65 protein-coding genes (1 of these 65 cut by a window edge) are annotated in these 56571 nt (G+C 56.3%); 11 read left to right on the forward strand and 54 right to left on the reverse strand.

Translation table 11 applies throughout. The features are described from left to right. Positions 1-377: 377 nt before the first annotated feature. From nadC to nadA, 3 genes are read right to left on the reverse strand one after another with little or no spacing between them, the layout of a single operon-like run. Positions 378-1226, reverse strand: a complete 849-nt coding sequence (gene nadC, locus K3729_12790; protein UWQ98327.1) for a carboxylating nicotinate-nucleotide diphosphorylase — start codon at positions 1224-1226, stop codon at positions 378-380. Then, positions 1223-2788 carry an L-aspartate oxidase gene (locus tag K3729_12795; GenBank protein ID UWQ98328.1) on the reverse strand — a complete coding sequence of 522 codons (1566 nt, stop codon included), beginning with the start codon at positions 2786-2788 and terminating at the stop codon, positions 1223-1225. Before K3729_12795 ends, nadC begins: the two co-directional genes overlap by 4 nt. A 5-nt stretch (positions 2789-2793) precedes the next feature. After that, on the reverse strand, positions 2794-3843 hold the full coding sequence (nadA, locus tag K3729_12800; protein UWR01049.1) for a quinolinate synthase NadA: 1050 nt from the start codon (positions 3841-3843) through the stop codon (positions 2794-2796). 422 nt (positions 3844-4265) lie between these two features. Here nadA and K3729_12805 point away from each other — a divergent pair, with 422 nt between their 5' ends. The 5 genes from K3729_12805 to K3729_12825 all read left to right on the forward strand — a co-directional run bounded on the left by K3729_12805 (position 4266) and on the right by K3729_12825 (position 9080). Further along, positions 4266-5861, forward strand: coding sequence for a peptide chain release factor 3 (locus tag K3729_12805; GenBank protein ID UWQ98329.1), 1596 nt, complete (start codon positions 4266-4268; stop codon positions 5859-5861). An 85-nt stretch (positions 5862-5946) separates the two neighbouring features. Beyond that, positions 5947-6543: a hypothetical protein gene (locus tag K3729_12810; protein UWQ98330.1), complete on the forward strand. Its 597-nt coding sequence runs from the start codon at positions 5947-5949 to the stop codon at positions 6541-6543. Between the two features lie 11 nt (positions 6544-6554). Further along, the gene (locus K3729_12815) at positions 6555-7175 is read left to right on the forward strand and encodes a hypothetical protein (GenBank protein UWQ98331.1); all 621 of its coding nucleotides are present in this window, start codon (positions 6555-6557) and stop codon (positions 7173-7175) included. Positions 7176-7294: 119 nt separating this feature from the next. Then, positions 7295-8800: a DEAD/DEAH box helicase gene (locus K3729_12820; GenBank protein ID UWQ98332.1), complete on the forward strand. Its 1506-nt coding sequence runs from the start codon at positions 7295-7297 to the stop codon at positions 8798-8800. 52 nt (positions 8801-8852) lie between these two features. Continuing rightward, complete coding sequence (locus tag K3729_12825) at positions 8853-9080, forward strand: DUF2798 domain-containing protein (GenBank protein ID UWQ98333.1); 228 nt, start codon at positions 8853-8855, stop codon at positions 9078-9080. Between the two features lie 98 nt (positions 9081-9178). Here the strand turns inward: K3729_12825 and K3729_12830 are convergent, their stop codons facing one another. The 36 genes from K3729_12830 to K3729_13005 all read right to left on the reverse strand — a co-directional run bounded on the left by K3729_12830 (position 9179) and on the right by K3729_13005 (position 37183). Beyond that, a complete protein-coding gene (locus tag K3729_12830; GenBank protein UWQ98334.1) occupies positions 9179-10852 on the reverse strand; it encodes a ribonuclease J in 1674 nt (557 codons plus the stop codon). Beyond that, positions 10849-11622 carry a type III pantothenate kinase gene (locus K3729_12835; protein ID UWQ98335.1) on the reverse strand — a complete coding sequence of 258 codons (774 nt, stop codon included), beginning with the start codon at positions 11620-11622 and terminating at the stop codon, positions 10849-10851. Before K3729_12835 ends, K3729_12830 begins: the two co-directional genes overlap by 4 nt. Before the next feature lie 11 nt (positions 11623-11633). Further along, positions 11634-12404, reverse strand: coding sequence for a biotin--[acetyl-CoA-carboxylase] ligase (locus tag K3729_12840; protein ID UWQ98336.1), 771 nt, complete (start codon positions 12402-12404; stop codon positions 11634-11636). Continuing rightward, on the reverse strand, positions 12394-13833 hold the full coding sequence (gene nuoN / locus K3729_12845; protein ID UWQ98337.1) for an NADH-quinone oxidoreductase subunit NuoN: 1440 nt from the start codon (positions 13831-13833) through the stop codon (positions 12394-12396). Before nuoN ends, K3729_12840 begins: the two co-directional genes overlap by 11 nt. An 11-nt stretch (positions 13834-13844) precedes the next feature. Beyond that, complete coding sequence (locus K3729_12850; GenBank protein UWQ98338.1) at positions 13845-15392, reverse strand: NADH-quinone oxidoreductase subunit M; 1548 nt, start codon at positions 15390-15392, stop codon at positions 13845-13847. Next, positions 15392-17599: an NADH-quinone oxidoreductase subunit L gene (nuoL, locus tag K3729_12855; protein UWQ98339.1), complete on the reverse strand. Its 2208-nt coding sequence runs from the start codon at positions 17597-17599 to the stop codon at positions 15392-15394. The genes K3729_12850 and nuoL overlap by 1 nt, the downstream gene beginning before the upstream one ends. Before the next feature lie 4 nt (positions 17600-17603). After that, positions 17604-18152, reverse strand: coding sequence for a hypothetical protein (locus K3729_12860; GenBank protein UWQ98340.1), 549 nt, complete (start codon positions 18150-18152; stop codon positions 17604-17606). Positions 18153-18155: 3 nt separating this feature from the next. Continuing rightward, complete coding sequence (gene nuoK, locus K3729_12865) at positions 18156-18461, reverse strand: NADH-quinone oxidoreductase subunit NuoK (protein UWQ98341.1); 306 nt, start codon at positions 18459-18461, stop codon at positions 18156-18158. A 448-nt stretch (positions 18462-18909) separates the two neighbouring features. Then, the gene (locus K3729_12870; protein ID UWQ98342.1) at positions 18910-19248 is read right to left on the reverse strand and encodes a hypothetical protein; all 339 of its coding nucleotides are present in this window, start codon (positions 19246-19248) and stop codon (positions 18910-18912) included. Positions 19249-19529: 281 nt separating this feature from the next. Beyond that, positions 19530-20135 carry an NADH-quinone oxidoreductase subunit J gene (locus tag K3729_12875; GenBank protein ID UWQ98343.1) on the reverse strand — a complete coding sequence of 202 codons (606 nt, stop codon included), beginning with the start codon at positions 20133-20135 and terminating at the stop codon, positions 19530-19532. Beyond that, complete coding sequence (locus tag K3729_12880) at positions 20132-20527, reverse strand: carboxymuconolactone decarboxylase family protein (protein UWQ98344.1); 396 nt, start codon at positions 20525-20527, stop codon at positions 20132-20134. The genes K3729_12875 and K3729_12880 overlap by 4 nt, the downstream gene beginning before the upstream one ends. Beyond that, positions 20524-20910 (reverse strand): carboxymuconolactone decarboxylase family protein, encoded by a 387-nt coding sequence (locus K3729_12885; GenBank protein ID UWQ98345.1) that lies wholly within the window; start codon positions 20908-20910, stop codon positions 20524-20526. Before K3729_12885 ends, K3729_12880 begins: the two co-directional genes overlap by 4 nt. Further along, positions 20907-21332 carry a DUF4259 domain-containing protein gene (locus K3729_12890; protein UWQ98346.1) on the reverse strand — a complete coding sequence of 142 codons (426 nt, stop codon included), beginning with the start codon at positions 21330-21332 and terminating at the stop codon, positions 20907-20909. The genes K3729_12885 and K3729_12890 overlap by 4 nt, the downstream gene beginning before the upstream one ends. Positions 21333-21353: 21 nt before the next feature. Beyond that, positions 21354-21848 (reverse strand): NADH-quinone oxidoreductase subunit NuoI, encoded by a 495-nt coding sequence (nuoI, locus tag K3729_12895; GenBank protein ID UWQ98347.1) that lies wholly within the window; start codon positions 21846-21848, stop codon positions 21354-21356. Further along, positions 21845-22066 carry a hypothetical protein gene (locus tag K3729_12900; GenBank protein ID UWQ98348.1) on the reverse strand — a complete coding sequence of 74 codons (222 nt, stop codon included), beginning with the start codon at positions 22064-22066 and terminating at the stop codon, positions 21845-21847. Before K3729_12900 ends, nuoI begins: the two co-directional genes overlap by 4 nt. A 1-nt stretch (position 22067) precedes the next feature. Continuing rightward, a complete protein-coding gene (gene nuoH / locus K3729_12905) occupies positions 22068-23108 on the reverse strand; it encodes an NADH-quinone oxidoreductase subunit NuoH (protein UWQ98349.1) in 1041 nt (346 codons plus the stop codon). Between the two features lie 9 nt (positions 23109-23117). After that, positions 23118-23507 carry a hypothetical protein gene (locus K3729_12910; GenBank protein ID UWQ98350.1) on the reverse strand — a complete coding sequence of 130 codons (390 nt, stop codon included), beginning with the start codon at positions 23505-23507 and terminating at the stop codon, positions 23118-23120. Further along, positions 23508-25526, reverse strand: a complete 2019-nt coding sequence (nuoG, locus tag K3729_12915; protein ID UWQ98351.1) for an NADH-quinone oxidoreductase subunit NuoG — start codon at positions 25524-25526, stop codon at positions 23508-23510. It abuts the gene before it with no gap. Positions 25527-25663: 137 nt separating this feature from the next. Then, on the reverse strand, positions 25664-26071 hold the full coding sequence (locus K3729_12920) for a DUF5333 domain-containing protein (GenBank protein UWQ98352.1): 408 nt from the start codon (positions 26069-26071) through the stop codon (positions 25664-25666). A gap of 111 nt (positions 26072-26182) precedes the next feature. Beyond that, complete coding sequence (locus K3729_12925) at positions 26183-26416, reverse strand: hypothetical protein (GenBank protein UWQ98353.1); 234 nt, start codon at positions 26414-26416, stop codon at positions 26183-26185. Beyond that, complete coding sequence (locus K3729_12930; protein UWR01050.1) at positions 26413-26868, reverse strand: DUF3291 domain-containing protein; 456 nt, start codon at positions 26866-26868, stop codon at positions 26413-26415. Before K3729_12930 ends, K3729_12925 begins: the two co-directional genes overlap by 4 nt. Positions 26869-26876: 8 nt before the next feature. Continuing rightward, positions 26877-27197 (reverse strand): hypothetical protein, encoded by a 321-nt coding sequence (locus K3729_12935; GenBank protein ID UWQ98354.1) that lies wholly within the window; start codon positions 27195-27197, stop codon positions 26877-26879. Positions 27198-27207: 10 nt separating this feature from the next. After that, positions 27208-27612: a hypothetical protein gene (locus K3729_12940; GenBank protein ID UWQ98355.1), complete on the reverse strand. Its 405-nt coding sequence runs from the start codon at positions 27610-27612 to the stop codon at positions 27208-27210. A gap of 103 nt (positions 27613-27715) precedes the next feature. Further along, positions 27716-28135, reverse strand: coding sequence for a hypothetical protein (locus K3729_12945; GenBank protein ID UWQ98356.1), 420 nt, complete (start codon positions 28133-28135; stop codon positions 27716-27718). A gap of 58 nt (positions 28136-28193) precedes the next feature. Continuing rightward, positions 28194-28598: a hypothetical protein gene (locus K3729_12950; GenBank protein ID UWQ98357.1), complete on the reverse strand. Its 405-nt coding sequence runs from the start codon at positions 28596-28598 to the stop codon at positions 28194-28196. Next, the gene (gene nuoF, locus K3729_12955; GenBank protein UWQ98358.1) at positions 28598-29884 is read right to left on the reverse strand and encodes an NADH-quinone oxidoreductase subunit NuoF; all 1287 of its coding nucleotides are present in this window, start codon (positions 29882-29884) and stop codon (positions 28598-28600) included. The genes K3729_12950 and nuoF overlap by 1 nt, the downstream gene beginning before the upstream one ends. A gap of 6 nt (positions 29885-29890) precedes the next feature. Continuing rightward, the gene (locus tag K3729_12960; protein ID UWQ98359.1) at positions 29891-30115 is read right to left on the reverse strand and encodes a DUF5337 domain-containing protein; all 225 of its coding nucleotides are present in this window, start codon (positions 30113-30115) and stop codon (positions 29891-29893) included. 12 nt (positions 30116-30127) lie between these two features. Beyond that, positions 30128-31042, reverse strand: a complete 915-nt coding sequence (locus K3729_12965; protein ID UWQ98360.1) for a hypothetical protein — start codon at positions 31040-31042, stop codon at positions 30128-30130. Between the two features lie 161 nt (positions 31043-31203). Beyond that, positions 31204-32418, reverse strand: a complete 1215-nt coding sequence (locus K3729_12970; GenBank protein UWQ98361.1) for an NADH-quinone oxidoreductase subunit E — start codon at positions 32416-32418, stop codon at positions 31204-31206. A gap of 53 nt (positions 32419-32471) precedes the next feature. Further along, positions 32472-32768, reverse strand: coding sequence for a hypothetical protein (locus K3729_12975; GenBank protein ID UWQ98362.1), 297 nt, complete (start codon positions 32766-32768; stop codon positions 32472-32474). A 19-nt stretch (positions 32769-32787) separates the two neighbouring features. Further along, a complete protein-coding gene (locus K3729_12980; protein ID UWQ98363.1) occupies positions 32788-34026 on the reverse strand; it encodes an NADH-quinone oxidoreductase subunit D in 1239 nt (412 codons plus the stop codon). Then, complete coding sequence (locus K3729_12985; GenBank protein ID UWQ98364.1) at positions 34023-34907, reverse strand: sulfotransferase; 885 nt, start codon at positions 34905-34907, stop codon at positions 34023-34025. The genes K3729_12980 and K3729_12985 overlap by 4 nt, the downstream gene beginning before the upstream one ends. A gap of 6 nt (positions 34908-34913) precedes the next feature. Next, positions 34914-35528, reverse strand: a complete 615-nt coding sequence (locus K3729_12990) for an NADH-quinone oxidoreductase subunit C (GenBank protein ID UWQ98365.1) — start codon at positions 35526-35528, stop codon at positions 34914-34916. 4 nt (positions 35529-35532) lie between these two features. Beyond that, on the reverse strand, positions 35533-36066 hold the full coding sequence (locus K3729_12995; protein UWQ98366.1) for an NADH-quinone oxidoreductase subunit B: 534 nt from the start codon (positions 36064-36066) through the stop codon (positions 35533-35535). Between the two features lie 226 nt (positions 36067-36292). Beyond that, the gene (locus tag K3729_13000) at positions 36293-36694 is read right to left on the reverse strand and encodes a hypothetical protein (GenBank protein ID UWQ98367.1); all 402 of its coding nucleotides are present in this window, start codon (positions 36692-36694) and stop codon (positions 36293-36295) included. A gap of 123 nt (positions 36695-36817) precedes the next feature. Beyond that, entirely contained in the window at positions 36818-37183 is a 366-nt protein-coding gene (locus K3729_13005) for an NADH-quinone oxidoreductase subunit A (protein UWQ98368.1), read from the reverse strand. Between the two features lie 192 nt (positions 37184-37375). Here K3729_13005 and K3729_13010 point away from each other — a divergent pair, with 192 nt between their 5' ends. After that, a complete protein-coding gene (locus K3729_13010; GenBank protein ID UWQ98369.1) occupies positions 37376-38215 on the forward strand; it encodes an aminoglycoside phosphotransferase family protein in 840 nt (279 codons plus the stop codon). On the opposite strand, the gene K3729_13015 is transcribed toward K3729_13010, so the two are convergent. From K3729_13015 to K3729_13065, 11 genes are all read right to left on the reverse strand, one after another. Continuing rightward, complete coding sequence (locus K3729_13015; GenBank protein ID UWQ98370.1) at positions 38212-38988, reverse strand: crotonase/enoyl-CoA hydratase family protein; 777 nt, start codon at positions 38986-38988, stop codon at positions 38212-38214. The genes K3729_13010 and K3729_13015 overlap by 4 nt on opposite strands. A gap of 3 nt (positions 38989-38991) precedes the next feature. Continuing rightward, positions 38992-39849: a hydroxymethylglutaryl-CoA lyase gene (locus K3729_13020; protein UWQ98371.1), complete on the reverse strand. Its 858-nt coding sequence runs from the start codon at positions 39847-39849 to the stop codon at positions 38992-38994. Positions 39850-39933: 84 nt separating this feature from the next. Continuing rightward, positions 39934-40596: a glutathione S-transferase family protein gene (locus K3729_13025; GenBank protein UWQ98372.1), complete on the reverse strand. Its 663-nt coding sequence runs from the start codon at positions 40594-40596 to the stop codon at positions 39934-39936. Then, positions 40593-42539: an acetyl/propionyl/methylcrotonyl-CoA carboxylase subunit alpha gene (locus K3729_13030; protein UWQ98373.1), complete on the reverse strand. Its 1947-nt coding sequence runs from the start codon at positions 42537-42539 to the stop codon at positions 40593-40595. Before K3729_13030 ends, K3729_13025 begins: the two co-directional genes overlap by 4 nt. Then, positions 42539-43105: a thermonuclease family protein gene (locus tag K3729_13035; GenBank protein ID UWQ98374.1), complete on the reverse strand. Its 567-nt coding sequence runs from the start codon at positions 43103-43105 to the stop codon at positions 42539-42541. Before K3729_13035 ends, K3729_13030 begins: the two co-directional genes overlap by 1 nt. Further along, positions 43105-44664 carry a methylcrotonoyl-CoA carboxylase gene (locus K3729_13040; GenBank protein UWQ98375.1) on the reverse strand — a complete coding sequence of 520 codons (1560 nt, stop codon included), beginning with the start codon at positions 44662-44664 and terminating at the stop codon, positions 43105-43107. The genes K3729_13035 and K3729_13040 overlap by 1 nt, the downstream gene beginning before the upstream one ends. Then, positions 44661-45140: a lysozyme inhibitor LprI family protein gene (locus K3729_13045; protein UWQ98376.1), complete on the reverse strand. Its 480-nt coding sequence runs from the start codon at positions 45138-45140 to the stop codon at positions 44661-44663. Before K3729_13045 ends, K3729_13040 begins: the two co-directional genes overlap by 4 nt. Beyond that, positions 45137-45643 carry a DUF1311 domain-containing protein gene (locus K3729_13050; protein ID UWQ98377.1) on the reverse strand — a complete coding sequence of 169 codons (507 nt, stop codon included), beginning with the start codon at positions 45641-45643 and terminating at the stop codon, positions 45137-45139. Before K3729_13050 ends, K3729_13045 begins: the two co-directional genes overlap by 4 nt. After that, positions 45640-45939 carry a hypothetical protein gene (locus K3729_13055; protein UWQ98378.1) on the reverse strand — a complete coding sequence of 100 codons (300 nt, stop codon included), beginning with the start codon at positions 45937-45939 and terminating at the stop codon, positions 45640-45642. The genes K3729_13050 and K3729_13055 overlap by 4 nt, the downstream gene beginning before the upstream one ends. A gap of 2 nt (positions 45940-45941) precedes the next feature. After that, positions 45942-46439: a DUF1311 domain-containing protein gene (locus tag K3729_13060; protein ID UWQ98379.1), complete on the reverse strand. Its 498-nt coding sequence runs from the start codon at positions 46437-46439 to the stop codon at positions 45942-45944. Next, complete coding sequence (locus tag K3729_13065; protein ID UWQ98380.1) at positions 46436-47599, reverse strand: isovaleryl-CoA dehydrogenase; 1164 nt, start codon at positions 47597-47599, stop codon at positions 46436-46438. The genes K3729_13060 and K3729_13065 overlap by 4 nt, the downstream gene beginning before the upstream one ends. Positions 47600-47722: 123 nt before the next feature. Here K3729_13065 and K3729_13070 point away from each other — a divergent pair, with 123 nt between their 5' ends. Beyond that, positions 47723-48172, forward strand: coding sequence for a CreA family protein (locus tag K3729_13070; protein ID UWQ98381.1), 450 nt, complete (start codon positions 47723-47725; stop codon positions 48170-48172). On the opposite strand, the gene K3729_13075 is transcribed toward K3729_13070, so the two are convergent. The 3 genes from K3729_13075 to K3729_13085 all read right to left on the reverse strand — a co-directional run bounded on the left by K3729_13075 (position 48160) and on the right by K3729_13085 (position 51393). After that, on the reverse strand, positions 48160-49353 hold the full coding sequence (locus tag K3729_13075; GenBank protein UWQ98382.1) for a DegT/DnrJ/EryC1/StrS family aminotransferase: 1194 nt from the start codon (positions 49351-49353) through the stop codon (positions 48160-48162). The two genes, K3729_13070 and K3729_13075, sit on opposite strands and share 13 nt — an antisense overlap. 225 nt (positions 49354-49578) lie before the next feature. Further along, the gene (locus K3729_13080) at positions 49579-50505 is read right to left on the reverse strand and encodes a sulfotransferase (protein UWQ98383.1); all 927 of its coding nucleotides are present in this window, start codon (positions 50503-50505) and stop codon (positions 49579-49581) included. A gap of 228 nt (positions 50506-50733) precedes the next feature. Then, positions 50734-51393 carry an HAD hydrolase-like protein gene (locus tag K3729_13085; GenBank protein ID UWQ98384.1) on the reverse strand — a complete coding sequence of 220 codons (660 nt, stop codon included), beginning with the start codon at positions 51391-51393 and terminating at the stop codon, positions 50734-50736. A 117-nt stretch (positions 51394-51510) separates the two neighbouring features. On the opposite strand from K3729_13085, the gene glmU reads away from it, so the two are divergent. The 3 genes from glmU to K3729_13100 are packed head-to-tail and all read left to right on the forward strand — an operon-like array spanning position 51511 to position 55373. After that, entirely contained in the window at positions 51511-52863 is a 1353-nt protein-coding gene (gene glmU / locus K3729_13090) for a bifunctional UDP-N-acetylglucosamine diphosphorylase/glucosamine-1-phosphate N-acetyltransferase GlmU (protein UWQ98385.1), read from the forward strand. Between the two features lie 3 nt (positions 52864-52866). Further along, on the forward strand, positions 52867-54690 hold the full coding sequence (gene glmS, locus K3729_13095; protein UWQ98386.1) for a glutamine--fructose-6-phosphate transaminase (isomerizing): 1824 nt from the start codon (positions 52867-52869) through the stop codon (positions 54688-54690). Next, positions 54687-55373 carry a DNA alkylation repair protein gene (locus tag K3729_13100; protein ID UWQ98387.1) on the forward strand — a complete coding sequence of 229 codons (687 nt, stop codon included), beginning with the start codon at positions 54687-54689 and terminating at the stop codon, positions 55371-55373. Before glmS ends, K3729_13100 begins: the two co-directional genes overlap by 4 nt. Before the next feature lie 14 nt (positions 55374-55387). On the opposite strand, the gene K3729_13105 is transcribed toward K3729_13100, so the two are convergent. Beyond that, complete coding sequence (locus K3729_13105; protein ID UWR01051.1) at positions 55388-55888, reverse strand: D-galactarate dehydratase; 501 nt, start codon at positions 55886-55888, stop codon at positions 55388-55390. A gap of 86 nt (positions 55889-55974) precedes the next feature. Here K3729_13105 and moaA point away from each other — a divergent pair, with 86 nt between their 5' ends. Next, on the forward strand, positions 55975-56571 hold the 5' portion of the coding sequence (gene moaA / locus K3729_13110) for a GTP 3',8-cyclase MoaA (GenBank protein ID UWQ98388.1). Its footprint extends 408 nt past the window's final position; only the first 597 of its 1005 coding nucleotides appear in the window; its start codon is at positions 55975-55977; its stop codon lies off the right edge, out of view.

Consider the following 56571-nt stretch of genomic DNA (forward strand, 5'->3'; position numbering starts at 1 on the left):
ACGCAGCATTAGCTCGCGTGCCTAGCACCATAATTTTGGCGGCGCGGAAATTTCACTAAACCAGCCGTTCAAACGAGCGAAAAAGGGCAAATACTAAACCGCATTTCGCGGCAATTTACTTATCCGCCAACTTCAATCAGATGTCGGTTCGTTCTGCGGTGGTTGACGCATTTTCTAGCTCAACGCGCAGATAACGCACTGTGCTATCGACCTTCGTATGACCTAACAAAAGTTGCGCGGCGCGCAGGTTGTCCGAACGTGTTGAAGCCCTGTTTCACTGCCAGTGCATTCGTCCGCACAGAGCCTAAGTCGACTGATGCTGCGGCGTATACTAATGACGGTTTTCCTTGATTGTAAGTTCCAAGGGAACTCTGGCGTCAAAAATCCAAACCAAGATCGACGGTCGGTGCCGAATGGGTCAGCGCACCCGATGAGATATAATCGACACCTGTCGCTGCAATCGACGCAATACGTTCTTTGGTGACATTGCCGCTGGCTTCGGTTTTCATGCGACCGTCCACGAGGGCCACCGCCTCGCGCAGCATATCGTTGTCCATATTGTCCAATAGGACAACTGAGGCCCCGCCGACGTCAAGAACTTCGACCAGTTGGTCCAACCGATCCACTTCAATCTCCACGGCCATCATATGGCTCGCGTGGGCTTTCGTAGCTTCTAGCACCTGCCGAACACTACCTGCCGCTGCAATATGGTTGTCTTTGATTAGGATCGCATCTGACAACGAATAGCGGTGATTAAATCCGCCGCCATGCAACACGGCCAGTTTTTCGACCAAGCGCAAGCCCGGCGTTGTTTTACGGGTGCATGTGACACGAGCATCAGTACCGGCCGCCTCAGTCACGAATGAGGCCGTTTTGGTTGCGATCCCCGTCAAGCGGCCGGCAAAATTCAGGGCGACACGCTCGGCTGACAAGATGGAGGCAGCGCTGCCCTCTATCGTCATAAGAGTTTCACCAGTTTTACAAGGATGGCCATCCGCAACATGCGTTTTGATCTCGAGCGACGAATCCACGAGATGAAACGCGATCCGTGCCACCTGCATACCGGACACAATGGCATCAGCGCGGGCATTTAGGCGCGCGGTATACGTTGTCTCTGCAGGAATTACAGCGCGGGTTGTGACGTCGCCATAACTGCCCAGATCCTCCACAAGCGCGTTGCGTATCATCGGTTCTAGGATCAAGTCGGGAACGTTAGAAAAGCTCATGATGCTTCCTTGCAAATTTGGGACCGTATGGCCAAGGCGTCGCGGAGCGTAAGCCGCGACCGTTTGCCATCACCAGCGATCGTATCAGGGAAATCGGAACGACAATGCGCACCGCGGCTTTCTTCGCGCTTCAACGCGGATACCGCTATAAGCGTGGCGGTCGCGGTCATATTAAGGAAGGACACACTGGTCTGGTTCGCCGCTTCAAGGCCCGCAATCTTGCGCAAGGCCGATTTCAAACTACTAGCATCGCGCACAACGCCAACACAGCCAGTCATCGTATGACGTAGCTCTGCCACGGCATCTGGATCGGGCGGCGTGCCGCCGTCTTCGAATGAAATTCGAATGCGTTCAGCTGTTGTCTCGGGAACGATTGTCGCGATGCCATCGGCACAAATACGTGCAAAAACCAACGCCTCCAAAAGACCGTTTGAAGCGAGACGATTGGCACCATGCAATCCGGTCGATGCAGCTTCGCCACAGACCCAAAGATTGGATAATGACGCACGTCCGTCAGTGTCCGTTGCAATCCCGCCCATGTGATAATGCGCAGCGGCTGCCACCGGTATCGGCTGGGTTGCCGGATCGATTGCATTGCGCGCGCAGGCATCAGCGACCGCAGGGTATTGAGACTTGATCGCCTCGCCTAGGGCATCACGCGTATCAAGCATTGGGCGTAGCCCAGCTTGGCTTTGCGCAAAGATGGCGCGGGCAACGATGTCGCGCGGTGCGAGCTCTGCGTCTGGATGCAACGCCTGCATGAAACGTTCACCGTCCTTGTTCGTCAGGATCGCCCCTTCACCGCGAAGGGCTTCGGTTGCCAAGGGCGCGGGGTCCTCACCAACGTCCATTGCTGTCGGATGAAATTGCACAAATTCAGCATCAGAGATAACGGCGCCGGCGCGCGCGGCCAGACCGATGACCTGCCCGCGAATACGTGGCGGATTTGTCGTCACCGCATAAAGCCCGCCAGACCCGCCGCCTGCGAGCAAGACAGCGCTGCCCCGCAACATCACAGGAGCAGAGCGCAGTTCATTTGCAGATTGGACCGCAACGCCTGTTACCCGCCCATCGGACACCTCAAGATCAACAGCCATAGTGCCTTCTAAAACTTGGATCGATGGCGTCTCTTTAACGCGTTCGATCAGGGCGGCCATGATCTCTGCACCTGCTTGGTCACCTTTGACACGCACGACGCGCGCGTAGCTATGTGCGGCCTCGCGTGACATCACGTATCCACCATCGGCCTTCCGGTCGAAAGGTGTGCCGAGTGCCGTCAGGTGAAGGATGTGTTCGCGTGCTTCCTCGGTGACCAGATTAGCAACTGTTGGGTCAACTGTACCGTCTCCTGCTTTCACCGTATCCGCAGCATGGCTTTGGGCGCTGTCAGCGGTGTCCATTGCGGCTGCAACGCCGCCTTGCGCCCAAGCCGAACTTGCCCCTTCTCCCAGATTTTCAGGCGAGATCATTGCAACAGGACGCGGCGCCAGTCGCAGTGCTGCGTAAATCGCCCCGAGGCCCGCGCCGACGATGACGATCCGATCAGTTTGGATGCTTTTCATTTGGGTTAGAGACCCAATTTGCGGGACATGTCGATCATCGCTTGCACCGAAGCGCGGGCTTTCTTGCCAATTTCAGGATCGACGAACACTTCGTTTTCGCCCGTGTGAAGGACCCAAAGGATCTTTTCGAGCGAAATTTTCTTCATGTAAGGGCACATGTTGCAGGGGCCAACGAAGTCCACTTCTGGCAATTGGTCAGCAATATTGGAAGCCATAGAACACTCGGTGATCAACATCGCCTTTTCAGGCTTTTCATCAGTGACATATTTGAGAATGCCGCTGGTTGATCCGGAAAAGTCAGCCTCGGCGACGACGTCAGGCGGGCATTCGGGGTGGGCAATAAGGCGCGTGCCCGGGTTCCATTCACGGAATTCTCTCAGGTCTTGTGCGGTGTATTGTTCATGCACAATGCAAGAGCCGGGCCAGTAGACGACATTCTTGTGGCTCTTATTAGCTACGTTTTGTGCCAGATACTGATCTGGCGTCATAATGACCGTGTCGCTCTCCATTGCATTCACGATTTGCAACGCATTTGAGGACGTGCAGCAAATGTCAGACGCGGCCTTAACGTCAGCAGTGGTATTCACATAGGTGACAACTGGTGCACCGGGGTACTTGGCCCGCATTTCTTCGATACCATCTGCTGTAATGCTTTCAGCCAAGGAACATCCGGCGTCCATGTCGGGCATCAAGACAGTTTTTTCCGGACATAAGATTTTGGTTGTCTCAGCCATAAAATGCACACCGGCCTGAACGATGACATCCGCGTCGACCTCCTGCGCTTTCATTGCAATTTGCAAGCTGTCGCCCACGAAGTCGGACACGCCATGAAAGATTTCGGGCGTCATGTAGTTGTGCCCCAAGATAACGGCGTTACGTTCTTTCTTCAGCGCGTTGATTGCTTTGACATAGGGGGCATAGGTCACCCAGTCCGGCGGTGTCACGACCCGCTCCATGCGCGCATACGTATCTGCCAATTCCTGAGCGACCTCAGATGAGGGCGTCAGATCGTAGTGTTCTGAAAGAACGGTTCGAAGATGTGGCAAGTCAAGCATATCGCGCATTTCCAATTATTTTGAGCCCTAATACACGGGAAACGACGTCAGTCCAACATCTGGTAGATTAGCCCTAGATTGCTCACGAATCCAACCATTCGCGCGGTCGCCCGCAACGACAGAATAGTCCGCGACCTGCAAATTCGACGCTTGATCCATGCTGCCACCAGCTCAAATGGCCGGTTGTTCTGCTGCGCGACAGCATGAAGTTTTTCGCTCATGCCGCATTTCTCCCGCTGCGAGCGCACGCAGCATAAATACATAATGGCCGGGTCGGGCTCGAACCGGACATCCGCGCTCCCATTACAATATGCTCCCGCCTTCTTAGTGACCGTTAAGTGTAATGGTCCCCCGTCAAGGGCCTCCAATGCATCGCCGCTTTGCCAATTGCCCTTTCCTCGCCTGCCGCGTAAACGCTTCCCATGACAAATCGCCCGACCTTACCGCCTGAAATTGCCCGCCGCCGGACCTTTGCGATTATCTCGCATCCGGATGCTGGTAAAACGACGCTGACTGAGAAATTCCTGCTGTATGGTGGCGCGATCCAGATGGCGGGTCAGGTGCGTGCGAAAGGCGAGGCACGCCGGACGCGGTCCGATTTTATGCAGATGGAAAAGGACCGCGGAATTTCCGTGTCCGCATCTGCGATGTCGTTTGATTTTGAAAAATACCGCTTCAATCTGGTGGATACCCCCGGTCACTCTGATTTCTCGGAAGATACCTACCGGACGCTGACGGCTGTTGATGCCGCCGTGATGGTGATCGATGGTGCAAAGGGTGTGGAAAGTCAGACCCAGAAGCTATTCGAAGTGTGCCGTCTGCGTGATCTGCCGATCCTGACCTTCTGTAACAAGATGGACCGCGAAAGCCGCGATACGTTTGAGATTATTGACGAAATTCAAGAGAACCTCGCGATTGACGTGACCCCTGCGTCATGGCCGATTGGTGTGGGCCGTGAATTTATCGGGTGTTATGACATCCTGCGCGACAAGCTGGAACTGATGGACCGTGCTGACCGGAACAAGGTTGCCGAAAGCGTGCAAGTGAACGGGTTGGATGACCCGAAGCTGGCCGAACTCGTCCCTGCCGATCTGCTTGAGAAATTCCTCGAAGAAATCGAAATGGCGAAGGAATTACTGCCGCCGCTTGATCCGCAGGCCTTGCTTGACGGGACGATGACGCCGATCTGGTTCGGCTCTGCGATGAATTCCTTTGGTGTAAAAGAACTCATGGACGGGATCGCGAACTACGGTCCCGAACCGCAAGTGCAGACCGCGACCCCGCGCAACGTGTCGCCCGAGGAAAAGAAGGTCACTGGCTTTGTTTTCAAGGTACAGGCGAACATGGATCCGAAACACCGCGACCGTGTGGCGTTTGTTCGGCTCGCGTCTGGGCATTTCACCCGTGGGATGAAGCTGACGCATGTGCGGTCCAAGAAACAGATGGCTGTGACGAACCCCGTGATGTTCCTTGCGGCTGATCGTGAACTCGCCGAAGAGGCCTATGCGGGCGATATCCTAGGTATTCCGAACCACGGCCAATTGCGCATCGGTGATACGCTGACTGAAGGCGAAGCGATCCGCGTGTCGAACATCCCGTCGTTTGCACCGGAATTGCTGCAGACCTGCCGTGCAGGTGATCCGATGAAGGCGAAGCACCTCGAAAAGGCCCTGATGCAGTTTGCTGAAGAAGGGGCCGCGAAGGTGTTTAAACCGACGTTCGGGTCCGGTTTTATCGTGGGTGTTGTTGGGGCGTTGCAGTTCGAAGTGCTCGCCAGCCGGATCGAGATGGAATACGGCCTGCCCGTGCGGTTCGAAGGGTCGCAGTTCACATCAGCCCGTTGGGTATTGGGTGACAAGGATGCCGTTGAAAAATTCGCGGATGCCAACAAGCAGCAAATTGCGACGGACAACGACGGCGACACCGTCTTCCTGACGCGCCTGCAATGGGACATCGACCGCGTGGCGCGGGACTATCCGGATGTGGAACTGTCGGCGACGAAGGAAATGATGGTTTAGTATCGCCTGTTGACCTTTGTGGGTAGCGCGGCATAGTCGGCAAATACTTGTTTAAACGATGTAAATATTTACCGGAGAGCCTATCATGCCGATTTCACCCTTTTTGATGCCCAAAACCGTTGTTTCATTTGGTTTGGTTGTGACGCTGGCCGCATGCGGCGGGTCATCGACCGGTGGCGGAACCAACCCTTCGGCAAGCTTTGCCGATATCGCGGCAGGTGGACTTGCGCTGGCAGACGAAATTGCGACTATTCCCTACACGGACCCCACAACACTGCCCGCGCAAGGTAGCGCCAGCTATGACGGCTTTATCGGTGTCGATGTGGGAAATGCGGCGACAGTTGCAGGTGATTTGACGTTAAACGCGAATTTTGGCTCTGATCAGATTTCTGGCAGTGCGTCGAATTTCTTCGACGAAGCGGAAAACGCTTACGGCGGCACGCTCGACATCACGCAAGGGACTGTGGACCGTGGGGCGGACACACGGTTCGACTTTACATTCACAGCGGACCTGACTGGTGATCTAACCGACACGGACGGGGCAGTTATCGAGGTTGACGCCGACATCGAAGGTGATTTCACAGGCACGGACTACCAATACGTCGAAGGGTTTGTGTCTGGCACTGCGACCGTAGACGGCGAACCTGCTTTCTTTGACGGTGAGTTCGTAGGCGAACGGTAATCGCACGGCGGATGCCATTACAAAACCGTACCCTGCCCACGGGTGAGATCGTTGCGATCCCCGCCCGTGGCACGCTGACCGGTAATCGTGGGATCATTCACCGTGATGACAAGACTCTGGGCACCTCGCGGTGGTCGCATCACGCTTGGATTTGTTGCACGCTGGATTGGCAGGGTCGTCGGCGTCCGGTCATGTCTGGCCGGAATTGGACTGAGTTGTTTTTTCTTGACGAAGCGACCGCATTTGCAGCGGGGCACCGCCCTTGCGGGTATTGTCGGCGGGCGGCTTATCAGGATTATGTCGCAGCATGGACGACGGCAACGGGGCATCGGCCAAGCGCCAAAGAGATGGACAAGGTGCTGCATCCTGCACGTGTCCGGCGAGATCGCAGCCAAGTTCGCTATGACGCTACACTATCCACGCTGCCGGACGGCGCGATGGTCTGGCACGACGCAGGCCCTGCGTTGGTCTGGGAACGGGGTCTGCACCCCTATTCACCCGACGGATACGGCCCAGCCATTGATACCGATTCTGAAACAACTGTTTCCGTTTTGACACCAAAACCCACCGTCACTGTGCTGCAAGCGGGTTATATCCCACAAATCCACCCCTCAATCCTAACAAATCACTGATTTCCTTGACCTAGACAGAGGTTGCGCATAGGAAACGCGTGTCCAACGCACTGACAATCCGGTCAGGCGGGCCGCGCTATCTTGCGGTCACTACAGCCGCAACATTTCGAAAGGCGCCTATGACAAAATTCTCTGACCTGAACCTGAGCGATAAGGTTCTCAAAGCCGTTGCAGAGACGGGCTATGATACCCCTACCCCTATTCAAGCAGGCGCGATTGTGCCCGCGTTGGAAGGCCGCGACGTTTTGGGCATCGCCCAGACAGGGACAGGCAAAACTGCCGCATTTACACTGCCAATGATCACCCTTCTGGGCCGTGGTCGGGCACGGGCGCGGATGCCGCGTTCGCTGGTTCTGGCCCCCACACGGGAATTGGCCGCACAGGTTGCGGAAAACTTTGACGCGTATGCGAAGTACACAAAGCTGTCCAAAGCCCTGCTGATTGGCGGGACGTCTTTCAAAGACCAAGACAAACTGATCGACAAAGGCGTCGACGTGCTGATCGCGACACCTGGTCGTCTGTTGGACCATTTAGAGCGCGGCAAACTGATTCTTACCGACGTCAAGGTCATGGTGATTGATGAAGCTGACCGGATGCTCGACATGGGCTTCATTCCGGACATCGAAGAAATCTTCAAGCGGACGCCGTTTACCCGCCAGACGCTGTTCTTCTCGGCCACGATGGCGCCTGAAATCGAACGGATCACCAACACGTTCCTGTCGAACCCGGCCAAAGTCGAAGTCGCCCGTGCAGCCACGACAAACACCAACATCAAGCAAGGTGTTGTGATGTTCAAAGGGTCCGACAAGCGCAAAGAACCTTCTGAGAAGCGTGCTTTGCTGCGCAAGTTAATTGATATGGAAGGCGATGCTTGCACCAACGCGATCATCTTCTGTAACCGCAAGTCTGACGTCGATATCGTTTCTAAGTCCCTGAATAAATACGGTTATAACGCCGCCCCTATTCACGGCGATCTGGACCAAAGCCACCGGACACGCACACTTGAACAGTTCCGCGACAATGAACTGAAGATCCTTGTCGCCTCTGACGTGGCTGCCCGTGGTCTAGATATTCCTGCCGTCACGCATGTGTTCAACTTTGATGTGCCGTCACACGCCGAAGACTACGTACACCGGATCGGCCGTACGGGTCGCGCGGGCCGTAAAGGCACCGCGATCATGATCTGCGTTGGACGTGACGATAAAAACTTTGCCGACGTAGAAGCCTTGGTCAAAGAAGAAATCCCGCGCATTGAAAACCCGATGGCAAAAGCGGCTGCCGACGCCCCTTCCGAGGATGCGCCGAAAGCTGAAAAGCCAAAACGGTCGCGGTCGCGTGGTCGTAAATCGGACGACAAACCTGCGACTACGGATGCTACTGCTGAAACGCCGGACCAAAAACCGCAAGCAGCCAAAGACGAAAAGCCACGCGAGGCAAAACCACGTCAAGACAAACAACGTGATGAAAAGCCCCGCCACGACGACAAACCACGCGACACGAACAATCGCGGACGTGGTGGTCGGGGTGGTCAGAACAACCGTCACAACGACAACAAAGTTGTGGGGCTTGGCGATGACACCCCAGCGTTCATCGCCCTCAGCTTTGCGGATCGCGCAAAGGCCTAACATCATCAGGCGGGCAATGCGCCCGCCTATTTTGTCTCAATAGAGCAGCATCATGTTTCCAACCCGCGCCACACCGATTTTGTTTGGTCTGATCCTAAGCGGCATGATGACATTCTTCGTCACATTGATCGCGACGTGGCGGGCGATTGGACTGGCCGAAGGATTTGTGGGACTCTGGATGGGATCATGGATCGCCAGCTGGATTGTGGCGTTCCCGCTGGTTCTGGTACTTGGCCCCGTCACACGCAAAATCGTGGCTAAGTTGGTCCGCCCTTCATAAGAAAAGGGCGCCCCGGTTATGTGACACGGAACGCCCTATTTCTTTTGGTCAAAAATACCTCCGCCGGAGGCATCCGCACTTTCAGCGCAGCGCCGTCCTCAGCTCAGGCGCGACACGATCACCATAACTTCTGGTTTCTTGCCGATCTCGCCTTGCGCAGTGCGACGCGCGATGGATTTCAGCTCTTTTTCAAGCTTCACGTCATCTCGCAATGTCTTGGCGTTCGCGCGGTTAATGAACTGCGACAGGTCTTGTTCGATCACATCGACCAAAGCCGCACCTGACCCACCAACTTCTGACAGACCGTTCAATTCGACCCAAGGATCGCCGAGCGGTTCGTCGTTTTCGTCAACGATCAGCGTGATGACAACGTGGCCATTCAACGCCATCCGGATCCGGTCACGTACAATTCCGTCGAACTGGCCGATTTTGGCCGTCCCATCAAGATAAGTCCGCCCCGTTTCGATGTATTCAGCCACCGTTGGCGCGTTGCCGGACAGGTCCAGCATCATCCCGTTCACAGCGACGATGCCTGTGCGGCCATGTTTGTTCGCCAGTTTGACGTGTTCGCGCAGGTGCCGGTGTTCGCCGTGCATCGGGATCACCATCTGCGGTTTTACGATGTCATGTAGCGCCAAGATGTCGGGCTTATTCGCGTGACCGGAGACGTGGTATTTGCCGCCCGCGTCATCGATCACGTCAACGCCCAGTTCGGAGAGTTGGTTCATGATGCGGATCACGCCGCGTTCATTGCCGGGGATCGTTTTGGACGAGAACAGGAATGTGTCCCCTTCTTTCAGCTTGATCCCCATGTAGTTGCCGTTCGCCAGTTGTGCAGAGGCCGCGCGGCGTTCGCCTTGCGATCCGGTCACCAGCAGCATCACGTTTTCACGTGGCATTTGCAGTGCATCTTCCGGGCTGACCACGGGTGGGAAACCGGTCAGGATGCCGACCTCGGTTGCGGCTTCGACCATGCGGCGCATCGCGCGGCCCAGTAGAACGACCGATCTGTCGGCTTCGACCGCAGCCAGAGCGAGCGTTTTCAGACGTGCAATGTTAGACGCGAATGTCGTCGCGACAACCATGCCGGATGCTTCTTTCATCATCTCGGCAATCGCTGGCCCGATAGTCATTTCAGACCGGCCCGGTGCGTCGGAAAAGACGTTCGTCGAATCGCAGACCAGCGCTTTGACGCCGTCTTTGGATACGTCGGCCCAGAGGTCCGGATCAAACGGATCGCCGACACCCGGTGTCAGGTCGATTTTGAAATCACCCGAATGCAGAATGCGCCCATCGGGGCTGTCGATCAGCAGGCCTGCGCTTTCGGGGATGGAGTGCGAAATCGGCAGGTAGGACACCGATAGCGGGCCACATTGGATGACTTCAGGGTAGACGCCAACGACGTTCACAGCGCCCTCGGGTTGCCCGTTTTCGACCATTTTGCGTTTCGCGATATTGGCCGTGAAAGGCCGCGCGTAGACTGGTGCACCTAACTGGTCCCAATAGTGCCCGATCGCGCCCACGTGGTCTTCGTGTGCGTGCGTGATGAAGATGCCGTCGATCTGTGCGCGGCGTTCTTTCAGCCATGCGATATCGGGCAGGATCAGGTCCACCCCCGGTGTGCCGTCCATGTCGGGGAACGTGACCCCCAGATCAACAACGATCAGCCGTTCTTTGCCTGGTTTGCCGTAGCCGTAGACATATGCGTTCATGCCGATCTCACCGGCCCCACCGAGGGGCAGATAGATCAAGCGGTCAGAGCCTTTGCTCATGTTATTTCCTTATTAAAGCGATGAATCACGATTAGTCCGTGCATCGTCAAATCTTCTTCGAAGGCGTCGAATAGCGCCTCAGCTTGCTGGAACAACGGGGCCAGACCGCCGGTCGCAATGACCCGCATCGGCACGCCGCGTTCGGCCTTGATCCGTGCGCATATCTCACGCACTAGACCGATGTAACCCCAAAAGACGCCGGACTGCATACAGGCCACCGTGTTGGTGCCCACAACAGATTGCGGCTTGGATATGTCGACATGAGGTAGGGCTGCGGCGGCGTTGTGCAATGCCTCGAGCGACAGGTTCACACCCGGCGCGATCACCCCGCCCACATATGCACCATCTGACGCCACAACGTCGAAAGTTGTGGCGGTTCCGAAATCGACAACGATCAGGTCGCCTCCGAATTTGTCGAACGCCCCCGCAGTGTTGACCAAACGGTCCGGACCGACGGTTGTACCTTCATCGACGCGCGCCTCTTGCGGCAATGCGCAATCGGATTTGCCCACAACCATGGGGCGGCAATTGAAATAGCGATCCGACAGAACGCGCAGGTTAAACACGACGCGTGGCACTGTTGAACTGACGATCACTTCGTCGATTTCAACGTCGATCTTTTGAAAGTTCATCAAGGTAGACAGCCAGACGTAATATTGGTCCGCCGTCCGCTGCCATTCGGTCGACGTCCGCCAAGTCGCAATAAAGCTGTCCCCGTCCCAGATCGAGAAAACCGTATTCGTGTTACCGCAGTCGATGGCCAAAAGCATGGGTCGTCTCCCTAGAAAAAGATATCTGCCGCCGCGATTTTGCGCCGTTCTTTTGATGTCTTCAGGATGAGGTAGCCGTTTTCGTCCAAGGTCTCAAACGTGCCGGTGATTTCTTCGTTGGGCAGCCGTGCTGTAATAACTTCGCCCAGTTTAGTTGCCCGCGCGAGCCATGCTTCGCGGATCGGCCCAAACCCCAATTGGATCAGTTGGGTTTCATAGCGAGCGTAGATCGGTGCGAGGATATCAAGAAAATCTTCTGCCCCGACCGCGATCCCGAATTCGCCAGCAACGCTGACGGGCCGCAGCGCGCGTTCTTCAACCTTCGAGAAATGCGGTGCGCCTGCCAAGTTCACGCCAATGCCGACTGCGATGCCAACGATGGCGTTCTTTTGGCTGATACTTTCGAGCAGGATGCCCGCGACTTTGCCACCGTTCAGAAGCACGTCGTTTGGCCATTTCAGCGCGAAACTATCGGGGCGGCCTGTCACGACAACAAGCGCGTCATAGAGCGCTAATGCCGCCACAAAGGACCGTAGTGCTGACAATGTCGAAGGTGTGGGGTCCTGAACCGCAAGCGTTCCGGCAAAGTTACCAGCGGGCATATCCCATGCCCGACCCCGCCTGCCCCGCGCACCTGATTGGTGGTGCGCAAGGAACCATGTCTTTTGGGTCAACGCTGGAAATTGCCTTTGGGCTTCATCCAACGTGCTATCGACTTCGTTTAAGACGATCCGGCCGTAGGTTTGCGGCCAATCTGGTGTTGTCGTGACCTTAGTTGACAAGCGTTGCTGCCGCAGCCGCTGCGGATGGTTCAATCCCGAACAGGTTGAACACACCAAAGATCATCGCAGCAGCAGACGCCATCAAGAACGTCCACAGGACAGGAGACATTTTGCTGTCGAGCGCGGTTTCGTTCTCTTCACCGAAGTACATGAAGTACACGATGCGGATGTAGTAGAACGCACCAATCACGGACGCCACAACACCAGCTACGGCCAACCAGCCGAGGCCCGCGTCATAGGCTGCGCGCAGCACGTAGAACTTGCCGAAGAAGCCAACCATTGGTGGCACACCCGCCAGCGAGAACATCAGGATCAACATCGCTAAGGCGCGCAAAGGCTGGCCCTTGGAGTACATCTTCAGGCTGTTGATATCCGTCACAACCTGGCCGTCACGTTCCATCGACAGGATGAACGCGAATGTACCGATGTTCATGGTGACGTAGATCGCCATGTAGATCAGCATCGCTTGCACGCCGAATGCCGTACCAGCCGCCAAGCCCATCAGCGCAAAGCCCATGTGCGCGATGGATGAATAGGCCATCAGGCGTTTGATGTTGGTCTGGCCGATGGCGGCGATTGCGCCAAGGAACATGGACACAACGGACAAGAACGCCACAATCTGCTGCCAGTCACCGACGATACCGCCGAATGCGTCATGCACAACACGCGCGAACAATGCCATCGCGGCGACCTTTGGGGCCGTTGCGAAGAATGCGGTCACAGGCGTTGGTGAGCCTTCGTAGACGTCTGGCGTCCACATGTGGAACGGTGCTGCGGATACTTTGAACGCGAAACCCGCGATCAGGAACACGATACCAAACAGCAGGCCCAAAGATGGGTCGTCTGCGGTGGCTTCGATGATGCCAGAGAACAATGTCGTACCCGCGTAGCCGTATGTCAGGGATGCGCCGTAGAGCAGCAAACCGGACGACAGCGCGCCGAGGACGAAGTATTTCAGACCAGCTTCTGTCGATTTCACACTATCGCGGCGCAAGGATGCGACCACGTAAAGCGCCAAGGACTGCAGTTCGAGGCCCATGTATAGCGCCATCAGATCGCCTGCGGACACCATGACCATCATGCCGACTACTGCCAAAGCGACTAGAAGCGGATATTCGAATTTCAGCAGGTCACGCTGCTGCATGTAGCCTTCGGACATCAGCAGGATCGCGGCTGCGGACAGCAGGATCACAACCTTGGAGAACCGCGCGAAGCCGTCGTCGATGAACATGCCACCAAACGCTTCTTGGGTCCCTGCCCCGTTGATCATCAACCAAACGGCCAGCAGCACGAAAACGCCCGACGTGGTCCACGTCAACAAAGAGGCCATGCCGTCTTTGCTGGTGTAGACCGCGATCAGAAGGGCCGCCATCGCGTAAAGCGACAACAGAACTTCGGGGAGGACAATGGAAAGGTCAGCGGAAATCATAATGTCTGTCCTTAATGTGCCGCAGCAGCGGTTTGGTCAGCAGCGCCGAACGCCGCCGTTGCAGTGTCGTATTGATCAACAAGTGCCGCAACACTTGGACCGATGATGTCGAGAACCAGCGCCGGATAGACACCCAAAAGCAGGGTCATCACGATCAGCGGTGCCATGATCCACTTTTCACGCGCGGTCATATCCGTGATTGTTTTCAAGCTTTCCTTGATGAGGTCGCCCATAACAACGCGGCGGTACAGCCACAGCGCATAGGCCGCTGACAAGATCACACCGGTCGTCGCGAGCACGGCAATCCATGTGTTCACTTGGAAGATGCCCATTAGAACAAGGAATTCGCCGATGAAGCCAGATGTGCCCGGCAGGCCAACGTTCGCCATTGTGAAGAACATGAAGATCAGCGCATAGGCGGGCATCCGGTTCACCAGACCGCCGTAAGCGTCGATTTCACGCGTGTGCATCCGGTCATAAATCACGCCAACCGCGAGGAAGAGCGCGCCTGAGATAAAGCCGTGGCTGATCATCTGGAAGATCGCGCCGTCGATACCCTGCTGGTTCACCGCAAAGATACCCATTGTCACGTAACCCATGTGGGCGACTGATGAATAGGCGATCAGTTTCTTCATGTCTTCTTGGACCAAGGCCACAAGCGACGTGTAGATGATCGCGATGGCTGACAGCCATAGAACCAGCGGGCCCATGACCTCTGACCCGATTGGGAACATTGGTAGCGAGAAACGCAAGAAGCCATAGCCGCCCATTTTCAACAGGATCGCCGCAAGTACGACGGAACCGGCTGTTGGGGCCTGAACGTGTGCGTCTGGCAACCAAGTGTGGACTGGCCACATTGGCATTTTCACCGCGAAGGATGCAAAGAACGCCAGCCACATCAGGGTTTGCATCCCACCGACGACGTGGATGCCGAGGACAGAGAACCCTTCGGAGCCGAATGTGTGTGTCATCAGCGTTGGGATGTCTGTGGTGCCCGCGTCCGTGAACATTGCCACCATCGCAACCAGCATCAGGACAGAGCCGAGGAAGGTGTAGAGGAAGAACTTAAAGGATGCGTAGATCCGGTTCGCCCCGCCCCAGATACCGATGATCAGGAACATCGGGATCAGGCCTGCTTCGAAGAAGAGGTAGAACAACACGAGGTCCAGCGCCATGAACACACCAAGCATCAGTGTTTCAAGGAACAGGAATGCGATCATGTATTCTTTGATGCGGTGTTCAACGTTCCAGCAAGACGCGATTACCAGTGGCATCAGGAATGTTGTGAGCATGACGAACAGAACCGAAATCCCGTCGACGCCCATTTTATATTGCAGACCAAGCAACCAGTCACGTTCTTCCACCATCTGGAAGTCTGTGTTGGATGGATCGAACTGACCGATGATAAACAAGGACACGATGAAGGTTGCGATGGTCGTCGCCAAAGCCACCCATTTTGCGTTCTTTTGTGCTGCCGCGTCGTTACCGCGCAGGAAAAGCGCAAGGATCGCCGCCCCGACAAGCGGGATGAATGTTGTGAGTGAAAGAAGGTTGCCCATTAGCCAGCCCCCCCAAACAAAGTCACATATGTGAGAAGCACAGTAATCCCCAGAACCATCGCGAATGCGTAAGTGAACATGTAGCCGGACTGCGCTTTATTCACGAGCCGTGTGAAGAACGGGACGATACCCATGGCCAAGCCGTTGATCCCGCCGTCGATTGTGTTGGTATCACCCTGTTTCCACAGGAAGCGGCCAATGGCTGTTGCCGGACGCACGAACACCACGTCGTAGAGTTCGTCGAAGTACCATTTGTTCAGCAGGAAGTTATACAGCGGCGCCTGTTGCTCTGCCAGTTTGGCAGGCAGGTCTGGACGACGGATGTACATTTGGAACGCGAGCGCGAAACCGGCAAGCATTGCAAAGAACGGTGACAGCTTTACCCAAACCGGAACGCTGTGCGCTTCGTGTAGGACGTGGTTGTCAGGGTGCTTAAAGATCGCGCCCTGCCCGGGTGTTGCGGGCCATGCCGTTCCGTGATCGTCACTATGGGCATCATGTGCACCAGCCGCATCTTCACCGTGCTCTGCTGCTGCAGTGCCGTCGGCCATGTGCTCTGCATGGGTCTCATCGGTATGATCAGCGTGATCGTCGGTTTCTTCGCCAGCTGCATAAGCAGGTGCAACAAGCGTGAAACCGAGGGCTGCGTGATCTTCTTCGTACTTCGTTTCAAGCACGCCGAAGAACTGGCCCACGTATTTGTCGGACTTGAAGAAGTCCTTGTAGAAATACATGCCAGAGAAGATTGCGCCGATGGCCAAGACCGCCAGAGGGATCAACATCACGTTCGGGCTTTCGTGCGCGTGTTCATGCGTATGCTTGTCACCGCGCGGTGTGCCGTAGAACGTCAGGAACATCAGGCGCCAGCTGTAGAAGCTGGTCATCAACGCAGCCACAACCAACATCCAGAACGCGTAGCCGTTACCGGCTGCATAAGCGGATTCGATGATCGCATCTTTGGATACAAAGCCCGCGAAGCCCACAGGGAAACCGATGTAAAGCAATGGGATACCGACACCGGTGATCGCCAATGTACCGATCATCATCGCCCAGAACGTCTTTGGCAGTTTGTGACGCAGACCGCCATAGTTCCGCATGTCTTGTTCGTGGTGCATCCCGTGGATCACGGAACCCGCGCCCAAGAACAGCATCGCCTTAAAGAACGCGTGTGTCAGCAGGTGGAACATCGCGACGGAATAGACGCCAACGCCGGCTGCGACGAACATGTAGCCCAGCTGGGAACATGTAGAATATGCGATGACGCGTTTGATGTCGTTCTGGACCAGACCAACAGTGGCCGCGAAGAATGCTGTCGACGCACCAAGGAAGACGATGAAGTTCTTCGCTTCAGGTGCAAATTCGTAAAGTGGTGACATCCGGCAAACGAGGAAGACACCAGCCGTCACCATTGTCGCGGCGTGGATCAATGCGGACACAGGTGTCGGGCCTTCCATCGCGTCTGGCAACCAAGTGTGCAGGAACAACTGCGCCGATTTACCCATCGCACCGATGAACAACAGGATCGCCAGCAGGTTCGCCGCGTTCCATTCCAACCCGATGAAACCAAGTGTGGTTTCAGCCAATTGCGGTGTTTGGGCGAAGATGTCGTCGAACTTGATGCTGTCGGTCATCATATAAAGACCGAAGATGCCAAGCGCGAAACCGAAGTCACCGACACGGTTGACCACAAAGGCCTTCATCGCGGCGATGTTTGCGGATGGTTTTTTGTAGTAGAAACCGATCAGCAGGTAAGACGCGACGCCCACCCCTTCCCAGCCAAAGAACATTTGGACAAGGTTGTCAGAGGTCACGAGCATCAACATTGCAAAGGTAAAGAACGACAGGTACGCGAAGAAACGCGCCTTGTAGTTTTCGCCTTCGCCGAAGTTTTCGTCGTGGGCCATGTAACCGAAGGAATACAGGTGCACCAAGGCGGACACTGTGTTGATCACGATCAACATGATCGCAGTCAGACGGTCCATGCGGATCGCCCAGTCTGTACTGAGTGTGCCGGATTCGATCCAACGCAGGATCTGGATATGCTCTGTAACGCCATCGAATGTGAAGAAGACGATCCAAGACAGGAACGCGGCGAGCATCAAAAGACCCGTTGTCAGGTACTGCGCTGCGGTTTCACCGATGATTTTCCAGCCGAAGCCCGCGATCAACGCGCCCACAAGCGGGGCAAAGAGGATGATGGTTTCCATAGGTCTAATTCACTCTATTTTCTTCGCGTTGCGTAAACTTGCGGGACGGATCTTTGTCGCCTCGCAGCTCAGGGTAAAAGAGAGCACAACCACAATCTTCTTCAGCACGGCTCTGATCTTCAGGCGTCTCGCGCCAAACATACATGCCGCTTTCTTCAGCGAAACCAATAATCTCATCAATCGTCGACGGGCGCGCTTGATCCAAAATCATGCGCTTAAGAATGGGAAGCTCGTCCCTAGCGTCGATACGATAATCTCTTTCATTCCCATTCAGAGAGGTATTCGACTGCTCAAAGCCATAAGATAGATATGTAAACCGAATTTTTTCACCTGACGTGCAATTGTTTAGCGTCAAATAGGAAGCTCCGCCCGGTCCGGCTTGGTATCCACCTTCTTGAAGAACAAATCCGGCACCGGCATCAATTGGAGCTTCATCGCGATGTGAAATGTCCAAAACCTCACATATCTCGGGGCTTTGATTTATGCCACAGCCAGCCAAAGCTGCGATAGCAACAGCTTTTGAAATAGCGCTGGGTTGAACTGAACCAAACATCCTCTACCCCTTCATCACATTGACGTCTTCGACGTCGATAGTGCCGCGGTTGCGGAAGAAACAAACAAGGATGGCGAGGCCGATGGCGGCTTCAGCAGCGGCGACCGTCAAAACGAACAGGGTAAAGACCTGACCGGTGAGATCACCAAGGTAGCTGGAAAATGCGACGAGGTTGATGTTCACCGCGAGCAGCATCAATTCGATGCTCATCAACAAAATGATGACGTTCTTACGGTTCAGGAAAAGTCCGAAAATCCCGATCACAAACAGGGCCGCAGCCACCGCGAGATAATGTTCAAGTCCGATCATGCTTTGCATCCCCTTCGGGGTGGCGATCCCCGGTTCGGCACCCGTGCGCGGGCGCGGTATTTTCCAAGACGTCATAGTCAGTTTGGGGGGGTAGGTTCAAGCCCTAGGACCGCGCAAACTGCCATTCAAGGGCCTCTATCGCGGCATTAATTCTCGATGGCGTCAAAAAAAGGGAATATCGCGCCGTAAGTTACTGAAAGGTTTATTTCTGAACCGCGTCGGAATGGACAGGTATCGCTGCAAAACAGCAGCTTTTGTGGGGATTTTCTATCAGACTTTGCCAAGGGATCCGCCGCGCCTATTTGACTGGTCCAACAGACGTAGAAAACAAAAAAGGGGCCCGAGGACCCCTTTTCTTAACCTTCAAGACCGACGTTTGGACAAACCCACATTGGGGCGCGGCACGACGTCTATCGGCGCCATCGCAGTCAAACGTTGATCGCAGCGCTTAGTTTGCGCAGGCGTATCCAGCGATTTTATCTTCAGCGGAGCCGCGGATAATTTCGACCATTTCGGGATCTGCAACAGGGTTTTCATTCAACGAATCAAGTGTCGGACCTGATGCAACAAGACCGATCCGGTACGGTTCACAGCTGACGTGATGCTGTGTGTATGTGTTCGCGCCATCAGCGTTGCGACGCGTCACCGCATCTTTTTTCACGCCGGATGCGTTGGACACTTCCAGCACAGTGTATGTCACACCTGTTTCGCCTTCGACTGTCAGGTCTTGCGCGCCTGCAGCCGTCGCACAGACTGCAATTGTGGCAGCAATAAGTACATTTTTCATCGTTATCGTCCTTGTTCAGGTTCTAGGTCTTACAATTTTTGTCGGCTTGGGAACGTCGACACAAACCCACACCATTCTACTTTACCGTTTAGTATCAACCGTATAGCGCAAACTACGCTTATGATTTAACCAAGCCAGTTGCGCAGAATAGACCCGAAATAATTGTCATAATTAAGGAAAAGCGGGCGTTGATGAAAAATCTGACCCCAAAACGCAATCGGGGCAGCCGAAGCTGCCCCGTCGTATAGTCGAAAGTGTAGTGGTCGAAGATCAGAGGGCGATTAAAGCCCCTGCCCCGGTTTCACATCTTTCAGTTCCATCGCTTTTGCTGGATCGCGGTACATCTGTTCCAAAACATTCTGGCGTTTGATGTCCACACGGTGGCGCAGTGTCAGAACAATGGCCCCGATCATCGCAACCAGCAGGATCAAACCAGCCAGTTGGAACAGCATGAAGTATTTGTCGTAGATCAGCAGACCAAGCGCTGCGGTGTTTTCAACGTCGGACACTGGTGCGGCTGCACGTAGTTCCGCCCCGTCAGAGAAGCCCCAAACGCCAAGTGCGATCATCAGCTGCATGACCAAGACCAAACCGATCAGCAAAGCGAGCGGCATGTATTTGGTCATTTCCGCCTTCAGTTCGGCGAAATCAACGTCGAGCATCATCACGACGAACAAGAACAACACCGCGACCGCGCCGACGTAGACGATGATCAGCAGCATCGCCACAAATTCGGCGCCCAGCATGACGAACAGACCCGCCGACGACAGGAAGGCGAGGATCAACCACAGGACCGAATGGACCGGATTGCGGCTGACCACGGTCAATAGCCCACCGACAAGCGCGGAGATGGCAAAGAGATAGAAAGTAAACGCGAAAACTGTCATGCGTCCTGATCCTTGTCTAAAACGTCAGTGGCCAATTCCATGGCCTTTGTCATTGCAGGCACACCACCGAACATGGCGGCTGTGGCAATCGTTTCTGCGATTTCCTGCTTTGTGGCCCCTGCTTCGACAGCGTGGCGCACGGTCAATTTGATCTGCGGTTCTGCGGTTGCCCCAGCGATGGTCAGCCCATGCAAAGTCAGCAGCAGTTTCGTTTTTGCATCCAGCCCGTCAGGCGAGATGCCTTTGCCCATGAATGCTTCCATCATGTCTTTTGGCATGGTCGGAAACATATCCTCGAAACCCTTTGGGATAAACGATTCAAGATCAGGGTTCATGGATTTGGCCATTTCCTGGCCCATCTTCATCATGGCCTCGAACGGGTTATCGGTCATGCCGCATCCTCCGCCTCAAAAACTTCAATGGCCGCGTTCATCGCGTTGATCATCGCCGGAAAGCCGCCGTACAGCGTCATCTGGTAGATGATTTCGCAGACTTCTTCGCGAGTGGCCCCGACAGCGCGGGCGCTGCGGATGTTGACCTGCAATTGCGGTTTTGTCTGGCCGCCAAGCGCGGTCAACGCTGCAATGGTGGCCAGCAAACGTGTCTTTTCGTCAACGCCGTCACGTGCGTAGAACGTGCCATAAGCCACATTCACAACCATCTTGGACAGACCAGGCACAAGCGCATCATAACGCGCCGCAAGTGCGTCTTCCATGCCGGGGTTTACGGCCTCAGAAAGGGCTTTGCCTGCTGCATAGGTGTCTGTTTGGGTCATACGATATCCCCCAAACGCGTCAGCAAATCGGCTGTGTTGCTTTGGAAGGATTCGGCATCTTCAGGAGATGCGTCTTCCCACAGTTCGGCGAGTTCGGATGTTTCCGACGCCAATACCTTTGGGATCGCAGCCGCAGCATAATCAATCAGGTCGAGGTTTTCGGCGACATCCGCGCGATGGACCAGAAGTTCGGACACCACATCGTCGTCCACCTTCGTGGATGGATTGTCGTGGCATGCCGCCACGACTTCGCCAGCGACGATGGCCGCCTGCCCTGCGTCGATTTCGATGTATGTGCCGTCCGCAAGATTTGCGATGTCGCGCAGAACAGTTTCCACAACAGCAGCGGTCCCTTCGCGGTAATCCGCGAGGAAGTCCAACGCCCCATCGTTGTCAAAGCTACCTGTGCCCCAAGCGCCCATCTTATGAAACCGGCCCAAGGATCATCGGTAAGGTGCATCCATTTCGAGATTGCGTGCGATTTCAGCTTCCCAACGGTCGCCGTTCGCTAGCAGTTTGTCTTTGTCGTAGTACAATTCTTCGCGTGTCTCTGTTGAGAATTCGAAGTTTGGACCTTCGACGATCGCATCCACTGGGCAGGCTTCTTGGCAGAAACCGCAGTAGATGCATTTTGTCATATCGATGTCGTAGCGTGTGGTCCGGCGGGATCCGTCGTCGCGCGGTTCCGCGTCGATGGTGATCGCCTGCGCAGGACAAACCGCTTCGCACAGTTTACATGCGATGCAGCGTTCTTCGCCGTTTGGATAGCGGCGCAACGCATGTTCACCACGGAAACGCGGGGACAAAGGCCCCTTTTCATGCGGGTAGTTCAACGTCGCTTTTGGCGAGAAGAAGTATTTGAACCCAAGCTTGAAGCCTTGGAAGAAATCCTGAAGCAAAAAGTACTTCGCGGCGCGGGTATAATCGATTTGGGTCATGGGCGGGTCTCCGAACCAGTCACGTCTAGTTTGCCGATTGCTTCATCAATTTGCACAAGAAACGCAGCTTTTTCGGCCCGCTGCGTTTTTTGGTCGCCGAATTGGGCGATATATTCACCGACGGTCATTTTACCGTCTTCAGCCGTTTGACCAGCCAGAATGTCGCTGCGCATCTGACGCAAGTCTTCGAGCGACATTTTGTTCAGCTGGTTTGCCATATCAGCCGCCTACTGCCCAGCGTGCCCAGAAGCCGCCAAAGACTTCGAACTTTGCCATGAAGGCGATGAACACGACCCATACCAGCGACATTGGCAAGAAGACTTTCCAGCCGATCCGCATCAGTTGGTCGTAGCGGTAGCGCGGTGTGATCGCCTTCACCATGGAGAAGAAGAAGAACACAGTCGCCATTTTCAGGATCATCCAGAACACGCCATCCGGCAGGAACGGCAGTGGGGACAGCCAGCCACCGAAGAACAGCAGCGAGATCAGCGCGCACATCAGCACGACAGCCATCAGTTCGCCGATCATGAACAGCAGGAAAGGTGTGGATGAGTATTCAACTTGGTAACCCGCAACCAATTCTGATTCCGCTTCTGGAAGGTCGAATGGTGGGCGGTTTGTTTCAGCCAAGGCGCTGATAAAGAACAGGAATACCATCGGGAAGTGCGGCAACCAGTACCAGCCGAGGATGCCGTAGCCCGTGTCTTGCGCCGCAACGATTGACCCGAAGTTCATTGAACCGGTTGAGATAATCACACCGATGATGATCAGGCCCAAAGAGACTTCGTAAGAAATCATCTGCGCGGCAGAGCGGAGCGAGCCGAGGAACGGATATTTCGAGTTTGACGCCCAACCGCCCATGATCACGCCGTAAACTTCCAGCGATGACACAGCGAAGACGAACAGGATCGCCACGTTGATGTTGGACACGACCCAACCGTCATTGAATGGGATCACCGACCAAGCGACAACTGCCAGAACGAAGGAAATCATTGGGGCAAGGAAGAAGACACCTTTGTCGGCACCCGCAGGCACGACGATTTCTTTGACGATGTATTTCAAGAAATCCGCGAAGGATTGCAGCAAACCGTAGGCACCAACCATGTTCGGCCCTTTGCGCATCTGGACAGCCGCCCAGATTTTACGGTCCGCATACATCAGGAAGGCCAAGGCGACCAACAGCGGGATCAAAACCAGTAGACACTGGCCCAACATCACAAGGACCATGCCTAGGTTTGTATTGGTGAAAAACTCAATCATTGTCGTCCCCTACACCGTTGGAATTCCGGACTGACCGCAATCTGCGACAGTCACTTCGGCGTCAATTGTTCGGCTACCCGCGGGCAGCGCTGGCGAAATCACAAAGACCGCATCGCCGGTCCATGTTGCGCCCTCTTGGGCGGCAGTCGTGCGCACGTGGCGCGTAAATCCATAGCCCCGGATCAGGGTATATTGGGCGGCAGCACAGCGGGCGTATTGATCCACGTCCGCTTGGGTCCGTGCACCGGTCATGCTGACCCGAAAGTTCACCAGATCACCGTCCAACAAACGCGTTTCAATGCCGTTATAGACAGGCGCAAAGGTATCGCGGGACACATCGGCCCCTGATCCTGTGCAACCCGCAAGGGCCAACGCGCTTATGACGGCGACAGCTTTCACTTACTCGGCGGCCATCGGTGCGTTTGCGCGGGCTTTGGCGTTGGCGGACAGTTCCGCCATCAGCTGGGATGCCCGTGCGATTGGGTTGGTCAGGTAGAAATCAGTCACAGCGTTCACGAAGTCCGCTTTGCCCGGTTTCTTAGCCGCGATTGGCTGCCAATCGTTTTCTGCAACAACGTCGATGTCACCCAGATGCGGATGCGCCGCCACGATAGCAGAGCGCAATTGCGCCATGGAATCGTATGGCAATGTCGCCTCGAGTTCCGCAGACAAAGCCCGCAGGATCGCCCAGTTTTCTTTGGCTTCACCCGGTGCATGTGATGCACGCATCGCCAGCTGAGGACGGCCTTCTGTGTTCACGAACAGACCGTTTTCTTCAGTGTAAGCTGCACCCGGCAGGATCACGTCAGCGCGGTGTGCGCCGCGGTCGCCGTGCGAGCCCTGATAGATCACGAAAGCGCCCGGTTTGATTTCAACTTCGTCCGCGCCAAGGTTATAAACAACCTCTGCCCCGTCCAATGCCGCTTCAAGACCACCTTCAGTCACGGCACCCACGTCCATCGCGCCTACGCGGCTGGCCGCTGTGTGCAGAATGAGGAATTTGGACTGTGCAGCGTCCGCCGCTTTCATTGCTTGGCTTAGCACCGCTTCGCCGTCAGCTTCTGTCAATGCGCCTTGACCGACGATCATCACACCTTTGGTGCCGTGTTTGTCGGAATGGTCCAAGCCAGCAAGATCAACCAGATCGTCACGACCAGAGCCGATTTGTTTGATGTCGAAAGTCAGATCATCATTTGAGCCGATGCGGGCAACGTTCGCGCCGCGTGACCAAGCCTGACGCAGACGCGCGTTCAGCACAGGAGCTTCCAGACGCGGGTTGGTCCCGATCAGGACCATCATTTCCGCATCGTCGATATCTTCGATCGCAGCAGTCCCCACGTAAGCGGACCGGTTGCCGATTGGCAGCTTCGCACCATCGACGCGACATTCGACGTTACCGCCCTGCCCTTCGATCAGTTGTTTCAGCGCAAATGCAGCTTCAACAGGTGCCAGATCGCCAACGAGACCTGCAACCTTTTTGCCTTTCATCGCGGATGCGACGGCGGCAAGCGCTTCGGGCCAGCTGGCTTTGCGCAGCTTACCGTTTTCGCGGATGTAAGGTGTGTCGAGACGCTGACGACGCAGACCGTCCCAAACGAAACGTGTTTTGTCGGAAATCCATTCTTCGTTCACGCCGTCATGGTTACGCGGCAAGAACCGCATCACTTCGCGGCCCTTGGTGTCCACGCGGATGTTTGACCCAAGCGCGTCCATCACGTCGATGGATTCGGTTTTGGTCAATTCCCAAGGACGGGCGGTGAAAGCGTATGGTTTGGACACAAGCGCGCCAACCGGACACAGGTCAATGATATTGCCCTGCATGTTCGAATCGAGCGTTTCGCCCAGATACGATGTAATCTCTGCATCTTCACCACGGCCAGTCTGGCCCATCTGGTGGATGCCTGCGACCTCAGTCGTGAAGCGCACACAACGGGTGCAGGAAATGCAGCGTGTCATGTGGGTTTCAACGAGCGGACCAAGATCCAGATCTTCTGTCGCGCGCTTTGGTTCGCGGAAGCGAGAGAAATCGACGCCGTAGGCCATTGCCTGATCCTGCAGATCGCATTCGCCGCCTTGGTCACAAATCGGGCAATCCAGCGGGTGGTTGATCAGGAGGAACTCCATCACGCCTTCGCGGGCCTTTTTAACCATAGGACTGTTGGTTTTCACAACAGGCGGCTGGCCTTCCGGACCGGGGCGCAGATCGCGGACCTGCATCGCGCAGGATGCGGCAGGCTTTGGCGGCCCACCGACAACTTCAACCAGACACATGCGGCAGTTGCCCGCGATGGTCAGACGTTCGTGGTAACAAAACCGCGGGATTTCCACGCCTGCTTCTTCGCAGGCCTGGATCAGGGTCATTGCCCCATCCACCTCAACTTCGGTTCCATCAATGACGACTTTTTTCAGATCAGACATATCGCGCCTTTTCGTTCCGCATGCAGCACCACACATGAAAATGCGTGACGGCTTTGGAAGGCGTTCTAGCGGATGGTCGCACCCGATACCAGACGCTAGGCCATCTTTTTGAAGCTGAAATGTGAGGTTGTTAACCCTTACCCGCGCAACAGGTAACCAATCGTGGATTCTTTTGCGATTTCAGCACGTCCAACCGTGCAATGTGACGCGGCATTTCCGGGTGTGGCCCCCATCGCGGCAAGCCGCTGACGTGCGATTGCTTCAAGACGGTCCTGTTCGCCTTTGTCTTTGCGGAACGCGTCAATCTGCGCGGACGTAAACCCGAGGCCTTTGGCGTGGTTTTGAAGCTGGTTCAGATAACCCAGACCGCGCAGGGTCCGTGCCGAAATACCATCGCAGACTTCAGAAATCTCGTAGGCGATTCCAACTGCGATCAAACCTTCGGTGACATAGCCGACATCACGGAGCGACTGCTGTGCCGTGGCTGCGTTAGTCATCAGTCCAAGGGACAGAACCCCAGCGGTGGCGATTTTTGAAAGCGTCATTGTTCGTTATTCCTTTGTGCGAGGCACATATACTGCGTTGGTGAAGACATTGGGTGACGCGCCTTGATATTCAATATCAAGAGCCGTTTGCTGGCAAGCTTCGGCCCAAATTCAAGACCTGCGTTTGCGGTCGCGCGTTGGGCTGATTCCACCCTTTGCCTTGCGTAGAAACGCAATTGTCAGGATCAATCCCATACCGCCCAACACGAATACGAAACCAAGCGCCCACTTGGGTGCTATGCCTGCTTCTGTTGCTTGATAGGTGTACCAGCTTGGCCCGCCCGTAATGATCGCTGTTGCGATTGCCGCCAAAAAGCTGAGTAATCCGTCCCACATCGTCTTCATAAAGTGTCGTCCTGTTTTGTCATATGGGACCAGCCGAATGCATGGTCGGAATCGCCATGCTGTTTCAGATGGTCCAAGCGTGCCAATGCTTCGTCGATCGTCGGGGTATGGCCCACAGGAACCCACCACATCACGAAATGCTTGTCGGCCAAGGCTTCGAACCATTCGGCTTTGCGGTCCATGAATTTCTTGTGGAGCGTCTGGTACACAAAAGTCTTGAGGCTATCGTAGTCTTCCCAAACGGTCAGGTTTGCTACAAACAACGGATCACCATCCAGCTTCACATCCGTGTTCCCCGTCCCCGGTTCGCCCGACCCTTCCATCATCCACACAAACCCCGGCATCCGTTTGCCAAGCCCGTTGATCCGGTCGAGATTGTTCATGAAATCAGCGACACGCGGATCATCTGTCGGGGCGACAAGGCGTCCAACATTGAGTTCGGCGAGGTGCATTGTTTGGGTCATGGGGCTGTTATTAGTTGATATCCTTGAACAAGCAATAAGATGAAAAAGCAGCAACAGAGAATTGCAACAAAACGCTCAATCCCGAGAGTGAGTTCGAGCAGCAAACCAATGCAGGCCTGCGCAATCGCGTAGACACCGATCAGCATGGCAACCACGCCAACAAATAGCAGCCATGACGCGGTTTCAAATACATAAACCTGCAAACACATCAGGATGCCGCCAGTCGCAAACATGCCAAATGCAATCGCCAGCTCAACCATTGCTTCGGAAATACCTTCGCGTTTTTGGTCCTTGTTCCGCGTGGGCAGTAATTTCACAGTGAAATCCCTACCCTACACGCTTTAGAAATGAGCCAACCAATGTCCCGTTGTCCATTTCACGCGCGCCGTCGCTGCAGCTGTTGGATGATGGCGATACTGCGAGCCGCAAAAGAACGCTTCCGCCAAAGTCAGCAAGCATGCCGGAGTTCAGGCCAGTCATCGCTAAAGCCGTCGGGTTGCGTGTTCCAGTTCGGTTCGCGATCCGCGAGTTTGCTTCCATTGGAATTCCCATCCGGTCTGCAAAATCAAGTAGCACCTGCGGATCATCCTGCTCGAGACGCGCCATTTCATTGGTCAGGATATTATTGCGTCGCGCGATGGCCGCCCGATCAAGTTGAAGAGGCAAGCACGCTTGAACGATATCGCGTGCGAGTTTGCTGGCGACGCTTTGGTCCAGCATAAAATCATACATCTGCTGGGCCGACGTGAACCGGATTTCGCGAGCGTCGGTTATCGGCGCATTTGCCGAACACGCCGACAAGAACCAAACTAGACTTAGCCCACGGACATGCGCCCTAGAACGCTTCGAAAACAAAGAAACCATCCACATCCACTTTGCCGTTGGGACCGTCGTTATAGCCGTAAATCTGGGTTTCGCCCGCGCCTTGAATGCGACCGACAACGATGGCGGCGTAGTTGAAACCGCCTTGGTCAAAGAATTGGTGGTGCGTGATTGTGCGGACCCGTTGCCCATTATCAAGCGTGCAGACCAGTTGCGAATTGAAGATGTTGCCGACGACTTTGAAATAGTCCCCGTTCAGGACCACGGATTTGTCGACTGCGATGCCTTCGCCGACTACGTCACATTGGCCACGATTGAATGCCGTCATGTCCATCACAAGACCAAGCTGGCCATCGGGGACTTGGGGGCGTGCCGGTGCGCAGGCTGTCGTTGCGATCAAGGCTGTTGCTGTGATGGCTTTTCTGAATGACATGGCGGTCCCTTTCGGCGTTTTGCTTAGCCTAGCAAGGACGTGTCGGATGTCCATGCACCTATGAGGCGATCAAAACCGCGCTCAGCGCAGATTTCCGCGCAATTTCGCCTGATCCGACGACACAAAGGTTGGTGTCGGTCAGGGGGGTTTCGTAACGCGCTTGCAAAGAACGGGTTGCGACGTCTTCTTCAAGATCAATGGCGCGGGTGTTGGCCGCCGCAGCAAGCCCGCGTCGTCCACCGCCAAAACGGTGGGCAATCAGGGCTTGGTTAAAACGATCATTGAAGGAAATACTTGGGCAGGCATTGGCGACTGTTTGGGCCAATGCCGTTTGCGCAAAGAACTGCGCGTCGGTCGTCGCCAGAAGTGCGGCGACGGCCGTCGGGTCCCCTTGGATCATAGGGGCAGGACGCGGGGCACAGCCCGCGACCATCACTACCAAAAGGACCGCTAGTTTCCGCATTATTCAGCCGCGATCACGCCGCGCTTGGACTTAATGCGGTCTTCGATTTCGGGACGGAAGTTCTTGATCAGACCTTGGATCGGCCAAGCTGCTGCGTCACCCAGCGCACAGATTGTGTGGCCTTCGACCTGCTTGGTCACGTCCCAAAGCATGTCGATTTCTTCCGGATCAGCTTCGCCTTTGACCAGACGCTCCATCACGCGCATCATCCATCCCGTACCTTCACGGCACGGCGTACATTGGCCGCAGCTTTCGTGCTTGTAGAACTTGGCAAGACGCCAGATCGCTTTGATCATGTCGACGGAGTTATCCATGACGATCACGGCAGCAGTCCCAAGGCCGGAGCCAAGTTCACCGCGCAGGTAATCGAAGTCCATGATCGCGTCTTTCATGTGTTCGCCGCGTACACATGGCACGGACGACCCACCCGGGATCACGGCTTGCAGGTTGTCCCAGCCGCCGCGAATGCCGCCGCAATGCTTTTCGATCAGTTCTTCGAACGTGATCGACATTTCTTCCTCAACCACACACGGGTTATTCACGTGGCCGGAAATCGCAAACAGCTTGGTGCCTGCATTGTTCGGACGGCCCATGCCAGCGAACCAGCTTCCGCCGCGACGCAGGATGGTCGGCACCACAGCAATTGATTCGACGTTATTCACAGTTGTCGGGCAACCATAAAGGCCCGCGCCCGCAGGGAATGGCGGCTTCATCCGCGGCATACCCTTTTTCCCTTCGAGGGATTCGAGAAGCGCGGTTTCTTCACCACAGATGTATGCCCCTGCCCCGTGTGACAGGAAAATGTCGAAGTCCCAGCCAGAGCCGCAAGCGTTCTTGCCAACGAGACCCGCGTCATATGCTTCGTCAATCGCGGCCTGCAGCGCTTCTTTTTCGCGGATGTATTCGCCGCGAATGTAGATGTGGCAGGTGTTTGCGTTCATCGCGAAGGATGCGATCAGGCAGCCTTCGATCAATGTGTGCGGATCATGGCGCATGATCTCGCGGTCTTTACATGTGCCCGGCTCGGATTCATCCGCGTTCACAACAAGGTATGCCGGACGACCATCCGATTCTTTTGGCATGAACGACCATTTCAGGCCAGTTGGGAAGCCCGCGCCACCGCGTCCACGCAGACCAGATGCTTTCATTTCGTCGACGATCCAATCGCGGCCCTTTTTAATGATGGCGGCAGTGCCATCCCAATGTCCACGCGCCTGCGCACCTTTCAAAGTGCGGTCATGCATACCGTAGATGTTGGTAAAAATGCGGTCCTGATCTTTGAGCATCGTTTCTCAGCCTTTGTCGGTCTGGCGGGCCCGCCAGAGTTGATAGGTGTTCCATAGCGCAAACCCGAATCCGGCGAGCGCTGCAAGGTCAAAAAGTGCGATAACCCGATTGGGCCACCCGTATTCTTTGCCCAATGCGGTGAACAACACCCACAAAACACCAGTCGCAGCCATAATCAACGCGACGCGTTGCCCTGCTTTTGCTTCTGTTGTCTTTCCTGTGGGTGTCATTCTTACACGGCGTTAGTAAACGCCGCCTTTCTCTACTTTCTTGGAAAATTCGGTATCGCCACCAGCGGCCAGAATTTTCGCTTGATCGACCCAGCCATCACGGCTGACGCGGCCTTTGAAGCCTTTGAGGTTCGCATCGACCCAAGCCACTTCTTGTGCGGACCAGCCAGCAACCTGATCAAAGTGGTATACGCCCATTTCATTGAGCATGTTTTCCATCTTTGGACCGACGCCTTTGATTTCCTTGAGGTTATCAGCGCCACCGTCACGGGCGGCTGTCAGCATCTCGGGCTTCGCGCCTTCGTTTTCGCCTTCAATCACGCCGTCGCCGTCGTAATCTTTGTCGCCGGAACCACCGGTCATTTCAGCAGAGGCTTCGGCAACTTTCGCTGGTGTGTCCAGCTTTTCATCGACAACAGGCGCTTTTTCAGCGGCAGCACCGCCACCTTCGTATTTCCATTCGCCTTTGCGTGCGGCCAGATCGTCCTGCCCTGGTAACGCAGCGGATGAAGTCACCTTGGCCGCTGCCGCAGCCGAGGCACCATCGGTTTTGACCTGCGGATCGGTCATTTCGACCGCTTTCGCTTCTTCATCTTTCATCGCAGCATCTGTCGTGATCTGCGGATCAACAGCAACGGCCGTCGTTTCATCAGCAACATCGCGTGTCGCAGCGGCAGACGCGGCGGTGCTGGCAGTTGGCGCAGTCCCTGCCCCGACACCAGCCGTACCAGCCTCGACCGGACCGGACGCAGGTTCACGCCAGCCCAACATCAAGATGATGGCGACGATAATCGCGATTACAATTGCAAGAAAAAGGGCGCCCAGAAAACTCCAGTCGAACACCACAAAGGATAGCGCACCGCCGATAAAGCCGAACAGGCCGGCGACGACGAGGATACCCATACTTATTGGCGCAGTATTATTCATAGCAGTCTAATCTCCATACAAGCGGCGTGTGTTACCACCATCTTAACAGCTAGGGATCGGGCGCAAACTGCACCTTTCATCCCCCCACGGGGCATAGATAGCCCATTTGTGCGGAATCTGATAAGAAAATGTGAATTCATACAGGCCGCCGCCTGTTGCGATTACTCCTCTGCGAAGGCTTTGGCCTGAGAAACCCAGTCATCCCGAATGATCCGGCCTTTGAATTTCAGGCGATTATCGACCCACTGAATTTCGTCGGACGTCCATTTGGCGATCTGATCAAAATGGTAGAAACCAAGGTCGTTCAACACGCCTTCCAGTTTCGGGCCAACACCGCTTATCCGTTTCAGATCATCTGCCCCGCCTGCACGGGCTGCGGTCAGAACCTCTGGTTGCTTTTCAGGACCGTCTGCCGCAGCGACAGGCGCTGGCGCTGCTTTGGCCTTAGCGGCAGCATCGGTCTTACCCTTTGTCGCAGCAGGCTTTGCGGCCGGTTTTGTTTTTGGCTTCGCCTTTGACACGGGTGTATTTTCCGCATCGGCGATTTCTTCTTTGCGTCGTTCTTCGGCTGCGCGCGCTGCTGGCGTTTTCTTCGCATCAGCCGCATTTTCAGCAGCTGTTTTCTTTGGCGCAGCTTTCTTTTTTGCGGCAGGTTTGGTTTTCACTTCACCATCCAACCAAGGCGTCAAAATCGGCACTTCGGTTCCATCGATCCGTTTGACCGTATCGCCGATGTCTGTCGCCAATTGCACAGATGCGTTGTATTTGGTTTTGCCGCTATCGTATTCAGTCAACGATGTCAGACCCTTAAGCGGTTCAGCCGCGTAACGGCCGTTCTGCGGACCCGGTGTCGGGACCTTGCCGGCAGCCAGTTCGTCGATGATTTCGGACAGGCGTTCAGCGGTTAGGTCTTCGTAGTAGTCTTTGCCGATCTGAGCCATTGGCGCGTTTGCGCAAGAGCCCAAACATTCGACTTCTTCCCATGAAAACTTACCGTCGGCGGACAGTGCATGCGCTTTATCCGCGATCTTGTCTTTGCAGACACCGATTAGATCTTCCGCGCCGCAGATCATGCAAGATAGCGTGCCGCAGACCTGAATATGCGCCACAGTACCAACAGGTTGTAGCTGGAACATGAAGTAGAACGATGCCACTTCGAGCGCTCGGATGTAGGCAAGGCCCAGCATTTCCGCAACATATTCAATCGCCGGACGAGTCAACCAACCTTCCTGTTCCTGCGCACGCCACAGGATAGGAATAATCGCAGATGCCTGCCGCCCTTCTGGGTATTTCGTCGTCTGAGCTTCGGCCCATTTCTGGTTCTCAGGCGTGAAGGCGAAGCTTTCGGGCTGATCAGGGTGTAGTCTACGCAGCATCTTAGGTCTTCCGGTTCAGATCGGGGCAGCAGCCGTTAGCAGGCCGCAGGCCGTTAAATACAGTTGTTTGACGACAGACGGACAGTGTCCGTGCCATCCGGCGCAAGTACGCCATCAGTTTCAAGTGCGACGGTCAGTGTCGCAAGCTGGTCTTGGTTGATCGAAGCTTGGGACATGATCGGACCAATTGTTGCGATGTTGATCACGCAGCCGTTGGCTTCGATCGCCGCGACAAAGCGTTCTTTGTCCGACAGTTGACGTGTCGGTGCTGACGCTTCTTGCGTGCCGGAACACGCCACCAATGACAGGGCGGCAATAATAGCAAATCCGGATTTCATCATGATCTTCATCCCCTACTCTTTATAAAAATCAGCGGTCAATTTCACCGAACACGACGTCCATCGTCCCGATGATCGCGGCAACGTCAGCCAGCTGGTGGCCCGTTGCGACGTGATCCATCGCCTGCAGGTGCAGGAAGCCCGGCGCACGCAATTTCGCGCGGTACGGTTTGTTGGACCCGTCCGCCACGAGGAACACGCCGAATTCGCCTTTTGGTGCTTCAACAGCCGCGTAGGTTTCACCTGCTGGGACGTGGAACCCTTCGGTGTATAGTTTGAAGTGGTGGATCAACGCCTCCATCGACGTTTTCATCTCGCCACGTGTTGGCGGTGTCATTTTACCGCGTGCCATCACGTCACCCTTTTCATGGCGCAGCTTTTCGCAGGCCTGACGGATGATGTGGGTCGACTGGCGCATTTCTTCCATGCGGCACAGGTAACGGTCGTAGCAGTCGCCGTTTTTGCCCACAGGCACTTGGAATTCGAATTCATCGTAGCATTCGTAAGGCTGCGCGCGGCGCAAATCCCATGCGAGCCCAGAGCCGCGAACCATCACGCCCGAGAAACCCCAGTCTTGAATTTCTTCTTCGGTCACAACGCCGATATCGCAGTTCCGCTGTTTGAAAATCCGGTTTTCGGTCAGCAGCCCGTCGATGTCGTCGATAACGCGCGGGAATTCCACGGCCCATTGGTCGATGTCTTCGATCAACTGATCTGGCAGGTCCTGATGCACCCCACCCGGACGGAAATAAGCGGCATGCAAACGCGCACCACAGGCGCGTTCGTAGAACACCATCAGCTTTTCGCGCTCTTCAAAGCCCCAAAGCGGTGGCGTCAGCGCACCCACGTCCATCGCCTGTGTCGTGACGTTCAGCAGGTGGTTCAGCACGCGGCCAATTTCGGAATAAAGCACACGGATCAGTGACGCACGACGCGGCACTTCGGTGCCTGTCAGCTTTTCAATTGCAAGACACCAAGCGTGTTCTTGGTTCATCGGCGCCACGTAGTCGAGACGGTCGAAGTACGGCAGGTTTTGCAAGTACGTCCGGCTTTCCATCAGCTTTTCAGTGCCACGGTGCAGCAGGCCGATGTGCGGATCGCAGCGTTCGACGATTTCGCCGTCGAGTTCAAGCACGAGACGCAAAACGCCGTGTGCCGCAGGGTGTTGCGGGCCAAAGTTGATGTTGAAGTTACGGATCTTCTGTTCGCCCGTCACCGCATCGGTTGAGCCGTCATCGTAGGTGTTTACCCGGATATCGCCGTCCATCATGTCAGGACCTCTCTGTTTTGGTGCCAGCGGTCGGGCAGTTCGCCCATCAGCCGTTCAACGTAATCATAATGTGGGATCAGCATCTCGCGCACGAGCCGCGCACGGGATGGATCAAGTTCAGCGGGTTTTGACGCGTGGATTACACGATCAAAGTCCCCAACGCGCGGGGCCAGCCCCAGAAACGCGCAAATTTTGTCAACGGACGCCTGCGTGAACAGGCCTTCGTAGAATGCAACATGCAGACGATCTCGCGGGATCACGTTCAGAATACGAGTCAGCATCCCTGTGTAATCGGACCGTTTTGCAACGCCGTTTTCATCGCCCTTCAGCAGGCGATCAAAAAGATGGTTCGCCTTGTCGGACAGAGTTTCCCCGTCTTTCACGCGCCAGCCTGCCATCATACGCAGATTAGACCACAACCGATCCAGCGGGTCACGCAGCAGCATCACAAATCGCGTATCCGGCGCCATGTCGCGCATGCGGACCAGTGTTGGTTCATTCATCAAACCGTAGGCCGGTGTGATGTCCCCAACAAGTTTCACGTCACTGCCAGCGTCGCGTGTCAGAAAATCTGTGTAGCCGGTATGATCCGCCCCACCCGTCTTCATCACTTTGATCCACGCTTCGACTTCATCAATGCGGCGATCAAGACGCGCTGCCTTGGCTTTGTCAGCCAACAACGTTTTCGCAAGCAGATCAGCGCGGACTGTTTCCAGCCGGATGATTTCCTTTTCGCGATGCTTGGGCACGGCGCGGTCAAAGTAGTGCAGTTCTTTGATATTCGGCAAAGCGCATTGCGGATGGTCGCACAGGTAACGGTGAAGCCAGGATGTCCCTGCCTTCGTCGCACCTAGACCAAACATCAGCGTTTTGTCGTCCATCAAGGATTAACCTTTTGCCTCAGCGTCTGCTTTGTCATCCCCCGGAAGGATGTATTCGGCCCCTTCCCACGGTGACATAAAGTCGAACTGACGGTATTCTTGGACCAGTGACACCGGTTCATAAACAACGCGCTTTTGCACTTCGTCATAGCGGACTTCGGTGTAGCCAGTCGTCGGAAAATCCTTGCGCAGCGGATAGCCACGGAAACCGTAGTCAGTCAGGATACGACGCAGATCAGGGTGGCCTGAAAACAGGATGCCGTACATGTCGAAGATTTCGCGTTCAAACCAGTTCGAAGACGGGTGCACGGAAATGATCGACGGCACCATGTCTTGTTCGCGCACCTGTGTTTTCAGGCGGATACGGTGGTTCTGGTACATCGACAGGAAGTGGTAGATGACGTCGAACCGCTTTGCACGGCTTGGGTAATCAACGGCTGTGATATCCACGAGGGACGAAAACTGGCAAGAACCGTCCGTTTTCAAGAATTCCACGAAGGACACGAGGTTGGACGCGGATACGTTCAACGTCAGTTCATCGTTCGTGACGTCCCACGACAAAACGCAATCAGGGCGTTTCAGTTCGATGTGTTGGCCAAGTTGTTGGAGTGCTTCGGTCATCACCTTACCTCACGATTGTGCCGGTGCGGCGGATTTTACGTTGCAACTGAAGGATACCGTACAGCAGCGCCTCGGCGGTTGGCGGGCACCCCGGAACATAGACGTCGACAGGGACGATCCGGTCACAGCCGCGCACAACGGAATAGCTGTAGTGGTAGTAGCCGCCGCCATTCGCACATGACCCCATAGAGATCACATAGCGTGGCTCTGGCATCTGGTCGTAAACTTTACGCAGCGCGGGCGCCATTTTGTTGGTCAATGTGCCGGCCACGATCATCAAGTCAGATTGACGCGGGGAGGCTCGTGGCGCTGTCCCGAACCGTTCAAGGTCATAGCGTGGCATCGACGTGTGCATCATTTCGACCGCGCAGCAGGCCAACCCGAAGGTCATCCAGTGCAAAGAGCCGGTCCGCGCCCAGTTGATCATGTCCGCCGTGGATGTGACCAAAAAGCCCTTATCCTGCAATTCTTGGTTCAAAACCTGAGTCGCGTGCTCTTTGTCGGCGCCAGCGTCATTCAATCCCGTAGCGATACCCATAACGATGCCTCTTCTTTGATCGATCATGTGCCACCTGCAGATGCGGCACAGCTTCGCGATTGGGAGTATGCGGCACGCCCGGAAAGGTCAAGCCGACAGTGGCCCATCGCAAGGGGTGAATTTAACATTATCGAGGCAAATAAAGTATGAACGTCAGGCGGTTATACCCAAGCGAAACACTCAAGTATAACCGCCCAGCGGCGTCAAGTCGCACGCACAACCGTCATCATGCGCTGCGCTTTTTCTGGAGGGCATCGACCGCCTCTTCCGCGAAATCCGTCCGGAGCTGGTATTGGCCAGACGCCACGATGAAATCCGGTGCATCAAAGTTAATGATCGAAAAGGTTTGGCGCAGATGTGTGCCTGAGATCGGGATATAATCAGGGTCTTCGCCCGTCATTTTGTTGTACAGGCGGCCACCGAACCAACGGCTTCTTCGCTTTGCCGCAATCGCGACCTGTTTACGATAATGCAGTATCTGAAGCAGGCCGTCGTCGTCGTGCGCAATGACATCCGCCGCTTTGCTTGCTGCGGACATGACTGACCCAAGCCCCGCAGTTGCGGCGTCAGATATGCCTGATTGCGTTGGCGACGGCCCCGCGACTATTTTCATAATTGGTTTGTTCATTAGGCGACATTAACCGACCGCATACACACGCTCAACGGGTGTCTTTCCCCTTCGCCTTCACACGAAAAAAGCCGCCCAAAATCTTGAGCGGCTTTCAAATTCACTGGGATGTCGCGAATGGGGTTATTCCCACTCAAGCGCGCCCTTTTTCCATTCGTAGGCAAAGCCCGCTGTCAGTACGCCCAAGAACACCATCATGGACCAGAAACCCACCATGCTGACGTCTTTAAACGCCACCGCCCATGGGAACAGGAACGCGACTTCGAGGTCGAAGATGATGAACAGGATCGATACGAGATAGAACCGCACGTCGAATTTCATCCGCGCATCGTCAAAGGCGTTAAACCCACATTCGTATGCAGACACTTTTTCCGGATCAGGATTGCGGACCGCAACAACGGCCGCTGCAAGGATCAAGATCACGCCCAGCGCAATCGCGAGGCCCAAAAAGATCATAATCGGCAAATATTCAGTCAGCATCTCTTGCACGGGTGGTCCTTTCCCTAACAGGCAGGGGATGACCCCGCCTCTCTTGGCTGGCTGACACTTACCCTTGGCATCCGGAAGGGTCAACGGGTCGGACGCCCGGATGCGTTCAAAATTTTCTGCGACCTTTGTCCGTTTGTTCATCGGATCGAAAGCAATGATGACAATCGCACCCGCGCAAGGCAGAGTTTCGTGATGGACGACACATTGCACCATTTTGCCGTCTCGTTGCCCACCCATGTGGCCGACACCCCGATTGCGACCATTTGGAAAGTCACACAGGCGGATGGCACGCCAGCGGCGCTCAAGGTGTATAAGGATGGATCAGCTGGGGAAGAGGAACCGGGATTCGCCTTACTGCGCGCGTGGGATGGGCGTGGGGCTGCAAGGCTGCTGGGGCGCGCGAAAGGCGCTGCCTTGTTAGAATGGCTCGACGGTCCGACATTGGGCGATATGGTGAGGGACGGATCGGAGGAAATAGCGACGATCGAGCTGGGCCAAACTGCACGTCGACTGCATGCGCAAGTTCCGGTGTTGACTACCCCCCTGCCATCGCTGGCGGACCGGTTCAACGCGCTGATGACCGCCCGTTATGCAACCACATGCCCGAAGGCGACGCAGGTCACGATTGATGCCGCACGTGGCCTCGCGGCCGAACTGTTGTACAGTCAAAAGGGCATCCGCCCACTGCACGGCGATCTGCATCACGATAACATCAAAGGCAGCGCGCGCGGGTTTCTTTCGTTTGACGCGAAGGGCGTATTGGGGGATCGGACCTATGATCTGGCGAACGCGCTGCGCAATCCTATTGGCGCGGAAGACCACTATCGTCAGCCTGCCGTTATTCAGCACCGCGTGAAGATATGGGCCGCCGCGTTCGACGTATCAGAGCTTCGATTGCTGCAATGGGCCGCGGCGCATGCGGCCCTGTCGTTGGCTTGGACGAACAACGGGCTATTCGATCAAGAAGAACCGTCCGAAATCGCCCTTATCGATCAATTCCTGACCTTTGCGCAGCAAGCAACACGGGCCTAGGCCCAGCGCGGTTTGCGCTTTTCAAAGAACGCGGCGATTCCTTCTTGCGCTTCATCGCTGGCCCATTGCGCCAACAAGGCCGCGATACTGCGATCCATTGTGGCGGCATCAATCTTGGGGCCGTAACTGCGGGCGTAAGCCTTGGCAGCAGCCACCGCACCCGGGGCGCACGCCAAATATGGATCCACTTCGCGTGCGATAGCTGTAACCAGATCGGCATCCGCCACAACGCGGCTGACGATCCCAAGATCCTTCGCCTCGTGCGCACCAAAACGACGGGACGACATGAAGACTTGGCGCGCGCGACCTTCTCCCATGCGGGCCATCACGTACGGCCCGATAGTAGCGGGGATAAGTCCGAGCTTTGTCTCGGTCAGGCCAAACATCGCACCCTCACTGGCCACGACCACGTCGCACACGCAGCACATGCCCACACCGCCGCCAAATGCATCGGCGTGCACGCGACCGATCAACGGCTTTTTCATACTGTTCAGGGCCTGCAACATGCCCGCGATCCGGCGCGCTTCAACCGTTCGTGCAGCGTCGTCCGCTTCCATCTGGGCCCGCATCCAGCCCAAATCGCCACCAGCACAGAACACCCCGCCTTCCGCCGCCAGCACCACAACGCGCACGGCGTCATCCGCGTCAAGCTGGGCGGCCATTTGCGTCAATTCGTCCATCATTTGTGCAGATAGGGCGTTGCGCTTTTCAGATCGCGCCAACGACACCGTCGCCACACCGCGCGCATCAACTGCTAGTTTCACGTGATCCATCTTTTATCCTTTCATGCTGCGGGCCAAAGCCGCAGCCTGCGCAATAACGTCCCCGTCAACGCCTGTTGTGTATCCAAGCGCTGTGACATGGGCCAAAACCGCTTCTGTGGCGACATTGCCGGGCGCACCGGGTGCGTAAGGACAACCGCCAAGACCGCCGACTGCACTATCGAAATGGCGCAGCCCTTTACCCAGTGCGACGCTCACGTTTTCCAGCGCCTGCCCGCCTGTATCATGGAAATGTCCGGCCAATTGATCTGCAGGCGCAATATCCAGAGCTGCATCCAGCATCGTCGCAACACGCGCAGGTTCGCCACGACCCAACGTGTCGCCAAGCGACACCTGCATCGGGGCAACGGCACGCAAATCGGCAACGGCCTTCGCAACTGCTTCGGGCTGAGTGGGCCCATCAAACGGGCAATCGGTGATACAAGACACATAACCGCGGACCGGAACACCTGCCGCCTCTGCCGCGCGCACAACGGGTGTCAGGCGCACAATCGATTCCGCCACAGAACAATTCAGGTTGGACTGACTGAACCCTTCAGAGGCAGAGATAAACACAGCCACCTCAAACGGACCGTCCGCAAAGGGGGCGAAGCTCTCCCAGCCGCGCATGTTGGGGACCAAAACACCATATGTACAACCGGCCACGCGCGTCATCTTAGCCAGAACGTCCGGCGTATTGGCCATCTGCGGAACCCATTTGGGGCTGACGAAAGACCCGACTTCGATATCGGTCAAACCAGAGGTCCCCAGCAGATCAATCAACGCGACCTTGTCCGCAACCGAAATCACTCCCGGTTCATTCTGTAACCCGTCACGCGGGCCAACCTCGTGGATCGTCACATGTTCAGCCATCGTGCAGTCCCATTTCTTTTGGTCTTAAATATCTCGGGGGTATGGGGGCTGGCCCCCATGTCTTCTCCAGCAACATCCGCCACATCATTTTTCAACCGGCCACGGTGGGTAGAAGTCTTTGGCATAAAGCGAGGGCTCGCCTTGCGGCGGTAGCGCCTTTTGAAAAGCCTCCCGCGTGGTCAATCGGTTGTACCAAGCTGTCACTTTTGGAAAGGCGTCCAGCGTCACAAAGTGTGTCGCCATATAGACGGCCTGTCCCACGCCGATGTCCGCCGCAGAAAACCCGCTGCCCAACAGATAACCTGAATTTGTAAGCCCCGTCTCGACCGTGCCAATTGTCTTCGCCAAACGGCGGGCTTCGAGGTTCATAACAATTGGGCTGCGCATGTGGTCTTCAAAGAGCGCCACGTGTTGTTGGGTCAATGCCGCGCAATGCTGGCTGATCGTTTCGGCAAAATGGATCCAATTGAGCCAAGCGTATCGTTCCGGATCACCGACTAGCCGCCCCAAGCCCGCGTCAGGCGCATATTCGCTGAGCACTTCGGCAATAGCGCCGCTTTCAAACAGCACCTGCCCGTCGATTTCGAGCGAAGGGACGCGCCCCGCAGGGTTCAGTGCCAGATATGCCTCTGATTTGATCGATGCGTCGAAGGGATAGACCTGCAATTCGAACGGCACACCTAATTCATGCAACAGCCAGAGGCTCCGCATCGACCGTGTTTGGTGGCAATGATGCAGCCGGATCATGGTGCCTCCCCATCCGCCGCTTCCAATGTGACCAATTCGGCCCCTGCCACGACTTGGTCGCCCAGCGCCGCGCCGAGTTTTGCGACCACGCCATCGCGCGGTGCGCGCAGCACGTGTTCCATTTTCATCGCTTCAAGCACCACAAGCCGGTCGCCTTCGGACACCGCTTGCCCGACGGTCACAGCAACGTCCTGGATGAGACCCGGCATCGGGGCCATGACCGCATCACCGCTACCCACAGAGCTTGCCCGCGCGAGCGGATCAACGATATCGAAACAAGTCGCAGTGCCCCCAAAGACAGTCACCTGTCCAACATGACGAACAGCTTTAGGAAGCGCCCTCGCAGCGCTGCGCCAACCGCCCGTCCTGCGTGTCAGACCGACGGTCCCGAATGGTGTTGTCACGTCACAGGTATTGCCATCGGCAAAGGCCACCACAGCATCGCAATCATCGTCGCCCAATCGCAAGTGGACGGTTTGCGGGAGCGGCTGCCACAGCGCAAAGCCGGTCATCGGTCCATCTGCAGTCGCGAGGTCTGCCGCACAAAACGCAGCAGCCGCCACATCAAGTGCCGTCGGATCGTCTTGCGCGGTCAGCACGTCGATGTCCCGCGCGATCAGGCCTGTATCCACATCGCCCGCCGCAAAGCCCGCGTGCCGTGACAATGCGCCAAGGAAACCCACATTGGTTGTCGTGCCCGCCACATGGGTCGCGGCCAAAGCATCACTCAACTTGCGCAAAGCGGTCGTCCGGTCTGGCCCATAGGTCGTGACCTTGGCAATCATCGGATCATACCACGGTGAAATCGTATCGCCTTGGGTGACGCCGCTATCGATGCGGGCAGTGTCAGGGAAAGACAGATGCGACAGCGTCCCGATTGCGGGCAAAAAGCCTGCGGGGACATCTTCGGCGTAAAGACGCGCCTCGAACGCATGACCTGTGATCGACAGATCGTCCTGTTGTATCGGAAGCCCCTGCCCCGATGCGACCAGCAATTGCCACGCGACCAGATCAACGCCGGTGATGGCCTCGGTCACGGGGTGTTCTACCTGTAGGCGCGTGTTCATTTCCATGAACCAAAAGCCGTCAGGATGAAGACCGTTTGATCCGTCCACGATAAATTCGATCGTGCCGGCCCCTGCGTAGCCAATTGCCTTTGCAGCGGTGACCGCCGCATCGCCCATGGCACTGCGCATCGCATCGGTCATGCCGGGCGCTGGGGCTTCTTCGATGACCTTCTGGTGGCGGCGTTGCAGCGAACAGTCCCGCTCGAACAGGTGCACCGCATCGGTTCCATCGCCAAAGACCTGCACTTCGATATGACGCGGGCTTTGGATGTATTTTTCGATCAAAACGTCAGGATTGCCAAAGGCGGTTTTCCCTTCGGCCTGCGCGGAGTTCAGATTTTCCAGAAAATCTGCGGCCTTCTCAACCAAGCGCATGCCTTTGCCGCCGCCGCCCGCTACGGCTTTGATCAGCACAGGATAGCCGATCTTTTCGGCCTCTGCCGCGAGCAGGTCTGGGTTCTGATCCGCCCCGTGATAGCCCGGCACAACGGGCACGCCCGCTTTGATCATCAAAGCCTTGGCCGCGTCTTTCAGCCCCATGGCGCGGATCGCGTCGGCGCTTGGCCCAATGAATGTCAGGCCCGCCTTGGTCACCGCATCCACGAAATCGGGGTTTTCGGACAAAAAACCATACCCTGGATGGATCGCTTCCGCGCCGGTATCCAACGCTGCCTGAATGATCAGGTCACTGCGCAGGTAGCTGTCAGCGACAGGGGCCGGTCCGAGCCGTACCGCTTCATCCGCGTTCCTGACATGCAGCGCATCCGCGTCCGCATCTGAATACACAGCCACCGTTTTCACGCCCATATCGCGGGCCGTCCGGATAATGCGGCAGGCAATTTCGCCACGATTGGCTATGAGGATTTTGTTAAACATCAGGCGCACCATGTCTGTCTTTGGCCGCCTGCGTAAGCGCGGGCATGGCCTGCTGAAATCATGTCGGCAGCCAATGGCCGCCCATCTACAAAACCGCGGATCAAAAGGCGGCCATATCGGTCTTCACCATCGCGGACGATTTTTACCTCACCGGCCTGCAACAGCATCACACGCAGGGCCCATTTGGCCTGAAGTGCCGCCGCTGCCTCTGCCGGACATTGCGGCGAAAAAAGCTCTGGCGTGTCGAACCCGGCCAACCGTGCCCGCCTTGTCCCATCCGTGGTCATCACCGTCACCGTATCCCCGTCGACCACCCGCAAAATGCGAACGTCCCCCGCAGCATCAGCAGTCGTTTTTGTGAACCCGATCACCGCGTCAAACAGGGTCGGCAGAATAAAGAGCCCTGCCGTGCTGAGCACAATGACCCGCTTGAGATAGCGGACCGGATCAGCCGCACGCCGCGCTTTGCGCTGTGGGCGTTTCGGGGGCAGCCCCATATCGAACTTGGGCGCACGCCGGTAATCGCGACTGAATGGCACCACTTTGCGATGATCCTTGTCGCCCATCACATCCGAAACACGCCGAACCGCGTGTCCTCTATTTCTTTGTTCATGGCCGCCGCGAGCGACAGCGCCAGCACCTCGCGTGATTTGCGCGGGTCGATGATCCCGTCGTCCCAAAGCCGCGCGGATGCATAAAGCGGGTGCGATTGTTCGGCGAACATATCGATGGTGGGCTGCTTGAAGGCGGTTTCTTCCTCTGCCGACCATTCCTGCCCGGCGCGGTCCATCGCGTCGCGTTTGACGGTCGCCAGCACCCCCGCCGCTTGTTCACCGCCCATCACGGATATCCGCGATGTGGGCCATGTCCACATAAAGTCCGGCGAATAGGCGCGTCCGGCCATGCCGTAGTTGCCTGCCCCGAATGATCCGCCGATGACCATCGTGATCTTGGGGACGTTGGTCGTGGCGACAGCCGTCACCATCTTGGCCCCGTGCCGCGCGATGCCTTCGTTTTCGTATTTCTGCCCGACCATAAAGCCGGTGATGTTTTGCAAAAAGATCAAAGGGATTTTGCGTTGCGAACAGAGTTCGACAAAATGCGCGCCCTTTTGCGCAGCTTCCGAAAACAGCACACCGTTGTTCGCGATAATCCCGCAGGGCCAGCCGTCGATGTGGGCAAAGCCTGTGATCAATGTCTCGCCAAACCGCGCTTTGAATTCGTCGAAACGGGACCCGTCGACGATCCGTTTGATGACCTCTCGGCTGTCGTACGGCGTGCGTAGATCAGCGGGCACCACGTCGAACAGCGTTTCTGGGTCCAGCGTAGGCAATTCCGGCACCTGCCGCGTTGCTGCATTCACGGGTGGCAACGCGCAAGACGCCACCGCTTGCCGAACCAGCGCCAGCGCGTGCGTGTCGTCTTCGGCCAAATAGTCCGCAACGCCCGATAGGCGCGTGTGCACGTCCCCGCCGCCAAGGTCTTCGGCTGACACCACTTCGCCCGTTGCGGCTTTCACCAAAGGCGGACCCGCAAGGAAGATCGTCCCCTGCTCTTTCACGATAATCGACACGTCCGCCATCGCGGGCACGTAGGCCCCGCCCGCCGTACAAGACCCCATCACGGCTGCGATCTGCGGGATGCCTTTCGCGGACATCTGGGCTTGGTTGTAGAAGATGCGGCCAAAGTGGTCGCGGTCGGGAAAGACTTCGTCTTGGTTCGGCAGGTTCGCACCGCCAGAATCCACCAGATAGACGCAAGGCAAATGGCAGCTTTCTGCGATTTCCTGTGCGCGTAGGTGTTTCTTGACGGTCATCGGGTAGTACGTCCCGCCTTTCACCGTCGCGTCGTTGCACACGATCATCACCTGACGCCCCGACACGGTGCCGACGCCTGCGATTACACCCGCACAGGGCGCCGCCCCGTCATACATACCATGCGCTGCCGTCGCCCCAATTTCCAGAAACGCAGACCCCGGATCAAGCAGGTTAGCGACACGATCACGAGGTAGCATTTTGCCGCGCGACACATGCCTTGCGCGGGATTTTTCACCGCCACCTGCAGCTGCCGCTTGCGCAGCAGTCGCAACCTCGGCCAATGCCGTTTCGTGTATTGTTCTACTCATGGCGTATTCCTTGCTAAGTCGCGCAACGCGAGCGCACGGCTGGCGGTCATCGTCAATTGGCAGCTTGCGGATACAACGGACCGGATCGTCCCGCCGATCCAGCGTTGGTATCGCATTGCACAATCCGCATCGCGAAAGGCAATCCACGCGCGTTGGGCGTCGCGCAAGCTAATCGTTAAATCGTCACCGCCCACGTCATCGAATAACGTGCGGGCCTTGGCATATTCTTCGTTTAATATCGCGTCCCACACGGCGGTTTCCGCGGACAAGCAATCGACGATCCCGATGGTTGTGCTGCCACCCGGCAGGGCCTGACAGTCATTTGCGGCATCCATAACGCATTGCGGAATGTCTTCCCAAGCAGGTGCGCTATCGGCGCAGGCGCGAATTTGAACTTCGGAGACCGTGAGGGTCTGGCCGGAGACAGGCAGTGGCGCCAATCCCACTGCGATAATGATCCCAAGACGCCGCATCATAGGCCCAAAGCCGTGCTTTGCAGCCGAAACGTCTGCTCTGCCGTCAATTGCGCAAGGCAATCAATGTGAACCAACTGCCCCAAGGTGCCACCATCAAACTGGCGCTGTTCATAGGCGCAAGTGGCATCGCGGTAGGCGATCCACGCCCGTTGCATTTGCACCAAGCGGTCCACCATCGACACGTCATCAAAGCTGGTGCCGTTGTCTTGCTTGTCCAAGTCCTGTGCGAGGTCATGCACGATGCCGTATTCTGCGTTCAGCATGTCATCGAACAGGTCATATTCGAACCGCAGACAGGCTGTCATGCTGCGTGTGTTGAAGCCACCTACTGACGCATCAGCGCAGGCGTCGGCCGAAAGACCAATACATGCGCGCCTTTCCACAATTGTGCCCGCATCAGCGAGGCAGGACGTTGTCGCGTTCTGGTCATAGGCTGCGTCTTGCGCTGTAGCCGTGACGGGGAATGCGACGAGCGCCGCAGCGCAAATCAAGTGGCGTATCATGCTTTTGGATCCTGTGACGTTTCAGACCCGCGCAATTGCCCGCGTTGGCCTGCAAAATAAGAATAGATAATCCCGCTTGGATGCGTACATCGCACGACCAACCGAACATCGGTTCGCAAATCTGGCACGGCAAGGCAGTCGGATACATCCGCTCCGTCCCCGTGATCATCGACGTAGGCCTGGGCAAACTGCGTGATAATTTGCGTTTCAGTCACCGGCTGGCCCAGTTGCAACCCCAGATAACCGGCCATAATGGCCAGTGCTGCGATAGGTGCGATGATCCAGCGGCGCGTCATTCCTATTGGCCCCGTGCGTTCAGGAACAGCATTTGCCGCGCGGTAAGTTCCAGCATGCATTGCGCGGCCGCGGGTCCGGCGCCCGTCCCACCAGCCCACTGAATGCGTTCCCAATCACAAGCCAGATCGCGGTACTTGATCCAGGCCCGCTGCATATCGCGCATGACTTCGTCGGGGTTCGGGAACGCGGGGTTAACATCTCGCAAATGGACGCCAAATTCGCGCTGTTGCTGGAGTACGATCGCATAGGCTTCGTTCAGGCGGTCATCCCAGTCCTGCCATTCCGCCGACATGCACATCCCGTAGCTGACATTAGAACTACCGGCCTCACCCTCGATGCAAATCGCGGCCCCGAGACCGATGCAAGTAGACGGGTCGCCCCCGCCCATCTCGTTATTTTCCAAACAAACTTGCAGGATTGACGGATCGTAGGCCTCGAAACTGCCCTGTGCGCTTGCAGGCGAGACAGCGACGGCCAAAACTAAAGCGATCCACTTCACCCCATCGTCCCCATCAACTCGCGCCCCACCAACATGCGGCGGATTTCGGATGTGCCTGCGCCGATCTCCATCAGCTTGGCGTCGCGGAACAACCGCGCGACAGGCGCGTCGTTCAAGAACCCTGCCCCACCCAGCGCCTGTACGGCTTGGTGGGCTTGTTTCATCGCCTCTTCGGATGCGTAAAGACAGCAGGCTGCTGCGTCTTGGCGGGTGACGGTGCCGCGATCGCAGGCTTTCGCGACTTCGTAGACGTAGGCACGCGCCGAATTCATCGCCGTATACATATCGGCGATCTTGCCCTGCATCAGTTGGAAATTCCCGATGGGCTGGCCGAATTGTTTGCGGGTGGACAGATACGGCATCACTTCGTCCAGACAAGCCGCCATGATCCCAAGGCCGATGCCCGCCAGCACCACACGTTCGTAATCAAGACCGGACATCAGGACGCGGACGCCTTTCCCTTCTTCGCCAAGCACGTTGTCGAACGGAACCTGCACATCGTCGAAGATCAGCTCTGCAGTGTTCGACCCGCGCATCCCGAGTTTGTCGAAATGGGGGGATGTGCTGAAACCGGTCATTTCCTTTTCGATCAGGAAGGCGGTGATCCCTTTCGATCCGGCGTCTTTGTCGGTTTTGGCATACACCACCAGTGTGTCCGCATCCGGTCCGTTAGTGATCCAGTATTTATTACCGTTCAAACGGTAGTGATCGTTCCGCTTTTCCGCGCTCAGCGTCATGGACACAACGTCTGACCCAGCGCCCGCTTCGGACATCGCCAATGCGCCGACATGTTCGCCCGAGATCAAACGCGGCAGGTATTTGGCCTTTTGTTCTTCGGTACCGTTCAGCTTGATCTGGTTCACGCACAGGTTCGAATGGGCACCATAAGACAACGACACTGACGCGCTGGCCCGTGCGATTTCTTCAATGGCGACGGTGTGCGCAAGATAGGACATGCCCGCGCCACCGTAAGCTTCATCCACCGTCACGCCCAATAGGCCGAGTTCGCCCATTTCCGTCCACAACGCTGGCGGGAACAGGTTATCCGCGTCGATCTGCGCCGCCATCGGTTTGACGCGCTCTTGCGCCCAGCCATGCACCATATCGCGCAGTGCATTGGTATCTTCGCCCAAATCAAATGTCATTGATCCATGGAACATCGCGCGACTCCCCCCAGAAATTTATTGAACGCTTGTTCAATTGTATGCAGAGCCTGCTTGCCGCGTCAACAAACATTCGTCTTGCAGGTGGGAACCAAGTGCTAACTGATCAGTTGAACCTGCATGAAAAAGCTAATGATCGCCGCCCTCACCCTGTTTCCATTCACTGCATCTGCGGATGAAGTGGGCCGTGTCGGCGTTGATTGGGTGGGCAACGACATTATTATTGAGGCCATCCAAGACCCCGACGTGACAGGCGTGACCTGCCACATTGCCTATTTTGAACGGTCGTTCTTTGACCGGATTTCAAACGGCAATTGGTTTGAAGACCCGTCAAACGCCAGCATCGACTGCCGCCAGACCGGCCCTATTGTGATCGGGGACATTGACCGCAGCGACGACGGCGAAAACGTATTTCGCGAACGCCAGTCGATTGTACTGAAGTCTTTGCGGGTCAAACGCATTTTTGATCAGGAAAACAACACGCTGATTTATCTGGCGCATGCGTCCGAGCTGAGCCAAGGGTCCGCGAAGATGTCGATCTCGACGATCCCGTTGTATCAGGCCGATTGATAGACTGCTGACACCTCTGACCGGATGATCCGTGCAATCAGCGCACAATCGTCGATGCTAAAGGTAAGCGGCAGACGCATGTCGATGATCCCTTTCAGGATACGATCGCTTTGCGGCATCGGTTCGGATGGTGCGTATTTCCACGAATCGTAGCGCGACGTGAAGCCCGTGGGTTCTGCCCCGCCGAACCATTTCAGCGCGACACCGCGTGCTTCACAGCGTGCGATGACGTCGGCGATGGCCGCGTCGCTCCAACCCAACAACAAAAACTGATGGGATGACGCGACAAAGCTTTCTTGTGGCGGACGTGGCACCAGTGTCAGCCCCGGCGTATCGGCGAGGCCTTCGTCGACAACCGCATAAAGCGCATTCCAGCGGTCACATTGCGTCTGCAAATCCTGCAGTTGCGGTCGCAAGATTGCTGCCCGCAGATTGTCCATCCGGCCAGAAATATTGGGCGTTTCATATTTGATCTGCGCGAAGATCTCGGGCGGCGGCGCTGCGCGGTGCTTTTCGAACAGCATATAACTGCCCGACAGCATGATCGCCCGCGCCATACCTTCTGCATCGTCAGAGATCAGCAAGCCGCCTTCGCCGGAATTCACGTGTTTATAGGTCTGGGTGGAATAGCAACCGAATTTGCCCCAACGCCCTGACGGCACACCGTTCCACGCGGCCCCCATCGTATGTGCGCAATCTTCGATCACGACGACGCCCGCCGCATCGCACATCGCCATAAGCGCATCCATGTCGCAGATATGGCCGCGCATGTGTGAGAGCAAAAGCACCTTGGCTTGGTCCAGTTTGGCCGCCAGATCGTCAAGATCAATCACAAGGCTTTCGGTCACGCCCACAAAGACAGGCACGCCACCCACAGCCGCAATCGCACCTGGAACGGGCGCAAGCGTGAAAGCGTTGGTCAAAACGCGGTCGCCGTGTTTCACACCGCAGGCCCGCAGCGCAGTCGTCATCGCATAGCCGCCAGAGGCCACGGCAAGGCAATATTTGGACCCGACTTGTGCGGCGAATTCCTCTTCCAACAACGCGGCTTCGGCGATTTCATCGCCATGCGTGTTGTAACGGTGCAAACGCCCGCTTTGCATCACAGCCATGGCGGCCTTGATCCCCGCGTCAGGGATCGGTTCTTGCTGGGTGAAACTACCGTTGAATCGCTCTGTCATGGCCCGATTTGTGCAGAGCCTTTGGAACAGGGTCAATCGAAAGTGCGGCGGTGAAGCAGCGGTTTGCATAAGCTGAGCCGGTGTTTCAGGGAAACTGATTGCGGGTCGGCAGGTGGAAAGCAACTTTGCAAAGAAACGACAAAACGGAAGCGCCCGCAACGGACAGCGGAAATAATCCGATAGCAACGCATGCTGAATCATGCACCAAAAGCTGTCTTCTTCAGTTCATGAAGTCCAGTGTGCCAGGGACAGACCAGTGAGATGTTCGATTTGACGGCGTTCGCTTTGGTATCTGCTTGCAAGAGCATGCGCTGTGTCCGCGCATAGCACGGGAACCGGACGCGGAGGTCCTTCGAGGAATTGGCGAAGCTTTGCCCTAAGACGCGGGGGCATCAATCGCTTGAGCAGCGCTTGAGCCGCTCCTGGATGTTTCAATCGACGTGCCAACCCAGGGCGGCCAGGCACTTCGGCTAAATCTTGGGTCGAGTTGACCCGTTCATTTCGAACCAAGCTATTCGGTTCAATGCGCAGATGTTCACAGATCTGATGCCAACAGTGTTCTGGGGTGGATTGTAATTCTTGATATTCCAGAACAAGTATCTGTTCTTTGGGGAATACGGCAAAGTATTTTTCGATCTGTGACAGATAGTGACCATAGGTCGCGTAGCCATGGCCCGGGCTCCATCCCTCACGCAGACGCTGCTCTTCTTGCGCGAGCGCCTCTTCGAAAGTTTCACAGGGTTCAAGACTATCGCGCACATGGTGCATGAACTGAGAGAACGCCCGTTCAACCGGATCCCGCAGAAGAATGATAATTCGCGCATCCGGGCATGCCGCTACGATCCGCTCTGCTGCATAGTCATCCAACAGGTAAACCGGCGAGATGTCCCCTGTTAGCCTTGTGCCTGCTGCCTCGTACAACTTGGCATAGCTTTCAAGTTCTACGGTGATTTGCCTGACGTAATCCGGATCATAGGGACCGTTCGTCGGAATTGCAGAATTGCCAGCATAGGCGAAGTAGCTCGGTTCTTTAACAGTAGGTAAGAACACTGCTGGATGCGACCGTAACCAATGATAGACCGCCGTAGTTCCAGCTTTCGGTGCTCCAACCACGAAGAAATTTGGGGAAAATTGAGCGTCAGATTTTAACATATTTCAGACATCGCACATTGGCCCAACTTTTCAGTTATCGAATAGCATAGGTCAGTCGATCTTATGGGGTAAGCCACTATACTTTCGAATAGCTTATTCTTTAATTTAGGGCTGCCGTATGACTACATCCCATTCTCAGCAGTCATTTGTAGGGCCAAATCCGACGGAAGCTTTGTTTCCAGAGCAGACTTTAGCGCGCGCCGCACTCCTTCGACATTGCCCTTGCCGCTACCCGATTAAGCGGCGCACTTCTGCGTGCAGCTCGTCGAAGTGCCCGATAAGCCCTTCGGGGTTGAGGTCTCGCACTTCGTCATCTCCCGGCCCAAAAGTCACAAGGATCGACGGCCGGCCTGCGTTGGCAGATGTTTTGCGGTCTGTCAGCGTGTCGCCCACAAGCAGGGATTTGTCGATATGCCCCCCTGCGCGGCGAACCGTTTCGAACAGGTGTTCCGGATCGGGTTTGCGGACCGGCAATGTGTCCGCCCCCAGAAGGGCCGCGAATTCATCACGCACACCGAGGCTGTTCATCAGCGTCTCAGCCAGTCCTTCGGGTTTATTCGTGCAGATCGCCACGACATAGCCGTCGTCCTTCAATGCCCGCACCGCATCCATCGCGCCGGGATACAGCACCGTATGGCTGTCGATGTCCTGTGCGTAAGCGTCGAGCAGTGGTTGATATTGGCGGTCGACTTCGTCTTCGCCGTAGCCATCAACCCGCGAAAACCCAAGGCGTAGCATTGCACGTCCACCCTTGAGCGCAGTCCCACTGTCCGCAGGTGTCAGCAGATCACCCAGACCTAGGTCGCGAAAACAGGTGTTGGCCGCGGCAAGCAGATCGCCGCTGGTATCCGCAAGCGTCCCATCAAGATCGAAAATCACTGTACGCATGTCCGTCTCCATCACCGTTTACCCTTCTGTAACGATGTGTAAGGCGAAGTGAAGCCCCAACACTTGCGGTAGCCTCCGTCTCAGGTAGAAGGGCGCAAAAGGGTTTAGGGCGGTATTATGAGCACAGCATTGATCATTCTTGGCGCGGGCATGGGAACGCGGATGAATTCCGACCTGCCCAAAGTGCTGCACAAAATTGCGGGTGCGCCGATGTTGGTGCACGCAATGAAAGCAGGTGCATCACTCGAGCCTGAGAAGACAGTGATCGTTGCGGGCCACGGCGCGGAAAAAGTGACAGCCGCCGCAGTCGCGTGGGACCCAGACGTTGCGACGGTACTACAGACCGAACAATTGGGCACGGCCCATGCGGTCGCACAGGCCAAAGACGCGCTTGATGGTTTCGACGGTGACGCGCTTGTGTTGTACGGTGACACGCCGTTTATCCAACCCGAAACGCTGGAATCGATGGCCGCAGCGCGTAGCAGTCATGATGTCGTTGTTCTAGGGTTTGAAGCCGCTGATCCGGGGCGTTACGGTCGTCTGGTCACTAACGGTGACACGCTGGAACGGATCGTTGAATTCAAAGATGCGACGGATGAGGAACGCGCTATAACGCTTTGTAATAGCGGCGTGATCATGGCAAAGTCTGACGTCTTGTTTGATCTGATTTCAAAGGTCGGCAATGACAACGCATCAGAAGAATACTACCTGACCGACATCATCGGCATTGCACGCGATCAGGGCCTGTCCGCCACGGTCGTTAGCTGCGACGAGGCGGAAACGCTCGGCGTGAATTCACGCGCGGAACTGGCTGGCGCAGAGGCACAATTCCAGAGCCGCGCTCGCGCCGCCGCGCTTGCGGACGGGATCACCTTGTCCGATCCGGACACGGTCTATTTCGCCCATGACACCGTCATTGGTCGCGACACGATTATTGAGCCAAACGTCGTCTTTGGCCCCGATGTGACCATTGAATCCGACACGACAATCCGCGCGTTCAGCCACCTTGAAGGATGTCATGTGTCACGCGGGTCGATCATCGGCCCCTACGCCCGTTTGCGCCCCGGCGCAGAGCTGGCCGAAAACACTAAGGTTGGCAATTTCGTCGAAATCAAGAATGCGCAAATCGCGGCGGGCGCGAAGGTGAATCACCTGTCCTACATCGGTGACGCGACAATCGGCGAAAAAGCAAATATCGGCGCGGGGACAATCACCTGCAATTACGATGGCTTTTTCAAACATCAGACGACCATTGGGCGCGAGGCGTTTATCGGGTCCAATACGATGCTCGTGGCACCTGTCACTGTCGGCAATGGCGCGATGACGGGCAGCGGGTCTGTGATTTCCGACGATGTGCCGGATGGCGCGCTTGGGCTTGGCCGTGCGCGGCAAGTGACCAAAGCAGGTTTTGCGACAAAATTATTTGATATGCTGCGGGCACGTAAGGCCAAGCAGTCGAAAGGACATTAAGACATGTGCGGAATTGTTGGCGTACTAAGCAACCACCAAGCGGCCCCTTTGCTGGTCGACAGCCTGAAACGGCTCGAATATCGCGGCTACGACAGCGCGGGTATTGCGACCATCAACGACAATAAGCTGGAGCGCCGTCGTGCGCTTGGCAAATTGGTGAACCTGTCCGACTTGTTGGTCCATGAACCGCTCGCTGGGAAATCCGGTATTGGTCACACGCGTTGGGCAACCCACGGTGTGCCAAGCGTCGGCAACGCACACCCCCACCGCGCGGGCGGTGTGGCTGTTGTTCATAACGGCATCATCGAGAATTTCCGTGAATTACGCGAGTTCCTTGCAGAAAAGAACATCGCGTATTCGACCGACACGGATACCGAAACCGTAGCGCTGCTGGCCCAATACCACCTCGACGCGGGTCTCGCCCCGCGCGAAGCCGCCGAGAAGACCATCGCGATGTTGGAAGGCGCTTATGCGCTGTGCTTCTTGTTTGACGGTGAAGACGACCTGCTTGTCGCGGCCCGTAAAGGATCCCCGCTTGCGATTGGACACGGCGACGGCGAAAACTTTGTCGGCTCTGACGCGATTGCGCTGGCCCCGATGACGAACCAGATCACATACCTTGAAGAAGGTGATTGGGCGATCATCACGCGCAATTCTGTCGAAATCCGTGATGAGGCGGGTCAGCAGACAAGCCGCGAGATGAAGATCATCGAAGTCAGCGCCACCAATGTCGACAAAGGTGGCTACAAACACTTTATGGCTAAAGAGATCGCCGAGCAGCCAACCGTGCTGCAAGGTGCCTTGTCGCATTACATCAACGCAGACGCCAATGCGATCACCCTACCCGACAGCGGTATCGATTTCACCAAGATTGAACGCATGACGCTGGTGGCCTGTGGCACGGCCTACTACGCCTGCATGGTTGCGAAATACTGGTTTGAACAGGTCGCCCGTATGCCAGTTGAAATCGACGTCGCATCCGAGTTCCGCTACCGCGAACCGCCCGTCACCAAGGGCACCGCTGCGTTGTTCGTGTCCCAGTCCGGCGAAACCGCCGACACGTTGGCCGCGCTGCGGTATATGAAGGGCAAGGCGGACAAGATCATTTCCGTCGTGAACGTCGACACGAGTTCCATCGCGCGCGAAAGCGATCTGGCGCTGCCGATTTTGGCAGGCGCAGAGATTGGCGTGGCATCAACCAAAGCGTTTACCTGTCAGCTTACGACGCTTGCCATCTTGGTCATTGAAGCCGCACGCGCACGTGGCCATTTGACCGACGCGGAAGTTGCGAAAATGCTCGCTGATCTGCGCGGTATTCCGGGCGTGATCAACGCAGCGCTTGGCATCGAAGGCAAATGCCAGACCGTGGCGCGCCAGCTGGCCGAAGCCCGCGACATTCTGTTCTTGGGACGTGGTGCGATGTATCCGCTTGCACACGAAGGTGCGCTAAAACTGAAAGAAATCAGCTACATCCATGCAGAAGCTTATGCATCAGGCGAACTGAAGCACGGTCCAATCGCGCTTGTTGACGAAAACGTCCCGATTATCGTCATGGCCCCGCGCGACAGCCTGTTCGATAAGACTGTGTCCAACATGCAAGAGGTCATGGCCCGTGGCGGCAAGGTCTTGTTGATCACTGACAAGCAAGGCGAAAAAGAAGCTGGCGAGGGTGTCTGGGACACGATCATCATGCCCGAAATTGACGCCTTCCTCGCACCAATCCTTTATGCCGTCCCTGCCCAGTTGCTGGCCTACCATACGGCGATTGCCAAAGGCACTGATGTTGACCAGCCGCGCAACCTTGCCAAGTCTGTGACCGTCGAATGAACGTTGATGACGCCATCGCGGCATTGGGCCGCGACGACATCAAAGCCATCGGCATGGCGGCCTATCATAAAGTCGACCGCCCTTACCTTGGCGTGCCGAATCCAGACATCGACGTGCATGTGAAAGCATGGCGCGCCGAGCTGAGCTTTGAAGACCGTCTGCAATTGGCCCGCGATCTATGGGCCACGAATATCCACGAAGGCATGGTCGCGGGGGCAAAACTGCTGTCCCAAGCGCGGATCAAGCCGGACGATTCAGACGTATGGAACATCATCACATCGTGGGTGCCGACTTTTGATGCGTGGGCCGTGGCTGATCACGCCTGTATCGCGGGTCAAAAGCGGTTGGTCGCGGATCCATCACGGCTTGATGAAGTCGAGGCTTGGACAACATCGGACGACAAATGGACGAAACGTGCGGCATTGGTAATGACCTTGCCTTGGGCTAAGCAAAACCATCCGAAACCGGATGAAGAAGCCGCGCGCGTTCGTATTCTGGGCTGGGCTGCGACCTATGTGGATGACCATGACTGGTTTATTCAGAAATCCGTGGCGTGGTGGTTACGCGATCTGTCGAAACACGATGAACCTCGCACACGCGCGTTTCTGGAAGAGTTCGGCGACCGGATGAAACCCTTCGCACGCAAAGAGGCGGCCAGCAAACTGCCAGCCGCCCCTGCGTAACCTACGAAATTCAATTAGTTGCGGTAAACCTGTACGTCGATCAACCCTGTCAGCGGGACGTCAAGCAGACGCATCGCGGCAAGGCTCATCTGGCTGCCTGCTGTCGCGGGGCCGCCTGACGGGCGCAGTTCAAGGTTCACGGATTTGCCAGATGCCGGGTTTTCGACCCGCCCCGGTGCCAATTCGCTGACAAGACCGGTTTCCATCCAAATCCCCGGCTGCGCGGGTGGTCCAAGCGAAATGTTGGTGATCCCGAGCGACTGTTCGCCTGCAGGTTCAGCAACCACTGCGACGGCAGCAGCGCGATCTTCGGCAGATGTGGTGTCAAATTCTTCGACCGTGCGCGCCGCAGGTGGTGGCGGTGGCGGTGGGGTCGGGTCAAGTGTCTCAACCGGTTCAGCCGGCACAACAGCAGCCGCATCGACCACAGGGGCGGCATTGGGTGGGGTTAACTGCCACGCAGGGTCGGTACAGGCGGCAAGGCACAAAACGGGTAAGGTATAGATCACTTTCATGTGGGTGAGGTTAATCCGGCGAAAATGGTATCGCAAGGACCAAAGGCCACCTTGCGCAGGCCTTTGCCGCCCCCTACGGTCACACCATGACACAGCCATTGATCGACCCATTCGCCCGCGCCATTTCTTACCTCCGTGTCTCTGTGACCGACCGGTGTGATTTCCGCTGCGTTTATTGCATGTCCGAGAACATGACGTTCCTGCCGAAAAAGGATTTGCTGTCGCTCGAAGAACTTGATCGTTTGTGTTCATCGTTCGTCCGTTTGGGCGTGAAAAAGCTGCGGATTACTGGGGGCGAACCGTTGGTGCGCCGCGATATCATGACCTTCTTCCGGTCGATGACCCGGCATCTGGATAGCGGCGCATTGGAAGAACTGACCGTGACGACCAATGGCAGTCAGCTGGAAAAATATGCAGCCGATTTGGCGGCGGCTGGTGTGAAACGGATCAACGTTTCGCTGGATACGCTGGACGAGCAGAAATTCGCGGACATCACCCGCTGGGGCCGCCTGCCTCAAGTCATTCGCGGCATTGATGCGGCCCAAAAGGCTGGGCTGCGGGTTAAGATCAACACCGTGGCGCTTGCAGGCTTTAATGAAGACGAATTGTTCACCCTCACCGATTGGTGCGCGAGCCGCGACATGGACATCACGTTTATCGAGGTCATGCCGATGGGTGACATC

The organism is Rhodobacteraceae bacterium S2214 (assembly GCA_025141675.1).
GTDB lineage: Bacteria > Pseudomonadota > Alphaproteobacteria > Rhodobacterales > Rhodobacteraceae > Yoonia.

Coding starts and splice junctions, on each gene's coding strand:
- nadC (UWQ98327.1), bottom strand. CDS start 1,226: ATGAGCTTTTCTAACGTTCCCGACTTGATCCTAGAACCGATGATACGC.
- K3729_12795 (UWQ98328.1), bottom strand. CDS start 2,788: ATGAAAAGCATCCAAACTGATCGGATCGTCATCGTCGGCGCGGGCCTC.
- nadA (UWR01049.1), bottom strand. CDS start 3,843: ATGCTTGACTTGCCACATCTTCGAACCGTTCTTTCAGAACACTACGAT.
- K3729_12805 (UWQ98329.1), top strand. CDS start 4,266: ATGACAAATCGCCCGACCTTACCGCCTGAAATTGCCCGCCGCCGGACC.
- K3729_12810 (UWQ98330.1), top strand. CDS start 5,947: ATGCCGATTTCACCCTTTTTGATGCCCAAAACCGTTGTTTCATTTGGT.
- K3729_12815 (UWQ98331.1), top strand. CDS start 6,555: ATGCCATTACAAAACCGTACCCTGCCCACGGGTGAGATCGTTGCGATC.
- K3729_12820 (UWQ98332.1), top strand. CDS start 7,295: ATGACAAAATTCTCTGACCTGAACCTGAGCGATAAGGTTCTCAAAGCC.
- K3729_12825 (UWQ98333.1), top strand. CDS start 8,853: ATGTTTCCAACCCGCGCCACACCGATTTTGTTTGGTCTGATCCTAAGC.
- K3729_12830 (UWQ98334.1), bottom strand. CDS start 10,852: ATGAGCAAAGGCTCTGACCGCTTGATCTATCTGCCCCTCGGTGGGGCC.
- K3729_12835 (UWQ98335.1), bottom strand. CDS start 11,622: ATGCTTTTGGCCATCGACTGCGGTAACACGAATACGGTTTTCTCGATC.
- nuoN (UWQ98337.1), bottom strand. CDS start 13,833: ATGATTTCCGCTGACCTTTCCATTGTCCTCCCCGAAGTTCTGTTGTCG.
- K3729_12850 (UWQ98338.1), bottom strand. CDS start 15,392: ATGGGCAACCTTCTTTCACTCACAACATTCATCCCGCTTGTCGGGGCG.
- nuoL (UWQ98339.1), bottom strand. CDS start 17,599: ATGGAAACCATCATCCTCTTTGCCCCGCTTGTGGGCGCGTTGATCGCG.
- K3729_12860 (UWQ98340.1), bottom strand. CDS start 18,152: ATGTTTGGTTCAGTTCAACCCAGCGCTATTTCAAAAGCTGTTGCTATC.
- nuoK (UWQ98341.1), bottom strand. CDS start 18,461: ATGATCGGACTTGAACATTATCTCGCGGTGGCTGCGGCCCTGTTTGTG.
- K3729_12870 (UWQ98342.1), bottom strand. CDS start 19,248: ATGAAAAATGTACTTATTGCTGCCACAATTGCAGTCTGTGCGACGGCT.
- K3729_12875 (UWQ98343.1), bottom strand. CDS start 20,135: ATGACAGTTTTCGCGTTTACTTTCTATCTCTTTGCCATCTCCGCGCTT.
- K3729_12880 (UWQ98344.1), bottom strand. CDS start 20,527: ATGACCGATAACCCGTTCGAGGCCATGATGAAGATGGGCCAGGAAATG.
- K3729_12885 (UWQ98345.1), bottom strand. CDS start 20,910: ATGACCCAAACAGACACCTATGCAGCAGGCAAAGCCCTTTCTGAGGCC.
- K3729_12890 (UWQ98346.1), bottom strand. CDS start 21,332: ATGGGCGCTTGGGGCACAGGTAGCTTTGACAACGATGGGGCGTTGGAC.
- nuoI (UWQ98347.1), bottom strand. CDS start 21,848: ATGACCCAAATCGATTATACCCGCGCCGCGAAGTACTTTTTGCTTCAG.
- K3729_12900 (UWQ98348.1), bottom strand. CDS start 22,066: ATGGCAAACCAGCTGAACAAAATGTCGCTCGAAGACTTGCGTCAGATG.
- nuoH (UWQ98349.1), bottom strand. CDS start 23,108: ATGATTGAGTTTTTCACCAATACAAACCTAGGCATGGTCCTTGTGATG.
- nuoG (UWQ98351.1), bottom strand. CDS start 25,526: ATGTCTGATCTGAAAAAAGTCGTCATTGATGGAACCGAAGTTGAGGTG.
- K3729_12920 (UWQ98352.1), bottom strand. CDS start 26,071: ATGACGCTTTCAAAAATCGCCACCGCTGGGGTTCTGTCCCTTGGACTG.
- K3729_12925 (UWQ98353.1), bottom strand. CDS start 26,416: ATGAAGACGATGTGGGACGGATTACTCAGCTTTTTGGCGGCAATCGCA.
- K3729_12930 (UWR01050.1), bottom strand. CDS start 26,868: ATGCACCTCGCCGAACTCAATGTTGGACGCCTTGTCGCCCCGACAGAT.
- K3729_12940 (UWQ98355.1), bottom strand. CDS start 27,612: ATGTATGATTTTATGCTGGACCAAAGCGTCGCCAGCAAACTCGCACGC.
- K3729_12945 (UWQ98356.1), bottom strand. CDS start 28,135: ATGTCATTCAGAAAAGCCATCACAGCAACAGCCTTGATCGCAACGACA.
- K3729_12950 (UWQ98357.1), bottom strand. CDS start 28,598: ATGCGGAAACTAGCGGTCCTTTTGGTAGTGATGGTCGCGGGCTGTGCC.
- nuoF (UWQ98358.1), bottom strand. CDS start 29,884: ATGCTCAAAGATCAGGACCGCATTTTTACCAACATCTACGGTATGCAT.
- K3729_12960 (UWQ98359.1), bottom strand. CDS start 30,115: ATGACACCCACAGGAAAGACAACAGAAGCAAAAGCAGGGCAACGCGTC.
- K3729_12965 (UWQ98360.1), bottom strand. CDS start 31,042: ATGAATAATACTGCGCCAATAAGTATGGGTATCCTCGTCGTCGCCGGC.
- K3729_12970 (UWQ98361.1), bottom strand. CDS start 32,418: ATGCTGCGTAGACTACACCCTGATCAGCCCGAAAGCTTCGCCTTCACG.
- K3729_12975 (UWQ98362.1), bottom strand. CDS start 32,768: ATGAAGATCATGATGAAATCCGGATTTGCTATTATTGCCGCCCTGTCA.
- K3729_12980 (UWQ98363.1), bottom strand. CDS start 34,026: ATGATGGACGGCGATATCCGGGTAAACACCTACGATGACGGCTCAACC.
- K3729_12985 (UWQ98364.1), bottom strand. CDS start 34,907: ATGGACGACAAAACGCTGATGTTTGGTCTAGGTGCGACGAAGGCAGGG.
- K3729_12990 (UWQ98365.1), bottom strand. CDS start 35,528: ATGACCGAAGCACTCCAACAACTTGGCCAACACATCGAACTGAAACGC.
- K3729_12995 (UWQ98366.1), bottom strand. CDS start 36,066: ATGGGTATCGCTACGGGATTGAATGACGCTGGCGCCGACAAAGAGCAC.
- K3729_13000 (UWQ98367.1), bottom strand. CDS start 36,694: ATGAACAAACCAATTATGAAAATAGTCGCGGGGCCGTCGCCAACGCAA.
- K3729_13010 (UWQ98369.1), top strand. CDS start 37,376: ATGGACGACACATTGCACCATTTTGCCGTCTCGTTGCCCACCCATGTG.
- K3729_13015 (UWQ98370.1), bottom strand. CDS start 38,988: ATGGATCACGTGAAACTAGCAGTTGATGCGCGCGGTGTGGCGACGGTG.
- K3729_13020 (UWQ98371.1), bottom strand. CDS start 39,849: ATGGCTGAACATGTGACGATCCACGAGGTTGGCCCGCGTGACGGGTTA.
- K3729_13025 (UWQ98372.1), bottom strand. CDS start 40,596: ATGATCCGGCTGCATCATTGCCACCAAACACGGTCGATGCGGAGCCTC.
- K3729_13030 (UWQ98373.1), bottom strand. CDS start 42,539: ATGTTTAACAAAATCCTCATAGCCAATCGTGGCGAAATTGCCTGCCGC.
- K3729_13035 (UWQ98374.1), bottom strand. CDS start 43,105: ATGGGCGACAAGGATCATCGCAAAGTGGTGCCATTCAGTCGCGATTAC.
- K3729_13040 (UWQ98375.1), bottom strand. CDS start 44,664: ATGAGTAGAACAATACACGAAACGGCATTGGCCGAGGTTGCGACTGCT.
- K3729_13045 (UWQ98376.1), bottom strand. CDS start 45,140: ATGATGCGGCGTCTTGGGATCATTATCGCAGTGGGATTGGCGCCACTG.
- K3729_13050 (UWQ98377.1), bottom strand. CDS start 45,643: ATGATACGCCACTTGATTTGCGCTGCGGCGCTCGTCGCATTCCCCGTC.
- K3729_13055 (UWQ98378.1), bottom strand. CDS start 45,939: ATGACGCGCCGCTGGATCATCGCACCTATCGCAGCACTGGCCATTATG.
- K3729_13065 (UWQ98380.1), bottom strand. CDS start 47,599: ATGTTCCATGGATCAATGACATTTGATTTGGGCGAAGATACCAATGCA.
- K3729_13070 (UWQ98381.1), top strand. CDS start 47,723: ATGAAAAAGCTAATGATCGCCGCCCTCACCCTGTTTCCATTCACTGCA.
- K3729_13075 (UWQ98382.1), bottom strand. CDS start 49,353: ATGACAGAGCGATTCAACGGTAGTTTCACCCAGCAAGAACCGATCCCT.
- K3729_13080 (UWQ98383.1), bottom strand. CDS start 50,505: ATGTTAAAATCTGACGCTCAATTTTCCCCAAATTTCTTCGTGGTTGGA.
- K3729_13085 (UWQ98384.1), bottom strand. CDS start 51,393: ATGCGTACAGTGATTTTCGATCTTGATGGGACGCTTGCGGATACCAGC.
- glmU (UWQ98385.1), top strand. CDS start 51,511: ATGAGCACAGCATTGATCATTCTTGGCGCGGGCATGGGAACGCGGATG.
- glmS (UWQ98386.1), top strand. CDS start 52,867: ATGTGCGGAATTGTTGGCGTACTAAGCAACCACCAAGCGGCCCCTTTG.
- K3729_13100 (UWQ98387.1), top strand. CDS start 54,687: ATGAACGTTGATGACGCCATCGCGGCATTGGGCCGCGACGACATCAAA.
- K3729_13105 (UWR01051.1), bottom strand. CDS start 55,888: ATGAAAGTGATCTATACCTTACCCGTTTTGTGCCTTGCCGCCTGTACC.